Origin of the sequence: Martinezella lusitana, from assembly GCF_014207095.1 — a bacterium.
Classification (GTDB): Bacteria; Pseudomonadota; Alphaproteobacteria; order Rhizobiales; family Rhizobiaceae; genus Rhizobium; species Rhizobium lusitanum_B.
This window is the reverse complement of sequence record NZ_JACHBG010000001.1, coordinates 1-57671: the sequence shown is the minus strand read 5'-3', so window position 1 is coordinate 57671 and position 57671 is coordinate 1. Positions and strand designations below refer to the sequence as shown.

At 60.3% G+C, this 57671-nt stretch carries 49 protein-coding genes, 1 tRNA gene and 1 pseudogene (1 of these 51 running past the window's edge); 17 read left to right on the top strand and 34 right to left on the bottom strand.

Translation table 11 applies throughout. The features are described 5' to 3' along the window. From GGD46_RS00255 to GGD46_RS00245, 3 genes are all read left to right on the top strand, one after another. On the top strand, positions 1-323 hold the end of the coding sequence (locus GGD46_RS00255; RefSeq protein ID WP_184700659.1) for a type III polyketide synthase. Its footprint begins 730 nt before the window's first position; only the last 323 of its 1053 coding nucleotides appear in the window; its start codon lies off the left edge, out of view; its stop codon occupies positions 321-323. Continuing rightward, complete coding sequence (locus tag GGD46_RS00250; RefSeq protein WP_184702174.1) at positions 323-820, top strand: isoprenylcysteine carboxyl methyltransferase family protein; 498 nt, start codon at positions 323-325, stop codon at positions 818-820. The genes GGD46_RS00255 and GGD46_RS00250 overlap by 1 nt, the downstream gene beginning before the upstream one ends. 130 nt (positions 821-950) lie before the next feature. Continuing rightward, the gene (locus GGD46_RS00245) at positions 951-2198 is read left to right on the top strand and encodes an NAD(P)/FAD-dependent oxidoreductase (protein ID WP_184700657.1); all 1248 of its coding nucleotides are present in this window, start codon (positions 951-953) and stop codon (positions 2196-2198) included. Positions 2199-2201: 3 nt separating this feature from the next. Here GGD46_RS00245 and GGD46_RS00240 read toward each other — a convergent pair whose 3' ends face one another. The 11 genes from GGD46_RS00240 to GGD46_RS00190 form a co-directional block, all read right to left on the bottom strand. Further along, positions 2202-2735 (bottom strand): gluconokinase, encoded by a 534-nt coding sequence (locus GGD46_RS00240; protein WP_184700655.1) that lies wholly within the window; start codon positions 2733-2735, stop codon positions 2202-2204. 73 nt (positions 2736-2808) lie between these two features. Further along, positions 2809-3762, bottom strand: a complete 954-nt coding sequence (locus GGD46_RS00235; protein ID WP_184700653.1) for a peptide ABC transporter ATP-binding protein — start codon at positions 3760-3762, stop codon at positions 2809-2811. Next, positions 3759-4775, bottom strand: a complete 1017-nt coding sequence (locus GGD46_RS00230; RefSeq protein ID WP_184700651.1) for an ABC transporter ATP-binding protein — start codon at positions 4773-4775, stop codon at positions 3759-3761. The genes GGD46_RS00235 and GGD46_RS00230 overlap by 4 nt, the downstream gene beginning before the upstream one ends. After that, complete coding sequence (locus GGD46_RS00225; RefSeq protein WP_184700649.1) at positions 4775-5668, bottom strand: ABC transporter permease subunit; 894 nt, start codon at positions 5666-5668, stop codon at positions 4775-4777. The genes GGD46_RS00230 and GGD46_RS00225 overlap by 1 nt, the downstream gene beginning before the upstream one ends. Before the next feature lie 9 nt (positions 5669-5677). Further along, positions 5678-6682 carry an ABC transporter permease subunit gene (locus tag GGD46_RS00220; protein WP_184700647.1) on the bottom strand — a complete coding sequence of 335 codons (1005 nt, stop codon included), beginning with the start codon at positions 6680-6682 and terminating at the stop codon, positions 5678-5680. 89 nt (positions 6683-6771) lie between these two features. Beyond that, positions 6772-8367: an ABC transporter substrate-binding protein gene (locus GGD46_RS00215; RefSeq protein ID WP_184700645.1), complete on the bottom strand. Its 1596-nt coding sequence runs from the start codon at positions 8365-8367 to the stop codon at positions 6772-6774. 340 nt (positions 8368-8707) lie between these two features. Further along, complete coding sequence (rirA, locus tag GGD46_RS00210) at positions 8708-9196, bottom strand: iron-responsive transcriptional regulator RirA (RefSeq protein WP_184700643.1); 489 nt, start codon at positions 9194-9196, stop codon at positions 8708-8710. 120 nt (positions 9197-9316) lie between these two features. After that, entirely contained in the window at positions 9317-10420 is a 1104-nt protein-coding gene (locus tag GGD46_RS00205) for a M48 family metallopeptidase (RefSeq protein WP_184700641.1), read from the bottom strand. Beyond that, positions 10392-11459 carry a YjgN family protein gene (locus tag GGD46_RS00200; protein WP_184700639.1) on the bottom strand — a complete coding sequence of 356 codons (1068 nt, stop codon included), beginning with the start codon at positions 11457-11459 and terminating at the stop codon, positions 10392-10394. Before GGD46_RS00200 ends, GGD46_RS00205 begins: the two co-directional genes overlap by 29 nt. Positions 11460-11637: 178 nt before the next feature. Then, positions 11638-11985 carry a VOC family protein gene (locus GGD46_RS00195; RefSeq protein WP_184700637.1) on the bottom strand — a complete coding sequence of 116 codons (348 nt, stop codon included), beginning with the start codon at positions 11983-11985 and terminating at the stop codon, positions 11638-11640. A gap of 141 nt (positions 11986-12126) precedes the next feature. Then, on the bottom strand, positions 12127-13623 hold the full coding sequence (locus tag GGD46_RS00190; protein ID WP_184700635.1) for a CoA-acylating methylmalonate-semialdehyde dehydrogenase: 1497 nt from the start codon (positions 13621-13623) through the stop codon (positions 12127-12129). Between the two features lie 188 nt (positions 13624-13811). Between GGD46_RS00190 and GGD46_RS00185 the strand changes: the two genes are divergently transcribed. The 3 genes from GGD46_RS00185 to GGD46_RS00175 all read left to right on the top strand — a co-directional run bounded on the left by GGD46_RS00185 (position 13812) and on the right by GGD46_RS00175 (position 16033). Beyond that, positions 13812-14693 carry a LysR family transcriptional regulator gene (locus tag GGD46_RS00185; protein WP_184700633.1) on the top strand — a complete coding sequence of 294 codons (882 nt, stop codon included), beginning with the start codon at positions 13812-13814 and terminating at the stop codon, positions 14691-14693. A 359-nt stretch (positions 14694-15052) separates the two neighbouring features. Continuing rightward, positions 15053-15199 (top strand): hypothetical protein, encoded by a 147-nt coding sequence (locus GGD46_RS00180; RefSeq protein ID WP_184700631.1) that lies wholly within the window; start codon positions 15053-15055, stop codon positions 15197-15199. 348 nt (positions 15200-15547) lie between these two features. After that, complete coding sequence (locus tag GGD46_RS00175) at positions 15548-16033, top strand: GNAT family N-acetyltransferase (protein ID WP_184700629.1); 486 nt, start codon at positions 15548-15550, stop codon at positions 16031-16033. Positions 16034-16263: 230 nt separating this feature from the next. Here the strand turns inward: GGD46_RS00175 and GGD46_RS00170 are convergent. Together GGD46_RS00170 and GGD46_RS00165 are read right to left on the bottom strand one after the other, a co-directional pair. Further along, positions 16264-16340 (bottom strand) — tRNA-His (locus GGD46_RS00170). 224 nt (positions 16341-16564) lie between these two features. Beyond that, entirely contained in the window at positions 16565-17011 is a 447-nt protein-coding gene (locus GGD46_RS00165; protein WP_004109539.1) for a phasin, read from the bottom strand. Positions 17012-17233: 222 nt separating this feature from the next. Between GGD46_RS00165 and GGD46_RS00160 the strand changes: the two genes are divergently transcribed. Then, positions 17234-20884 carry an ATP-binding protein gene (locus GGD46_RS00160; RefSeq protein WP_184700627.1) on the top strand — a complete coding sequence of 1217 codons (3651 nt, stop codon included), beginning with the start codon at positions 17234-17236 and terminating at the stop codon, positions 20882-20884. Positions 20885-20939: 55 nt separating this feature from the next. On the opposite strand, the gene GGD46_RS00155 is transcribed toward GGD46_RS00160, so the two are convergent. Next, complete coding sequence (locus GGD46_RS00155; RefSeq protein WP_184702172.1) at positions 20940-21341, bottom strand: GFA family protein; 402 nt, start codon at positions 21339-21341, stop codon at positions 20940-20942. A gap of 226 nt (positions 21342-21567) precedes the next feature. Further along, complete coding sequence (locus tag GGD46_RS00150; RefSeq protein WP_184700625.1) at positions 21568-21915, bottom strand: antibiotic biosynthesis monooxygenase; 348 nt, start codon at positions 21913-21915, stop codon at positions 21568-21570. Positions 21916-22038: 123 nt separating this feature from the next. Here GGD46_RS00150 and GGD46_RS00145 point away from each other — a divergent pair, with 123 nt between their 5' ends. Then, complete coding sequence (locus GGD46_RS00145; RefSeq protein ID WP_184700623.1) at positions 22039-22926, top strand: LysR family transcriptional regulator; 888 nt, start codon at positions 22039-22041, stop codon at positions 22924-22926. A 17-nt stretch (positions 22927-22943) separates the two neighbouring features. Here GGD46_RS00145 and GGD46_RS34385 read toward each other — a convergent pair whose 3' ends face one another. From GGD46_RS34385 to GGD46_RS00125, 4 genes are all read right to left on the bottom strand, one after another. Then, positions 22944-23426 carry a YcxB family protein gene (locus GGD46_RS34385; RefSeq protein WP_184700621.1) on the bottom strand — a complete coding sequence of 161 codons (483 nt, stop codon included), beginning with the start codon at positions 23424-23426 and terminating at the stop codon, positions 22944-22946. A gap of 3 nt (positions 23427-23429) precedes the next feature. Continuing rightward, a complete protein-coding gene (locus tag GGD46_RS00135; protein ID WP_184700619.1) occupies positions 23430-23777 on the bottom strand; it encodes an antibiotic biosynthesis monooxygenase in 348 nt (115 codons plus the stop codon). Between the two features lie 222 nt (positions 23778-23999). Beyond that, positions 24000-25922, bottom strand: coding sequence for a DEAD/DEAH box helicase (locus GGD46_RS00130; RefSeq protein WP_184702170.1), 1923 nt, complete (start codon positions 25920-25922; stop codon positions 24000-24002). Between the two features lie 355 nt (positions 25923-26277). Then, positions 26278-28230 (bottom strand): acetoacetate--CoA ligase, encoded by a 1953-nt coding sequence (locus GGD46_RS00125; protein ID WP_184700618.1) that lies wholly within the window; start codon positions 28228-28230, stop codon positions 26278-26280. Positions 28231-28394: 164 nt separating this feature from the next. On the opposite strand from GGD46_RS00125, the gene GGD46_RS00120 reads away from it, so the two are divergent. Next, entirely contained in the window at positions 28395-30296 is a 1902-nt protein-coding gene (locus GGD46_RS00120) for an AsmA-like C-terminal region-containing protein (protein WP_184700616.1), read from the top strand. A 32-nt stretch (positions 30297-30328) separates the two neighbouring features. Here GGD46_RS00120 and GGD46_RS00115 read toward each other — a convergent pair whose 3' ends face one another. The 5 genes from GGD46_RS00115 to GGD46_RS00095 all read right to left on the bottom strand — a co-directional run bounded on the left by GGD46_RS00115 (position 30329) and on the right by GGD46_RS00095 (position 35590). Beyond that, positions 30329-31147: an ABC transporter permease subunit gene (locus GGD46_RS00115; protein WP_184700614.1), complete on the bottom strand. Its 819-nt coding sequence runs from the start codon at positions 31145-31147 to the stop codon at positions 30329-30331. Between the two features lie 3 nt (positions 31148-31150). Continuing rightward, complete coding sequence (locus tag GGD46_RS00110) at positions 31151-32062, bottom strand: ABC transporter permease subunit (protein ID WP_184700612.1); 912 nt, start codon at positions 32060-32062, stop codon at positions 31151-31153. 2 nt (positions 32063-32064) lie between these two features. Next, positions 32065-33207, bottom strand: coding sequence for an ABC transporter ATP-binding protein (locus tag GGD46_RS00105; protein ID WP_184702168.1), 1143 nt, complete (start codon positions 33205-33207; stop codon positions 32065-32067). Between the two features lie 231 nt (positions 33208-33438). Continuing rightward, complete coding sequence (locus tag GGD46_RS00100; RefSeq protein ID WP_184700610.1) at positions 33439-34536, bottom strand: polyamine ABC transporter substrate-binding protein; 1098 nt, start codon at positions 34534-34536, stop codon at positions 33439-33441. A 181-nt stretch (positions 34537-34717) separates the two neighbouring features. Further along, on the bottom strand, positions 34718-35590 hold the full coding sequence (locus GGD46_RS00095; RefSeq protein ID WP_184700608.1) for a LysR family transcriptional regulator: 873 nt from the start codon (positions 35588-35590) through the stop codon (positions 34718-34720). An 88-nt stretch (positions 35591-35678) separates the two neighbouring features. Here GGD46_RS00095 and GGD46_RS00090 point away from each other — a divergent pair, with 88 nt between their 5' ends. Next, on the top strand, positions 35679-35942 hold the full coding sequence (locus tag GGD46_RS00090; RefSeq protein ID WP_184700606.1) for a hypothetical protein: 264 nt from the start codon (positions 35679-35681) through the stop codon (positions 35940-35942). Here GGD46_RS00090 and GGD46_RS00085 read toward each other — a convergent pair. The 3 genes from GGD46_RS00085 to GGD46_RS00075 all read right to left on the bottom strand — a co-directional run bounded on the left by GGD46_RS00085 (position 35918) and on the right by GGD46_RS00075 (position 40257). Further along, positions 35918-38455, bottom strand: a complete 2538-nt coding sequence (locus GGD46_RS00085; RefSeq protein WP_184700604.1) for a methyl-accepting chemotaxis protein — start codon at positions 38453-38455, stop codon at positions 35918-35920. The genes GGD46_RS00090 and GGD46_RS00085 overlap by 25 nt on opposite strands. Before the next feature lie 322 nt (positions 38456-38777). Beyond that, complete coding sequence (locus GGD46_RS00080; protein WP_184700602.1) at positions 38778-38921, bottom strand: hypothetical protein; 144 nt, start codon at positions 38919-38921, stop codon at positions 38778-38780. A 154-nt stretch (positions 38922-39075) separates the two neighbouring features. Next, the gene (locus GGD46_RS00075) at positions 39076-40257 is read right to left on the bottom strand and encodes an NAD(P)/FAD-dependent oxidoreductase (RefSeq protein ID WP_184700600.1); all 1182 of its coding nucleotides are present in this window, start codon (positions 40255-40257) and stop codon (positions 39076-39078) included. Between the two features lie 137 nt (positions 40258-40394). Between GGD46_RS00075 and GGD46_RS00070 the strand changes: the two genes are divergently transcribed. The 6 genes from GGD46_RS00070 (at position 40395) to GGD46_RS00045 (ending at position 48912) form a co-directional block, all read left to right on the top strand. After that, positions 40395-41831 (top strand): glutamine synthetase family protein, encoded by a 1437-nt coding sequence (locus GGD46_RS00070; RefSeq protein WP_184700598.1) that lies wholly within the window; start codon positions 40395-40397, stop codon positions 41829-41831. Positions 41832-41843: 12 nt separating this feature from the next. After that, complete coding sequence (locus GGD46_RS00065; RefSeq protein ID WP_184700596.1) at positions 41844-43142, top strand: FAD-binding oxidoreductase; 1299 nt, start codon at positions 41844-41846, stop codon at positions 43140-43142. A 132-nt stretch (positions 43143-43274) separates the two neighbouring features. Then, positions 43275-44750, top strand: coding sequence for a glucose-6-phosphate dehydrogenase (gene zwf, locus GGD46_RS00060; RefSeq protein WP_184700594.1), 1476 nt, complete (start codon positions 43275-43277; stop codon positions 44748-44750). A 15-nt stretch (positions 44751-44765) separates the two neighbouring features. Then, positions 44766-45464, top strand: a complete 699-nt coding sequence (pgl, locus tag GGD46_RS00055; RefSeq protein WP_184700592.1) for a 6-phosphogluconolactonase — start codon at positions 44766-44768, stop codon at positions 45462-45464. A 168-nt stretch (positions 45465-45632) separates the two neighbouring features. Then, positions 45633-47450: a phosphogluconate dehydratase gene (gene edd / locus GGD46_RS00050; protein ID WP_184700590.1), complete on the top strand. Its 1818-nt coding sequence runs from the start codon at positions 45633-45635 to the stop codon at positions 47448-47450. Positions 47451-47541: 91 nt separating this feature from the next. Further along, positions 47542-48912, top strand: coding sequence for a metallophosphoesterase (locus GGD46_RS00045; RefSeq protein ID WP_184700588.1), 1371 nt, complete (start codon positions 47542-47544; stop codon positions 48910-48912). 190 nt (positions 48913-49102) lie between these two features. Here GGD46_RS00045 and GGD46_RS00040 read toward each other — a convergent pair whose 3' ends face one another. The 6 genes from GGD46_RS00040 to GGD46_RS00015 form a co-directional block, all read right to left on the bottom strand. Continuing rightward, on the bottom strand, positions 49103-49456 hold the full coding sequence (locus tag GGD46_RS00040) for a hypothetical protein (protein ID WP_246806173.1): 354 nt from the start codon (positions 49454-49456) through the stop codon (positions 49103-49105). A 191-nt stretch (positions 49457-49647) separates the two neighbouring features. After that, entirely contained in the window at positions 49648-50736 is a 1089-nt protein-coding gene (locus tag GGD46_RS00035; RefSeq protein ID WP_184700584.1) for an ABC transporter ATP-binding protein, read from the bottom strand. Positions 50737-50758: 22 nt separating this feature from the next. Continuing rightward, positions 50759-52411, bottom strand: coding sequence for an alpha-glucosidase (locus GGD46_RS00030; RefSeq protein WP_184700582.1), 1653 nt, complete (start codon positions 52409-52411; stop codon positions 50759-50761). 35 nt (positions 52412-52446) lie between these two features. Next, positions 52447-53601 carry a carbohydrate ABC transporter permease gene (locus GGD46_RS00025; protein ID WP_184700580.1) on the bottom strand — a complete coding sequence of 385 codons (1155 nt, stop codon included), beginning with the start codon at positions 53599-53601 and terminating at the stop codon, positions 52447-52449. A gap of 1 nt (position 53602) precedes the next feature. Continuing rightward, positions 53603-54619, bottom strand: a complete 1017-nt coding sequence (locus tag GGD46_RS00020; protein WP_184700578.1) for a carbohydrate ABC transporter permease — start codon at positions 54617-54619, stop codon at positions 53603-53605. A gap of 127 nt (positions 54620-54746) precedes the next feature. Continuing rightward, positions 54747-56108: an ABC transporter substrate-binding protein gene (locus GGD46_RS00015; protein WP_184700576.1), complete on the bottom strand. Its 1362-nt coding sequence runs from the start codon at positions 56106-56108 to the stop codon at positions 54747-54749. Between the two features lie 312 nt (positions 56109-56420). On the opposite strand from GGD46_RS00015, the gene GGD46_RS00010 reads away from it, so the two are divergent. Further along, positions 56421-57452: a substrate-binding domain-containing protein gene (locus GGD46_RS00010; RefSeq protein WP_184700574.1), complete on the top strand. Its 1032-nt coding sequence runs from the start codon at positions 56421-56423 to the stop codon at positions 57450-57452. A gap of 54 nt (positions 57453-57506) precedes the next feature. On the opposite strand, the pseudogene GGD46_RS00005 reads toward GGD46_RS00010, so the two are convergent. Beyond that, positions 57507-57671, bottom strand: a pseudogene (locus tag GGD46_RS00005) (bifunctional methylenetetrahydrofolate dehydrogenase/methenyltetrahydrofolate cyclohydrolase); the annotation flags it as partial.

Below are 57671 nucleotides of genomic sequence, written 5' to 3'. Positions count from 1 at the left end.
CTACCTTTGCGGAGGCGCATTTGAGAGGCGCGGTCGCCGGTATCCTCGAGCGAGCCGGACTCTTGATATCCGACATCGACCGCTTCATCTGTCATCCCGGTGGAGCGAAGGTGCTGGCGGCACTGGAGGCGGCCCTCAGCCTGAAGGAAGGGTCTCTCGATATCGAGCGGGAGGTTATCGGCGACTACGGCAACATGTCTTCGCCGACGGTGCTGTTCGTCCTCGAACGGGCGATCGCGGCAGGCCTGCCGCGACTTTCAGCGCTGCTAGCCCTTGGCCCCGGCTTCTCGGCAAGCTGCATCACGCTGAAGAGGGTTTCATGATGCTGTGGCCGTCGATCGCACTCTTGAGCTTCGTAACGCTGCAACGTTTGGCGGAGCTGGTCTATGCCAGACGCAACACCGTTGCCCTTCTGGCCCGCGGCGGCAGGGAATGCGCATCCGAACACTATCCCCTGATGGTGGCGATGCATGCGGCCTGGCTGCTCGGATTGTGGTTGCTGGCGATCGGCAGACCGGTCGCGCTTGGCTGGCTTCTTCTGTTCATGTTGCTGCAGGGCCTGCGTCTCTGGGTTCTGGCAACGCTGAAGGAACGTTGGACGACCCGGATCATCATCCTGCCGTATGCCCCTCTCGTGGAGGGAGGTCCCTATCGTTTCCTCAACCATCCCAATTATGCTGTTGTCGCCGGCGAGATCGCCGTGCTGCCGCTTTGCTTCGGCTTGCCGCTCTACGCAGTGCTCTTCTCGCTCTTGAACGGCATCATTCTTGCGATCCGCATTCGCGCCGAAAACGCCTGTCTGAAACAGACTGTGACCTGACTACATTTTTCGTTTGCACCATCGAAATTTGGCAGGCATTTTCGATGCTTAGAGCGCTGTTCACGCAATGGTAGCCAACCTTCGGCTGGGCCGCGCTACCATGCAACGAATATGCGAATAGCAGGACAAAATGACAAAGGACGCAATCGTTCTCGGCGCCGGCATCGTCGGCGTTTCGACGGCAATCCATCTGCAGCGGCGGGGGCGCCAGGTCGTCCTCGTCGACCGCAAAGAACCCGGTCGAGAGACGTCCTTCGGCAATGCCGGCCTCATCCAGCGCGAGGGCGTGGTGCCCTATGGTTTTCCGCAGCAACTCGGCCTGCTGCTGCGCTATGCCCTCAACAATCGTGTCGATGCGCATTATCATCTGCGCGCCCTGCCCTCACAGCTCGCCTTCCTGGCCCGCTACTGGTGGAATTCGAATACCAAGCGCCATCAGATGATCTCGCGCGCCTATGCGCCTTTGATCGAGCACTCCATCAGCGAACATCACGACCTTATCGAAGCCGCGCATGCCGAAGACCTCATTCGCAAGGACGGTTGGCTGGAGCTCTACCGCTCGAACGAGAAGCGCGATGCGGAATTTGCCGAGGCGGAACGCCTCAACCGCGAATTCGGTATCAGTTACGAGGCTCTGAGCAGCGCGGAGATCGCGACGGCAGAGCCGCATCTGAGGGGCAATTTTTCTGGCGCCCTGCGATGGCGCGACCCGTGGTCGGTGCTCGATCCGCACGGACTGATATCAGCCTATCGCCGTTACTTCGAGAGCATCGGCGGCCGCGTGACGACCGGCGATGCCGTTTCGCTCGGCATGTCGGGATCTGCCTGGAGAATGGTGACGGCTGAGGGATCCATCGAAGCGGAAGATGTCGTCGTCGCACTCGGTCCCTGGGCCGATCTGGTCACGAAACGCTTCGGTTATGCCTTCCCGCTCGGTGTGAAGCGCGGCTATCACATGCACTATGCCACCGAAGGCAATGCCGTCCTCAACAACTGGATGGCGGATGCCGAAAGCGGCTATCTGCTGGCACCGATGAGCCGCGGCATCCGGCTGACGACCGGCGCCGAATTCGCGCGGCGCGATGCGCCGAAAACGCCAGTACAGCTCGCCCGCGCCGAGGCGCTTGCGCGCGCCGCCTTCCCGCTTGGCGAAAGGCTCGATCCTGAGCCGTGGATGGGCGCCCGCCCCTGCACGCCGGACATGATGCCGATCATCGGAAAGGCGCCGCGGCACAACGGCCTGTGGTTCGCGTTCGGCCACGCCCATCATGGGCTGACGCTCGGCCCGGTAACCGGCCGTGTGCTTGCCGAACTCATAACCGGCGAGAAGCCGCTCATCGACATCTCAGCCTACAGCCCAAACCGGTTTGCGCCGTGAGCTTTAGTTCGAGAGAATAGCCTGGAGATTCCTGACGGAAGCATCGACGATCGCCGCGACCGTATCGTCGATGTCGACGGTTACGACGCCGGGTTCGCCGGTCGGCACTTCCAGCGTCTGCAGCTGGCTTTCGAGCAGCGATGCGGGCATGAAATGTCCCTTGCGCTCGCCCATGCGCTTCGTCAGCAGCTCCTTCGAGCCGTGGAGATAAATGAAATAGAGATGGCCGCCGGCGGACGCTCGCAACCGCTCGCGGTAGGTCCGCTTCAGCGCCGAGCAGGAAACGGCGATGCCTTCCCCCTTGGCCAGGCTTGCGGCGATTTCCTGGCCGATCTTTTCGAGCCAGGGCCAGCGATCCTCGTCGGTGAGCGGAATGCCCTTGCTCATCTTCTCAACATTGGCCGCCGGATGCAGCGCATCGCCTTCGATGAAGTGAATGCCGAGCCTGGCTGCGACACCCTCGCCGATCGAGGATTTGCCGCTGCCGCTCACGCCCATCACGATGATGGCGAGAGGAGTATCCTGATTATCCTGCATCGGGCCTGTCCGGAATGATTGAACTGAATCGGGCATGGTCGCTTTGCCAGCCATGCCCGATTCGCAACTTGGATCAATCCAGCGGAAAGAAACAGGAAAATTTGTGCGAGCCATCGCCCGCCAGTTCCGGCGCGACCTGCCGGCACTTGTCCTGAGCGCGCCAGCAACGCGGATTGAAGTGGCAGCCGGTCGGAGGGTTGAGCGGCGACGGCAGCTCGCCCTGCAGGCGGATGCGGTTCTTCTCGCGGTCCGGATCGGCGATCGGCGTCGCCGACAGAAGCGCTGCCGTATAGGGATGGCGCGGACGGCTGAACACCTCTTCGGCGGTACCGGTTTCGACCGGGCGGCCGAGATACATCACCATCACGTCGTCGGCGATATGGCGGACGACGGAAAGGCCGTGCGATATGAAGAGATAGGCGAGGCCCATCTCCTTCTGCAGGTCCATCAGAAGGTTCAGAACCTGCGCCTGGATCGACAGGTCGAGCGCGGAAACCGGCTCGTCGAGCACCAGCACCTTCGGCCGCAGCATCAGGGCGCGCGCAATGGCGATGCGCTGACGCTGGCCGCCGGAGAACATGTGCGGGTAGCGATCATAGTGCTCCGGGCGCAGGCCGACACGCGCCATCATCTCCTCGGCCTTGCGGCGGCGGGTGGCGGCATCATCATCGGTATTGATCTTCAGTGGCTCTTCCAGGATGGAACCGACCTTCTGACGCGGGTTGAGCGAGCCATAAGGGTTCTGAAACACGATCTGCACGGCGCTGCGCAGGCTGCGGTCGCCAAGCCGCGCCGGCTTGCCATCGATCAGCAATTCGCCCGCCGTCGGATTTTCGATCATGGTGACCAGGCGGGCAAGGGTCGACTTGCCGCAGCCGGATTCGCCGACGACGGCCAGCGTGCGGCCCGACTGCAGGCTGAAGCTGACGCCGTTCAGCGCCTTGACGGTCGCCTCCGGTTTGAAGCTGCCGCGCTTGATGGTGTAGAAACGGGCGAGATCGCGCCCTTCGAGAACAGCGCCGGTCATGCGGCACCTCCTGCAGATTGCGTGGCGGCAATGCCGGGATGACCGAGCGGCTTGCCATGTTCCAGCGGATAGTTGCAAAGGGTCAGGCCGAATTCAGCGCCCTGGCGCGTGACGCCCTTATCGCATTCCGGCGTGGCGAAGGAGCAACGGGGCGCAAAGAGACAGCCCGTCGGCCGATCATGCTGACCGGGAACGACACCCGCGATCGACGGCAGACGCTCGCCGACTTCGGCGCGCTCCGGCAGAGCCGAGAGAAGTGCCGCCGTATAGGGATGATGCGGATCACGGAACAGCTCCTTGACCGGCTGTTCCTCGACCTTCTGGCCGGCATACTGCACCTGAACGCGTTCCGCCGTTTCGGCGACCACACCCATGTCATGGGTGATGAGCACGAGCGCCATGCCCTGTTCCCGCTGCAGGCGCACGAGCAGATCGAGGATCTGCGCCTGGATGGTCACGTCGAGCGCGGTGGTCGGCTCGTCGGCGATCAGGAGCTTCGGATTGCAGGCGAGCGCCATGGCGATCATGACGCGCTGGCTCATACCGCCCGACATCTGGTGCGGGAAGTTTGACAGGCGATCCTCTGGTGCGGGGATGCCGACGAGATTCAGAAGCTCGATCGAGCGTTCGCGGCGCGCCTTGCGGTCGAGGCCCATATGGATACGCAGGGTCTCACCGAGCTGGAAGCCGACCGTGAAGCACGGATTGAGGCTCGACATCGGCTCCTGGAAGATCATCGCCATGTCCTTGCCGATGATCTTGCGGCGCTGACGGGCGGAGATACCGCGAAGGTCTTTGCCATCGAACATCATGCGGTCGGCGGTGATCTTTGCCGTCCAGGGCAGAAGTCCCATCATGGCAAGCATGGAGACCGACTTGCCGGAGCCGGATTCGCCGACGATTGACAGGATTTCTCCCTTGTCGCATGTCAGCGAGACGCCATCGACAGCCCGGAACAGGCCGGACGAAGTCTGGAATTCAACGGATAGATTTTCAATATCGAGGAGTGCCATTACGACCTCTTCAGCTTCGGGTCGAACGCATCGCGCAGGCCGTCGCCCATCAGATTGATGGCGAGAACCGTGATCAGGATGCAGAGACCGGGGAAAGTAACGAGCCAAGGGTTGCTCTGGAAGAATTCACGCGAGTCCGCGAGCATCGTGCCCCATTCCGGCGTCGGCGGCTGGGCGCCCTGGCCGAGGAAGCCGAGTGCCGCCGCATCGAGAATGGCGGCCGAGAAGGCAAGCGTGCCCTGCACGATCAGCGGCCCAAGGCAATTCGGCAGGATCGTCTTGAACATCAGCCGCAGCGACCCGGCGCCGGCGACGCGCGAAGCGATGACATATTCCTTGTCGCGTTCGGTCATGACCGAAGCGCGTGTCAGGCGGACGAAATGCGGCTGGTTGACGATGGAGATCGCAATCATGGCGTTCGTCAGGCCAGGCCCGAGGATTGCCACCAGCACCAGGGCGAGCAGCAGCGACGGGACGGCAAGGATGATGTCCATGATGCGCATGATGATCGTGTCGGTACGGCCACGCACGTAGCCGGCGACGAGGCCGATCAGGATACCGGCGAGCGCCGAAAGCGAGGCGACCACGAGACCGATGAACAGCGAGAACCGCGTGCCATAGATGAGGCGCGACAGCAGATCGCGGCCGTTGGCGTCGGTGCCGAGCAGGAAGCTGCTGTTGCTGCCCTGTACCCATGCCGGCGGCAAGCGCTGCATGTCGCTGCCGTAGGCGACATCGGGATTATGCGGCGCCACGACGCCGGCGAAGATCGCCAGGAACAGAACGAAGAGGAAGATCACAAGGCCGATGACGGCGCCCTTGTTGCGAGAGAAGTAATACCAGAACTCCGCGAGAGCGGAAGGACGGTCGGTTTTGACGCTTACCGTGCTCATGGACCGCTCCTAGTGACGAATGCGTGGATTGACGAAGCCGTAGAGCAAGTCGACAGCGAGATTGACGAGCATGACGATACCGGCGATCAGAAGCAGGCCACCCTGCACCACCGGATAGTCGCGCTTGAAGACTGCATCGATCATCCATTTGCCGATGCCCGGCCAGGAGAAGATGCTCTCCGTCAGAATGGCACCGCCGAGCAGCACGCCGACCTGGAGGCCGATCGTGGTGACGACCGGGATCATGGCGTTGCGCAGCGCATGCACGGATACGACGCGCAGAGGCGAAAGACCCTTTGAGCGCGCCGTGCGCACATAATCTTCACCGAGCACTTCGAGCATGGCGGAGCGCGTCTGGCGCGCGATGACGGCGAGCGGGATGGTGCCAAGCACGATCGTCGGCAGGATCAGCGAATTGAAGGCGGACCAGAAGGCACCCTTCTGACCGGACAGAAGGCTGTCGATCAGCATGAAGCCGGTGATCGGCTTGAAGAAATAGATGAGGCCGATGCGGCCAGAAACCGGCGTCCAGTGCAGATAGCCGTTGAAAACGATAATCAGCAGCAGGCCCCACCAGAAGATCGGCATTGAATAGCCGACCAGGGCGACGCCCATGACGCTCTGGTCGAACCAGGTCCCTCGCTTGACGGCGGCGAACACGCCGGCCGGGATACCAAGACAGATCGCCAGGATCATCGCACAGATCGACAATTCGAGCGTGGCCGGGAAGAAGGTCAGGAAGTCCGTCAGCACGTCACGCTTGGTGGTGATCGAGGTGCCGAGGTCGCCTTGCAAGGCGTTCCAGACATATTTGCCGTACTGAACGACCATCGGCTGGTCGTAGCCGAGATCATGCGAGATCTGCGCGTGGCGTTCCGGCGACATGACGCGCTCGCCCGACAGCAGCATCACTGGATCGCCAGGAAGCAGGCGAATGAAAGAAAAGGCAACGATCGACACGCCAAGGAATGTCGGGATCAACACCGCAAGGCGGCTGAGAAGAAATCGCAACATGACAGTTGTCCAAATTTTTCCGGCGGTCAGACAGAGTGTCTGACCGCCGGGTCGCCCGGTCCTAGCCGGGCATTCTCACAGATTTTTTGTTATTCGGCGATATCGACGCCGTCGAAGCGGTGAACGCCGAGCGGATCCTGGAAGTAGCCGGTGACGTTCTTCGTCATTGGCATGAAGACTTCGGAGTGATCGATCGTCATCCATGGTGCTTCGCGCTTAAAGATGACCTGGGCCTGTTCATAGAGCTTGGTGCGCTCCTTGACGTCAGCCGTCTGCTTGGCCTTCTTCACCAGATCGTCGAATTCCTTGTTGCACCACTGTGCACGGTTGTTGCCACCGACGGCATCGCAGCCGAGCAGTGTGTCAAGGAAGTTGTCCGGATCGCCGTTGTCGCCGGTCCAGCCGAGGATGGCCGCACCGTCGCGGTCCTTAGCGGAGGAGAGCTTCAGGTACTGAGCCCAGTCATAGGTGACGATCTCGACCTTGACGCCGATCTTGGCCAGATCTGCCTGCATCAGCTCGGCAGCGCGACGCGCATTCAGCATGTAAGGACGCGAAACCGGCATAGCCCAGATCTTCATGCTGAGACCCTTGACGCCAGCCTTTTCAAGCAGCTTCTTGGCTTCGTCCGGGTTGTAGGCGTCGTCCTTCACTTCCTTGTTGTAGGACCACATGGTCGGCGGGATCGGGTTGGTGGCAACCTTGGCAGAGCCCTGGAACACGGCGTCGACGATGGCCTGCTTGCTGACGGCCATGTTGAGCGCCTTGCGCACTTCGACCTTGTCGAACGGAGCAACCAGCGTGTTATAGGCGAGGTAGGAAACGTTCAGACCAGCCTGCTCGAGAACATTGAGGTTCTTGTCGGCCTTGAGGTCCTTAATATCGGCCGCGTTCGGGTACGGCATGATGTTGCATTCGCCAGACTTCAGCTTCTGCGCGCGAACGGATGCGTCCGGCGTGATTGCAAAGACGAGATCGTCGATCTTTTCCTTGCCCTTGAAGTAGGTTTCGTTTGCCTTGTAGCGGATGACGGCATCAGGCTGGTAGGCAACGAAGGTGAACGGGCCGGTGCCCAGCGGCTGCTGGTTCATCTGCTCCATCTTCTTGTCGGCCTGCAGCTTGTCTGCATATTCCTTCGACAGGATCGAGCCGAAGTCCATGGCCAGGTCGGCGAGGAAAGGCGCTTCCGGGCGGTTCAGCACGAACTTCACGGTGAGGTCATCGACCTTCTCGATCGACTTGATCAGCTTGGGGAAGCCCATGCCGTCGGCGTATTCATAAGAACCGCCAGCGACGTACTTGGCCCAGGGGCTGTCTGCGCTGATCTGGCGCCCGATGGCGAAGATGACATCATCGGCGTTGAGGTCGCGCGTCGGCGTAAAGAAATCGGTGGTCTGGAACTTCACGCCCTTGCGGAGCTTGAACGTATATTCCTTGCCATCGGGGGAAACGGTCCAGCTTTCGGCAAGGCCCGGCTCGATCTCGGTGCCACCGTGCTTGAATTCGACGAGACGGCTGTAAACGGTACGCGAAGAGGCGTCGAATGTATTGCCTCCCGTGTACATTCCCGGATCGAAGCCTTCCGGCGAGCTTTCCGAGCAATAGACAAGTGTTTTCGACCAGGCGGACGTTGCCATGACCGAAGCCAAGGCTGTCACTGCCAGCAGGGCAGAAATCTTTTTCATGATATCGTTTCCCAGATTTGTTATTCTTTTGAAGCCGTGGATACCCCAGAGGTTCCCATTCGGATCGCGCCGATGGAACTTTATTTTATGTTTGAAAGCAACAAGCCCCGCCTAAATTTTTTCCAATTTTCCGAGTTTGGAAATTTTCGGCCGAAAAAACCTCTGAATTGGTAATTTTCTGCCAGATTTTTGCGTGATTTTATCAGATTCAGGACGATTTCATGCTTTCTCGTGGCGAGATGCCGATCATCCAAGGCCGCCATACGGGCCTCAAAAAACAAAAATCCGCGGCTGCCGGTGGCAACCACGGATGGAAAGCGCTCTGCAACTCGAAGCAGAATCAGGCAGCGGGAGCGGCGACCGAAGGCTTCTTCGCAATTGCCCGGTGATCCTGATCGGTCAGGCCGAGCAGGAAATTGATCTGCGGGCGGGCCTTGACGAGATCGTCGATGGAATATTGCGTCAGCACGTCGAAGAAGGCGTTCAGTGCCTTGCGCAGTGCCGAGTTGAGACCGCAGCTGTCGACCAGCGGACATTCCACGACGCCATCCTCGAAACATTCCGCCATGGCGAAGCTGTCTTCGGTAACGCGGACGACGTCGAACAGGCTGATGTCGGTCGCGGGCTTGCCGAGGCGAACGCCGCCATTGCGGCCACGAACGGTTTCGACAAGGCCCGCCTTGGTCAGCGGCTGCAGGATTTTGAACAGGAACAGCTCGGATACGCTGTACGCTCTAGCAATTTCCGGGATACGGCTCAGGTGTCCGTCATTGGCGGCGCAATACATCAACATGCGCACGGCGTAATTGGTCTGTTTCGTCAAACGCATGCCAATCTCCTGGAATCAAGGCCGCTTAGGGGGTTGGACCGTATATAGTGGCTTTCTTAGTTTTGAACAATTCCAAAATATGAAATTAATATTCAGCTTATCTCGTCGGCCCAAAAGTTCCTATCCGCTCGGCTGCCTTCCCTTGGCCTCCAGCTCCCGGACATAGTCGAGGATCGCCTGCTTGCGCTCTGGCGTGCCCGGATGGGTCGAGAGCATGCTGGTCTTGTCGTGATCGTTGAGCTTCATCTCGAGCAGATCGAAGAAGCGTGACAGCGCCATTGGATCTTTACCGGCCGCCCGCATCAACTCCACCGAACGACGATCGGCCTGGGCCTCGGCTTGCCGGGAGTAGGACAGCGCAAGAAGGCCGCCGCCCTGCGTGAGGATATCCTGCACGCCGGAGCCGACGTCGCCAGCGATCAGAAGCACGAGACCGGCAACACCCGCAGCAGTGTAGAGTTGGCGGAGACTGTGCTTGTATTCGACATGACCGATCTCGTGGCCGAGCACGGCATTGATCATCTCCTTGTCGCTTCCGGCAAGCTCTACAAGCTGATCGGTGAGAACGAGATTGCCATCCGGCAGCGCGAAAGCGTTGGCGCCAATGAGGCCGCCATCGCGGAAATTCAGGTGATAGCGGTTCGCGCCGCCCTGTGCGTTTGAAGCTATCCTGGCGAAATCGTCGCGGATTTCCGTTTGCTCCGCCGCAGACAGCTTGCTGGAACTGAAAGTGACTTGGTCCAATGTCTTCATTGTTCCCGCCGACATCATTTCCGGCACTACCGGCGGCGTCACCAGCACGGCCACTTCCACCAACGCCGGCAAGGCGTAGCGATAGATGACGGAGGCAAGAACCAGCACCGCCAGGATGAAACCGATCAGCCTCGGGCGCACGATCTCAAGGTTATGAATGACGCCGCTGCGCCCCTCTCCACGGCTCCGCAGATAGGTGTCGATTGCGTCGTTATCTCGGGTTTCGAAAACAGATTCATTTCCGAAAGCGATACGGCGCGGAACGGAGCCGACGCGCTGACTGATCTCGATATCGGAGCGAACGCCCCAGACGAGTCGCCTGTTCTCCTCCCCGTCCTCATTCGACACCACAATCAGCGAGCCGCCGACATCCAGCAGCCGGGCGGGAACCTCCCGGCTCGAATGCGGCGGATGCCAAACACCCGTCGCGATCGTTTCCGGCTCAGAAGCCAAAGTCGAATCCATCGACATCGAGATATTCCGCGCTGATCGCGCTGCCGGTCGAGCGGATTTGATCGAAGACGACGCCGATCTCGCCGTCGACATGGACCGCGGTATGCTCGGTGAGAAAACGCTGCATGCGTACGGCCGCCCAGGGGCGCATCAATCCGAGGGTTACCAAGGTAACAACGACGTTGGAAATCGCGATCCACGCATAGCGCCGGCGACCGAGATCACTTCTGAGCTGATGGCGGCGGTCAATCGTTGCGGCCGACCAGATGATGTTGCGTACCGCGGCGCGGTAGTAGAGGCCAGCCAATATGTAAATCGGGAAAACAAGCACAATCATCCAATGCCACAGGCTGATGCTGCCCATTCCCCAGCCCATCGAATTTCCGCCGAAACCGATCATGGCGGCGCTGAAAAACCCCAAGACCACGACAGCCGCAAGTATGATCGCAATTGCGGTAATGAGTGCCTCGTAAAGCGCGCCCAACCGCGGCTCTGTCGCGAAAGGCCGATCACCATATCGAAGATTGTCGAAGACATATTTATAAAACCAGCGACTGGCGATCGGGGACAGAAGCCCGACCGAAACCACCGTCACCAGGGCACCGAGGAAGATGGCTTTAAACGCGCCACCATAGGTGCCTACGAAATCGAAGCGTACATTGCGGTAGCTCGTAACCCGCGCGTTGAACCTGAGGCCGCGCATGAGGAACCATGGGAATATCACCAGCATGATGGGCCAGACCACCAGCAACGCCAGCGGTGCGGCATGCGACAAGATATTTATGACAATGAGAAAGCCGAACACGATCAGCCGACCGATGAGGATCTGCTTGCCCTTGGCGTGATATTCGAAACTGTGGTCCAGAAGAACCGTATTCCCATAGAAGTATCGATTGCGCCGCACCTTCGCCCAGGCCGAGTAAATGCCCAGGGTGATGATGGTCAGCAGGATATTGACGATCCAGATACCAAAATACTCGGAAGCATTGCCGGTGAAGGAAGCCCGCTGGAAAAAGCGGCGTCCACCCGCCGGATCGTGTTGCTCGACAGCTGCCATATTTGTAATCCCCTACCCCACAAGAGGACGAGCTTGCCCGAGCGCGCCAAAAGGCATCGATCGCCGGGGATGTGCTGCGCTACACATCGCTCGCCTTACCGTTGCACTTGAGAGCAGGAAAACCGGCACCGATCAATGGAAAAATGATGGCGCGCCATTCTAGACGGCTGGTGGACACTCAGGGTGTAGCAACCCATACCGCCATTTCGCAGCCGCCCGGCTCGCGGAAATGAAAGCGCCGGCCGCCGGGAAAATCGAAAGCGGGACGGGTTATGACGCCGCCTGCAAATTCGACCGCCCGCTGTGCTGCCTCGAGGTCGGAGGTCCGCACCACGGGCAGAGGGGCTCCCGCGGCCTCGCCAGCATCTCCGTCAATACCCGCAGCGATACCGGCTGCTTCGATCACATGGTAAGTCGGCCCATAGCTGATAAAGCTCCAGTCGAAGGCCTCCTCAAAGAAGCGGCGGGTCTTCAGGCCGTCTTTCGACGGAAATTCGAGATAGTCGATCTGATAGGTCGCGGACATCTTGGTCCTCCCGTTGTTCTCTTTTTGTTCTAGTCGAAAACGACGGCCTAGACAAGATGACTCTATCGAAAACAAACGCAATAAAAAACCGCCGCCCGAAATATCCCGGACGGCGGTCGATATTGGCGATGGCGCTAGGGCTTACTTCATCGTAGGCATGACGAATTCGGCACCATCCTTGATGCCGGACGGCCAGCGGGCGGTGATCGTCTTGGTGCGCGTCCAGAACTTGATCGAGTCCGTGCCGTGCTGGTTGAGATCACCGAAGCTCGAAGCCTTCCAGCCGCCGAAGGAGTGGTAGGCAAGCGGAACCGGGATCGGAACGTTGACGCCGATCATGCCGATATTGATGCGCGAGGCGAAATCGCGGGCCGCATCGCCGTCACGGGTGTAGATGGCGACGCCGTTACCGTATTCGTGCTTCATCGGCAGTTCGAGCGCTTCTTCGTAGTTCTTGGCACGGACGACGGACAGAACTGGCCCGAAGATCTCGGTCTTGTAGATGTCCATGTCAGGCTTGACGTGGTCGAACAGCGTGCCGCCGACAAAGTAGCCGTCTTCATAGCCCTGCAGCTTGAAGCCGCGGCCGTCAACGACGAGTTTGGCGCCTTCTTCGACGCCACGGTCGATCAGGCCGGTAACGCGGTTGTAGGCGTCCTTAGTGACGAGCGGGCCGAGATCGGCCTTGTCGTCGGTATAGGGGCCGATGCGCAGCGATTCGATCTTCGGAACCAGCTTTTCAACGAGACGGTTGGCCGTGTCTTCGCCGACCGGAACTGCGACCGATACCGCCATGCAACGCTCGCCGGCCGAGCCGTAACCGGCGCCCATCAGAGCGTTGACGGCCTGGTCCATGTCGGCGTCGGGCATGATGATCATGTGGTTCTTGGCGCCGCCGAAGCACTGGGCGCGCTTGCCGTTCATAGCGGCCGTACCATAGACGTAGCGGGCGATCGGCGTCGAGCCGACGAAGGAAACCGCAGCGATATCCGGATCAGTCAGAATGGCGTCGACGGCAGTCTTGTCACCGTTGACGACGTTCAGGATGCCTGCCGGGAGACCGGCTTCGATCATGAGTTCGGCCAGGCGGATCGGCAGGGACGGATCACGCTCGGACGGCTTCAGGATGAAGGCGTTGCCGCAGGCGATCGCAGGCGCAAACATCCACATCGGGATCATGCCCGGGAAGTTGAACGGCGTGATGCCGGCGCCGACGCCGACCGGCTGGCGGATGGAGTACATGTCGATCGAAGGGCCTGCGCCTTCGGTGAACTCACCCTTCTGCAGGTGCGGAATGCCGCAGACGAATTCGCAAACTTCCAGGCCGCGGATGATATCGCCCTTGGAATCTTCAACCGTCTTGCCATGCTCCGAGGAGAGCAGGGTCGCCAGCTCATCCATATTCTGGTTCAGCAGTTCGACGAACTTGAAGAAAACGCGGGCGCGGCGCTGCGGATTGGTGGCCCCCCATTTCGGCTGCGCGGCCTTGGCGTTTGCGACAGCTGCGCGCAGCTCATCGACGCTGGCGAGTGCTACCGTTGCCTGCACTTCGCCGGTTGCTGGATTGTAGACGTTGCTGGTGCGTCCGCTCGTGCCGGCGACGCGCTTGCCGCCGATGAAATGACCAATCTCACGCATGGATGTGCCTCCTCGTTTTCTTCGATGGCTACAGGATGGCACTTCAATTTGCACAAATCAATGAGCTGTTATAAGCAACCGTTGTGCAAAAATTGAAGTCCTAGCGCATGTCGCGCAAAAATGTGTAGCGGTTTTTGCAACAAGGACATGCGCAAGATCAAAGGCTGAAAGCGCAAACGGGTGGGCAAATGGATTGGGATGACGTCCGCATGTTTCTCGCCGTGGCGCGTACAGGGCAGATCCTTGCCGCCTCCAAGCGGCTCGGCGTCAACCACGCCACCCTCTCCCGCAGGGTGACGACGCTGGAGGAACGCCTGAAGACGCGGCTGCTGGTGCGGCGCACCAACGGCTGCGACCTGACCGCGGAGGGCGAGATTTTCCTGCACGCGGCCGAGCGCATGGAAACCGAGATGCTGCGCGCGCAGGCAAGCATCGGCCATCTCGACAGCGTCATTACCGGCACCGTACGCATCGGGGCGCCCGACGGGTTCGGCGTTTCCTTCCTCGCGCCGAGGCTCGGGCGATTGATCGCCCGCTATCCGGAACTGCGCATCCAGCTCGTGCCCGTTCCCCGCTCCTTTTCGCTATCGCAACGCGAGGCCGATATCGCGATCACGCTGGAGCGTCCCGAGCAGGGGCGGCTGGTCTCTTCCAAGCTGACCGATTACACGCTCGGGCTCTATGCCTCGAGGGCCTATCTGGAGCAGGCCGGTCTGCCCGACAGCGTCGAGGCGCTGAAGCTGCATCCCCGCATCGGCTATGTCGAAGATCTGATCTTCACCGCCTCGCTGAATTTTTCCGGCGAGATCATGCGCAGCTGGGACGCAGCCTTCGAGATATCGACCGCGATCGGCCAGACCGAAGCGGTGCGTTCCGGTGCCGGCATCGGCATCCTGCATGATTACATCGCCCGGCAGTTTCCGGAGCTGACGCGCATCCTCCCAGACGTCTCCATCAAGCGCGCCTATTGGACCACCTATCACGAGAGCGCCCGTGACCTAGTGCGCGTCCGCACCGTTGCCGACTTCCTGCAGGAGCTTGTGAGCGAAGAGCGGCAGATATTTTTGTAGGGATTTCTGCCCATCCTTCCTGTCTCGGCGGCTCGTCGTTCTCATCCGGGTTGGGAACCGGAATTTCGTCCGGCAGGCCATCCGGGTCCGGCTCTTCAATCGGCGGCCTCGGCACCCAGCCAGGCTCCGGGACCGGAGGCGACTCGGGGATCGGCTCGTTCGGTACAGACATCGGCCCGCTCCTTGCGTCTCGTTGTTGATAAGAACAGAACGATGCGCGGACGGCACGGTTCCATGCCAATTCCGGCATGGTGGCTAGACGGATCATCATGTGCGCTTCGCTCCGTCATGCATCCTGATGCTGGACAATGAGCGGGCGAGGCCTAGTATTTTCAAATCAGGATCAGGGAGCCAAAGCGATGAGCGACAAGAAGCAGCAGAAGCTCGAAGAAAAAGAGCACAAAGAACAAGACGACTATCTGGAGGAAGCGCTGGAAGAGACTTTTCCGGCGAGCGACCCGATCTCGCCTGGCCATGTGTCGAAGAAGCCGGAAGACAAGAAGTAACCCTCATCGTCCCGGATAGTAGCGGCTGCAGGGCGGGAACGTTCTGCTGCACGCCTGAATCACGGCGAAATCAAAGCTCGTCATGCTTGTCAAAACAGACCACATAGCATAATGGTTGCAAACCAAACAAACGAGGGAGGTGCACGGATGCTCAAAACGTATCACTCAATCGCACGCTCCGGCATCAGGCTAGGCCGCAAGCGCTAGGCCTGCCGGACCACCCATATCGGAACCACATCGCAATCCCTCATTTTCAACGCGGGGCCAAAGCCCGCGTGATGGGTTCTGCATGTCTTCCGATCCGACTTCTCTCGAATATAGGGGCGCCGTTCGAGCGCCATTGGAAAAATGCATCCAAAACAAAACCGGCAGCCTCACGCTGCAGATCGTGCTGCCATTATCCTTGAGCGGGTTAGCCGCGAAGACTACCAGTCGGTGCTCTCATTGCGTCCGCATGATCACCAGACATCCTATGTGGCCAGCAATGCGGAATCGTTGGAGGAAGCAGAGCAGAATCCTGCCTGCATTCCGCTTATTATCCGAGCGGCAGGTGAGCCGGTGGGATTTGCCATGTACGCACTTGATGACGACGACGGCAATTACTGGATCTATCGCCTCATGATCGACGGCCGCTTTCAGGGACGCGGATATGGGAAGGCTGCGCTAATCCAGATCGTCGAGCTGATATCGGAGATCCCGCAATGCCCGTGTGTCGTGCTCGGCGTGCATCCCGAGAACGAAAAGGCTCGGCGGCTTTATGAGCATGTCGGGTTTCGCCTGACCGACGATGTTATCAATGGCGAGCTCGTCATGAGATACGACTTCCAGAAGTAAACTGAGATGGCCGGGGCGCAACGGCGCGGCACCGGCCATTTTCACCCGCATTCCGTCAGGTGGCCCTGGGTTCGCCTCGATACATGTTCTGGGCGGTATAGGTATCAATAAGGAAAGTTTGCAGATCTGCCGAGCGTGAAGGCCGTTCACCGCCATAGACCGGACGCAACGTTGCACACGGCTTCTTTGCCTGAAGCAAAACCAACAATCGAATTTCAGTGGGAATTGAATGGTACGGTTGGGGGGTCTCGAACCTCCGACCTCAGGTGCCACAAACCTGCGCTCTAACCAACTGAGCTACAACCGCACATGCTCGCGTCGCCGCGAACGGGGGTGACATACGAGGACTTTGAAATTATTTCAAGTCCTATCTCCCCGCAATATAAAAAAGCTTTGCAGATATCCAAATGAAGATGCGTCGCCGGATACCGATCAAGGCGCATATATCCGCCACCTCCAACGAAAAGTCCCGCCTCAGGGTCGTTGACCTGGGGCGGGACGTTCATGCCTTGGGAGGCTTATGGAAAGCAATTAGGCCTTGAAGGAGGACATTGCCTTTTCAGCGGCGTCTTTGGCCGGCTTTGCCAGCTTTTCAGCAACCTTCTTGGTGGTTTCCTGAATGGACTTGGCCTGCTCTACGGTGACTTCGGCCTGCTTGCGGATGAAAGCGGTCTGAAGTTCGAAGAGTTCGGCGACCGACTTGACGCGAAGCAGGGCTTCCATGTGCGCCAGCGAGCTTTCGGCATTGGTGCGCAGAACGTCAATTGCCTTGAGGCCGATTTCGACCGAGCCAGCCTGTGCGGTCTGGACAGTTGCTTCAACTGTCTTGCCGGCTTCCTCGGTGGCGGTCTTCAGCTTGGCGAAGGCTTCCTTCGACTGGGCAGCACCCTTTTCGGCGAAATCGCGGAAGGATTCGGAGAACTTGGACGGATCGAATGCAGCCGTTGAAAAAACGTCGTCTTTCTTTACAGTAGCCATGATTACGCTCCTATGCGGGTCCTCTTGGAGGCACCCTTCGTGAACCTGTGTGAGGCTTATATAATATAAAGATTTGTGCAGCGCAACATATTTTTGCACCGCACAACGCGTTAACCTTTCCGGCCGAAAGATCGGGCCTTTGCTGGACCCGAATGCGGGTGGCGGTTATTAATAAACCGTTAAAACACGAGGGGCGGTCACGCCCGCAAAACAGGTTGGAATATGCCCGCAATTCAATATCCGTTCATTGACATTGCCGTGCATCCGCGCGTTCGGGAACGCTTTGCCCGTGGTGAGGCCATGGTCATGTTTTCGGCCGGGATGGACCGCGTGCTTTGGGCGAACGGCGCTGGCGCCAACCTGTTCGGCTACGACATCATTTATGATTTTCTCGACCAAGGGCCGAAGTCCGGCGATGTTTCCTTCCGCCAGATCGAGGCGACGGCACGCGGCCTCAGCACCGTCGGCGAGCAGCGCACATTTCTCATCCGCATGGCCTCCGGCTTCCGGCGTTCGGTGGTGAACGCAGCGGTCGAGCGTATCCGCATCCAGCAGGGCGAAGAGGCGATCCTGTTCTCATCGCCGGTTTCGTCCAAACCGATGGCTCTATCGGAATGCGCCAGGCGCATGATCGACGGTTTCGACGACCCCGATACCCATATGGCCGTCATTGGCCGCGATGGCGAAATCGTCGCCGCATCCGAGCGTTTCCGCATGCTCGACATCACGCCGCAGACGGCGCGCATGCTGACGACCATGGCCGGCGCCCAGTCGGACCGGCTGATCAAGCGGCCAATCCCCACCGGCCGCGGCTATCTACCTGCCGCCATCGGCAAGCTGTCGGAAATCCCGGCGCTGCATCTGCTTTTCGTCGTCGAGACGGTCCTCGGCCATCTCGACCCGACGGAAGGCCCTGCCAGCCAGGTAGCACCTGCCGCGACCGAACCGGTGGCTGAAGAAACCCGTGCAGAACTCGAGGCAGCGACAGCTGACGAAGCGCCGAAGCCCGAGATTGCAGCGCCCTTTGGCGACGTCATCGATGCCGTCGCCCATATCGAGGAGCTGGATGAGACACCGGAATATCGCGTAGACGAAGAGCAGGACGTGGCGCCGGTGACCGGCGACGTCGGCGAGTCCTTGTCCATGCCGGCTATGATGGACGGTCATGGCAAGGATGCGGTCGAGACGAGCGCGCCCGCTCCGGAACCGCACACAGAAGCCCCAACCCTGGACGAAACGCACGCCGCCGATGCCGGCGCGGAAACCGTTCCCGAGCCAGCCCCGCCCGAAGCCTCATCGGCCGATGACGGCACTGCCGATGGATTCGTCTTCAAGCGCAATGGCCGGGCCACGCGCTTCGTGTGGAAGATCGATGCCGCAGGCCGTTTCAGCGAGGTTTCCCGCGAGTTCGCCGATGCTGTGGGACCGCATGCCGCAAAAATCGCAGGCCATGCCTTCACCGAGGTCGCCGCCCGTTTCAACCTCGACCCGGATGGCAAGATCGCTGAACTGCTGGCACGCCGCGACACGTGGTCGGGACGGACCATCTACTGGCCGGTGGAGGGCACGGGCCTGACGGTACCGGTCGATCTGGCTGCCCTGCCGACCTATACCCGCAGCCGCGAATTCGACGGCTTCAGAGGCTTCGGCGTCGTTCGCCTGGCGGATGCCATCGAAGATCCTATGAAGCACGGCATGGCGCTGGATGGCGAGGAAAACCCGGCCGTCGAGCCCGAGGTTGCGCATCAGGACACCGACGCCGCGACAACCGCACGCGAGCAACCGGCTCCCGAACAGGAAGACGCTGCCGCTGCCAGTGCAAATACCGAGCAGACAATTACGGATAGCGATCCTGTCGTGAATGCAGAGCCGCCCGCCTTGCGAATTGTCGAGACGCCGAACCGCCGTCAGACAGACAAGATCATCCGGCTGCACGAACACCGGACGCAGGCGCAGGCAAGCCTTTCGCTCAGCGAACAGGCAGCTTTCCGCGAGATTGCCAGACAGCTCGAACCCTTCGGCAAGCGCGCCGAGACCCCTGCCGAACAGCCGCCGATCGAACCGGGCGAGAAGAACAGCGATATCGTCCCGCAGGCGAATGCGGCCGATGAGCTTCTCTCCGATGGTAGCGAAACGGCAATCGCAAGCGATGAGGCTGCCACCCAGCAGGATAAGGTGGACTCGGCAGTCGAGACTTCCTCCTCAGAGCCTATTGCCGAACCTTCCGAGGGGCATGAAACGGCCGGCGAAGACGTCGTAAGTGCCGGAACTCACCCCGCAGCGGCGGATGCCTCCGCCGAGCCGGAAGAGGATTTCGATCCTATCGACGTGCTGAACACCACCATTCCGCCGCGCGTGAAGATGCGCTCGGGGCTATCGCCCGATATCGTCGACCAGTTGCCGCTTGCTGTCCTCGTCCACGCCGGCGACCGGCTGATCCACTGCAATCCGGAATTTCTGCGGCTGACAGGCTATGAGAACCTGACGGATCTCGAGCAAGTCGGCGGGCTGGATGCGCTACTGCAACGCAACGATCTGGAAGGCAAGACCGAGCAACCGGGCACGATGATGGTGGTGCGCGCCGATGATGCGCTCGTGCCGGTTACCGCGCGGCTGCAATCGATCCGCTGGGAAGACGGCACCGCCCTAATGTTGGCGCTGATGCCCGTAGAGAAGAACGAGCGGCCTGCTCCGCCACCGCAGCCTGTTTCCGAGGAAGCCAAGCCTGAACGCATCCTCGAAAAAGTCGCCAAGCTGCAGGTGGAGATCGAGGAACTGCGCTCGACGCTTGAGACGGCGACGGACGGGGTGATCATCGTCGGCCAGGACGGCGAGATCCGCTCGATGAACCGCTCGGCAAGCGCGCTGTTCAACTATGATGACCAGGAAATTCGCGGCAAACCCTTCGTCATGTTGTTTGCGCATGAGAGCCAGAAGGCAGTACTCGATTATCTCGGTGGCCTCGCCGGCCATGGCGTTGCCAGTGTGCTCAACGACGGCCGCGAAGTGATCGGTCGCGAGGCGTCCGGCGGTTTCGTGCCGCTGTTCATGACCATGGGCCGGCTCAACTCTTCGAATGGCTATTGCGCCGTCATCCGCGACATCACACAGTGGAAGCGCACCGAAGAAGAGCTGCGCAACGCCAAGCGCGCGGCGGAAACCGCCAATGCCCACAAGACGGATTTTCTTGCGCGCGTCAGCCATGAGATTCGCACGCCGCTCAACGCCATCATCGGGTTCTCCGACATGATGGCCGGCGAGCGCTTCGGGCCGATCGGCCATTCGCGCTATGTCGAATATGCAACCGATATCGGCCGCTCCGGCAGGCATGTGCTCGACATCGTCAATGACCTGCTCGATATCTCCAAGATCGAAGCTGGCGAGATGGATCTCGATTTTGCATCCGTCGGCCTCAACGAGGCAATTACGGAAGCGGTATCGCTGGTGCAGCCGCAGGCCAACAGCCAGCGCGTCATCATTCGCACCGCGCTGTCGCAGGCCGTGCCGAATGTCGTTGCCGACCTGCGCTCGATCAAGCAGATCGCGCTCAACATTCTGTCGAACGCCATCCGCTTTACGCCGTCGGGTGGCCAGATCGTTGTTTCTACATCTTACGAAAACAATGGCAGCGTCGTGCTGCGTATCCGGGATACCGGCGTCGGCATGACGCGCTCGGAACTTGAGCAAGCGATGAAACCTTTCCGCCAAGTTTCGACGAATTCCCACAAGCGCGGTGACGGCACCGGCCTCGGTCTGCCGCTGACAAAGGCGATGGTCGACGCAAACCGCGCGACCTTCTCGATCAACTCCTCGCCAAACGAGGGGACGCTGGTGGAAGTCACCTTCCCTTCGCCGCGGGTGCTGGCGAACTAAGGGAGGCCTATCGCGGCAGCCTCTGCTGCCGTGCATTCACTCGACGCCTCTATTGTCAAAACCAGAGATCGCGCACGCATTTTCCAGCGGAAGGAAGATCTTCGAATGTGTCCAGTCCGTCGAAGTGATCGATGGGCAGGTCGGCGACGAGATCCGGCGACGCAAGCCGCAGATTGACCGCCATGCGCCGGCGGCCATCCTTTTGCAGCCGCATACTGCGCCAGCTCAGGACGCAGGCGCAGGTCGGGCAGAACAAGATCTCGAGAGAGGGATCCTTCTCTTCGGCGCGCGTGTAGGACGCGGTTGGCCCGCTCTGCGAAATCCGCTCCCCTTCATAGTCATAGGCCCACAGAGTGCCGTAACGCCGGCAGAGCGTGCAATTGCATGCCGTGATCGAGCCGGGATCGCCAGTCAGGGTCCAACTCGCCTTGCCGCAATGACATGAGCCGATCAGCATAAATCCGACGTCCAATCCCCTACCTATTCGAAGATGGTATTCTGCTATATCGGCGAAGTGTCTGCAAATGGCGCCCCTTCCCAGGCAATGTCCTGCGACGAGCGCGTCCGCCGGATCTGCAGCGAACCGCCTGTCCAAGTGCCATTCAGTCCGACGGAGAGCAGGATCCCCATCGGACGTCTGTCGGCCGGCATATTCCTCTCAGAGGCTATGCCGGCCATCCTGTTTAGGCGCGCTTGGGCAGCACCAGGTCGCCGACCGTGTACGTGTGAAACTCGCTCTTCGAGACGGTGTCCAGCTTCCGGAATTTTTCGACGAAATGCGGATCGGAGAAGAACTCGCCGACATTGCCGGCATCCTGGATCGCCTCGATGTTGACGACAGTCTGACCATCCGAGCTTTTTGCAAGGCTGCTCCAGAGGAAGCCTTCCTTTCGCTCGGCGACATAGTGCACGACATCCTGAATGATGGCGAAGGCCTCCTCCTGCTTTCCGGGGTGAACGTGGATGACGTTGACGATAAAGGTCGTGGGAGCGGGAGAGCCCGCAAAGCTGGCGATGTGTTTCGTTTCCATGATTGTCTCCATCTGAAGCTCGGGCTGTTCAGCCGCGGCGGCATCTGGATATCCGGCGCGAGATAGCGGATAAAGGAGCCTGTATTCTCAACATATCGGACAAAAATTCCGGAATAAGGCATCATGGACAAGCTCGGAACGCTCGGCATTTTCATCCAGGTCGCCGAAGTCGGAAGTTTCATTGCCGCCGGCCATCGCCTCGGCATTTCAGGCTCTGCGGTCGGCAAGGCCATTGGCAGGCTCGAAGATGAGCTCGGCGTGCGATTGTTCAATCGCTCGACCCGCAGCATGGCGCTGACGGAAGAAGGCAGCTTCTTTCTGGAGGCTTGCTGGCGCATTCAATCGGAATATGAGGAAGCGCAGTCCAGACTATCCAGCTCGCAGACGGTGCCACGCGGGCAGTTGCGCGTGAGCCTTCCTTTGGCCGGCATGCTGCTGATGCCGACATTGTCGGCCTTCATGACCGCATATCCGGAAATCAATCTCGATCTCGACTTTACCGATCGGTTGGTCGACGTCATCGAGGAAGGGTTCGATGCCGTCATTCGAACCGGAGAGGTCAGGGACACGCGGCTGATGAGCCGCAAGCTCGGCACCTTCAAGCATAGGATCGTCGCCTCGCCGGACTATCTGCAGGCCTATGGTCACCCGAAGATGCCGGAGGATCTACTACGGCATCGCTGCCTTCACCATCGCTTTGCAAATTCAGGAAAGCTCGAACCTTGGCCTTTGATCCGCGGCGAAGGTGAGATGAAGCTCGACCTGCCGGTGACGACGGTTGCCAGCACACTGGAGCCGCTGATCTATCTCGCGGAACGCTCATTCGGGATTGCCTGCCTGCCTCCATTTGCCGTGGCATCCGAGATCGCGGAAGGAAAACTGATTTCGCTGTTGGGTGATCATCTGGCCGACACGGGAACCTTTCGCGTGCTCTGGCCCACCAATCGGTATCTATCCCCGAAGGTTCGCGCCTTTGTGGATTATATGGCCGCGAACCTCTTTGCCGAATGAAACGATACCGATAGCCGTTAGGATGCGCGGGCTACTTTCGACCTTAGAAAATCCCGGTCTGCCGGCGAGAGGGTTTGCAACGGCAGCGTGAAGAACTGGTTCGGCCCGATGAATATCATCCAATAGGCCGGACGCTCCCAAATTTCCGTGACCGTCGACCAGGGGATCGTCGCCGACCCGAGATCGGACACGACATCCAGTCCTTCGTCACGAAATGTCAACTCGGCGCGAGGTGTTCGCATCCTGTGGAACTTTCCCACGGTATTGCGATGATGAGCGACCCACATCACTGCAATCATGGCCGGCGGAAGAAGGATGATAACGAGCATGATGGCCGCTACCCATCCGCGATCGCCATTCCACAGTAGCAGGGCGATCATTACCACCTCTGCCACCCAAAGACGTTTCTTCCCGAAAATGCCGCGCCTCCAGACAAAAGTCCGGACGGCATCGCGCACGATGTCTTCGGTGTAGGTAACTTTGATGGCGCTGTTCTGCACCTTTTACTCGCCGCTTGCCGGGCGATCATGGCCGGCGACAATCCCGGTTGAAACCACGGTCTCGAAATACTCGACCTTCAAGTCGAAGGAGCGCAGAAGCTTCTGCGTGCTCGGCTTCACCACCGCATCGTCGAAATCACCCTTACCGAAATGGCCGGCGGCAGCCATGTCGGCCCAAAAGCTCATGACCACAAGCTCGTTGTTTTCACCGCGCACCTTGCGGGCCAATGTCGCACCGAGATGGCCGGGAAGCTCAGCCATTTCCACGAAGGTGGTCGTCTCTAGGTGCCGGGCATAGGCTGCCAGCACTTCATCGGAGCCGGCAACGGCCCGCCAGGAACGAACGATCATGTGAAGTCCCTATTCCGGCGCGCATGTTGAATCTCGTTGGCGTGCGCCCGATTCCGATCCTGATTTATGCATCACTTTTGCGGCCCTGCAATCGCAAATGCTTGCGCATCGTAGGTTCCAAATCCCGGAGTCGACAGGTGTGCGTCCTGCGCCTGGCGCAAGGAATGATTTCTCAACCGATCGGATCATCAGCCGCGCCCGCTTGCGAGCGCGGCGCCGAGCTCATTCGCCTCGCGACTTCGCAGCCTTGCGGGCCGACCGCGAGTTCGGCTTGCCGCCCTTGGGAGGGCCGTCATTCTTGGCGAAGTTCGGCTTGCCGGATTTCTTTGCCCAGGGCTTCTTGTCGGAACGTTCGGAGACGTTGCCTTCCCCGGCATATGCCCGCTCCGGCTTACGGTCCGACTTCCACTTCGGCTTGCCGCCTTCTGGGCCACGGGCGCCCTTGTCGGCGAAGGGCTTCTTCTTCTCGAAGGCCCCTTCCCGCCGCGCCTGCGAAAAATCCGGCATGCCGGCTAGCGGCTTGACGCGGATGCCGCGCTCCAGCGTCTTGTCCGGGCCGATGGCCGAAAGGAAGCGCTCGATGCCGTCCGGGGAAAGCTCGACGAAGGTTTCTTCCGGCTGCATCTTGATGGCGCCGATGTCGCGCTTGGTCAGGTTGCAGTTGCGGCAGAGCATGGGGATCAGCCAGCGCGGTTCGGCATTCTGCTTGCGTCCTACGGAGAGCGACACCCAGACGCCGTCGGTGAAATCGTTCCGCCCGCCAGATGGACCATCATCGCGGGGGGTGACCGGGAAATCATCCCGGCGGGGCTTTCTGCGCTCGCCTTCGGCTGGGACATCCTGCAGTTCTTCCGGTGCGGAATGGCCGGCGCGGTACTGCCGCAGGAAAGCGGCCGCGACCTGCTCGGCGCCATGGCGCTCCAGCAGTTGTTGGACGATGGACTTTTCGTCTTCGGCAAGCGCGGCGGTAAAGACCGGATCGGCGAGAAGACGCTCGTCGTCACGCTCGCTCACCTCGTCAGCCGAAGGCGGCTTTGCCCAGGTGGCGCGGATGCGGGCTGCTTCCAGCAGGCGCTCGGTGCGGCGGCGCGCGCTGAGCGGCACGATGAGGGCACTGACACCCTTGTTGCCGGCGCGACCCGTGCGGCCGCTGCGATGCAGCAGCGTGTCCGGATTGGTCGGCAAGTCCGCATGGACGACCAGCTCCAGGCCCGGCAGATCGATGCCGCGGGCGGCGACATCGGTTGCGATGCAGACGCGGGCACGGCCATCGCGCATGGCCTGAAGAGCGTGGGTGCGCTCGTTCTGGCTGAGTTCGCCCGACAGAGCTACTACAGAAAAGCCGCGATTGTTGAACCGTGCCGTCAGATGATTGACGGCAGCGCGTGTCGAGCAGAAGACGATGGCGTTGCGCGCCTCGTAATAGCGCAGCACGTTGATGATGGCGTTTTCCCGGTCGCTTGGGACGACGGTCAGAGCCCGATATTCGATATCGACATGCTGCTTGGCTTCGGAAGCGGTGGCGATGCGAACGGCATCGCGCTGATAGTTTTCAGCGAGCTTGGCGATGGAACGCGGCACGGTCGCGGAGAACATCAAGGTGCGGCGCTCGGAGGGCGAGGCTTCCAGAATGAATTCCAGATCTTCGCGGAAGCCAAGATCGAGCATCTCGTCGGCTTCATCGAGCACGACGGCGCGCAATTGCGAGATATCGAGCGAGTTGCGACGGATGTGATCGCAGAGACGGCCAGGCGTACCGACGACGATGTGGGCGCCACGTTCGAGCGTGCGCCGCTCGGTGCGCATGTCCATGCCGCCGACGCAGGACGCGATCGTCGCGCCGGTCAGACCGTAGAGCCACTCCAGCTCGCGCTGCACCTGCAGCGCCAGTTCGCGGGTCGGCGCAATCGCCAGTGCCAGCGGCGCACCGGCGGGGCCGAAGCGGTCTGCGCCATCAAGCAGACCGGGCGCCAGCGCCAGGCCGAAGGCGACCGTCTTGCCGGAGCCGGTCTGCGCCGAGACCAGGGCATCCTTGCCGGCGAGGCCGGGATCGAGCATGGCTTTCTGCACCGGCGTCAGCGTTTCATAACCGCGCTTCGCCAAAGCCTGGGCAATCGCAGGAACGATGCCTTCGAATTCAGTCATCATCTGTCTTTCGGAATTCTTCGCCTGCCAGAAGGCGGCGATCATCGTGGCCCGCACGTCGCAGGCCTCTTCTTCAAGCCTGCACATACTTGGTCGGCGGCCCAATGTACAGAGCGGCCGCGTATTTGCGTGCAATCTAACGAAAAAAAGGCAGCGAACGCGCTGCCTTTGAGAATGGTGCTGTCAAAAGAAAGCTCGAGTCGGTGAACTTCATGTTTCGGGAGCCGGGATAAGCTCCAATCCGCTGCTGACGTATGCGAACGGTCTCAAGTTGTCCTTTACGTTTGACCAAGCTTTCTTAACGCGAGGTTACCGAAGGATGGTCATCGTTTGCCCCTCAGTTTTTAGGTCTGCCTTAACTTTTGAGCTCTTCCAGCCCTGCAAAGAGATCCAGCGCCTCCGGATTGGCGAGCGCTTCCTTGTTCTTGACGGGGCGACCATGCACGACATCGCGTACGGCAAGCTCGACGATCTTGCCGGATTTCGTGCGCGGGATGTCGGCAACGGCGATGATCTTGGCCGGGACGTGCCGCGGCGAAGCGCCGGTACGAATGCGGGTCTTCATCGTCTTGACCAGATCCTCCGTCAGCGCTGCGCCGGAAGCGAGCCGGACGAACAGCACGACGCGGACATCGTCATCCCAATCCTGGCCGATGCACAGCGCCTCCAGAACTTCGGGGATCTGCTCGACCTGATTGTATATCTCGGCCGTGCCGATGCGCACGCCACCGGGATTGAGCGTCGCGTCCGAGCGGCCGTGAATGACGAGGCCGCCATGAACGGTCCATTCGGCGAAGTCGCCGTGGCGCCAGATATTGTCAAAGCGCTCGAAATAGGCGGCGCGATATTTGGCGCGTTCGGGATCGTTCCAGAACATGATCGGCATGGAGGGGAAGGCCTTGGTGCAGACAAGCTCACCCTTCTCGCCGCGCACCGGCTTGCCCTCATCGTTCCAGACATCGACGGCGAGGCCAAGGCCCGGTCCCTGGATTTCGCCACGCCAGACCGGCTGCAGCGGGTTGCCCAGCACGAAGCACGAGACGATGTCGGTGCCGCCTGAGATCGAAGCGAGCTGGATATCGTCCTTGATGCCTTCATAGACAAAGGTGAAGCCCTCGGGCGACAGCGGCGAGCCGGTGGAGGTCATCAGCCGCAGGCTCGTAAGATCATGCGAGGTCTTCGGCGTCAGGCCGCTCTTGTGCACGGCATCGATATATTTAGCCGAAGTGCCGAACAGCGCGAACTTCTCTTCCTGCGCATAGTCGAACAGGATATTGCCGCTGGGGGCGAAGGGCGATCCGTCGTAGAGGCAGAGCGTCGCGCCGGCAGCAAGGCCGGTCACCAGCCAGTTCCACATCATCCAGCCGCAGGTGGTGAAGTAGAAGACCTTCTCGTCGGGCACCACGCCGCAATGCAGGCGATGTTCCTTGATCAGCTGCAGCAGCGCGCCACCCGTCGAATGTACGATGCATTTGGGAACGCCGGTCGTGCCGGAGGAAAACAGGATGAACAGCGGATGGGAGAACGGCACGGCGACGAATTCAACAGCTTTCGCCCCGAAGGGCGCGATGAAGTCGTCCAGTGTCTTTGCGCCGGGCGTTGCCACCACCACGGCATCGGCGCTGCCGGCATAAGGCACGACCAGGGTCTGCACCTTCAGCCGCTCCGATATCGCGCTCACCTTCGCCGTCACATCCTGCAGCTTGCCGCTATACCAATAGCCGCTGCAGGCGATGAACAGCTTCGGCTCGATCTGCCCGAAGCGATCCATAACGCCCTGCTCGCCGAAATCCGGAGAACAGGAGGACCAGATCGCACCGATCGAGACGGCCGCCAGCATGCAGGCAATGGTTTCAGGCAAGTTCGGCATCATCGCCGCGACACGATCGCCCTTGCCGACGCCGAGCGCGCGATAGGCCTGTTGCAGCCGCGATACCATCGCGGTCAACCGATCCCAGGACCAGCGATCGCGAACCTTATCCTCGCCCCAGAAAACCAGCGCGTCGCCCTCACCGCTTCGCGAGAGCAGGTTCTCGGCGAAATTCAGCTGCGCGTCGGGAAAGAAGCGGGCCTCCAGCATGAGGTCGTCATTGATCAACGCCCGCTCGCCGCGTTCTCCCTTGATGCCGCAAAAATCCCAGACCGCCGTCCAGAAGTCTCCCCGTTCGGCAATCGACCAGGCGTGAAGACCATAGAAGTCTTCCAGAGATAGGCCAAAGCGGCGGTTGCATTCCTGCATGAAGGCAAACATGGGGCTTTGGCGTCGGGATATTTCCGAAGGCGTCCAAAGCGGCTGCTGATCCTGCATATTTCTCTCCCCCGTTTTTACTCTATATAGCAATGCTGCAGCGCATTATAAAGTCATGCTATCGCAGGCCATTCCGGTGCGTGATGTTTGCATCGGCGAGACATTTCCTATATCCGGCAAGCATAGGCAGATCATCCCAATCAGGTTGAGAGTTTCCACGGGATATGAGAACGTCGCGAAACAATAAGTGGTGGTTGACGATGCGATCGGTCTCGCGATGGTTGCCTGCGTTTGTCCGAACCACCGGCATCGTTCTTCTGACCCTCCTCATCGTCTTTGCCGTCTTCAGGGCTACCGCACCCTTCCTGATCTCCAGCGGACTTGTCCGTTCCGGCATCGAGAAGGCGCTTTCGGACTGGACGGGATACAGGGCGCAGATCGAGGGCGACCCGACACTGGAATTCTGGCCGACGCCGCGCATAACGCTCAACCAGGTCACCATTCGCGAACCGGCAAAGAGCGGCAAGGTGCTCGGCCATGTCGACAGTCTTTCCGCGGATTTCTCGCTGCTGCCTGCAATCCGCGGACATGCGCATTTTCACGAGTTCCATTTCCTCCGCCCCGTCATCTACATCCGCCGCGACGAAAACGGTCTGATCGACTGGACCAATGAAGGCCGCCTGTCGAAAGCGATCGAACAGGCGGAGACCTCCTCGGATCAGACCGTGCCGATGCGAAAGGATCAGGATGCCGCCATCGGCACGCTGACCATCGAGGACGGCAGCGTCGAGATGACGGATGATCGCAGCGGCAATGTTTACAAGATGAACGGCGTCAATGCCGACATTTCCTGGCCGCGGCTCTCGCAGCGAATGACCGCCGTCGTCCTCGCGCGCTTCAACGACCAGGACATCAAGCTCAACTTCGATTCCGAGCAACCACTGCTGTTCTTTGCCGGCAAGAGCGTCAATGCCAAGACAAGTTTCTCTTCACCGGTGATCAGCTGGGCCTATAACGGGATCATCAGCCTATCGGACTTTTCGACGCTCTCGGGCAATCTGGACCTCAATGTACCGAATGTGCCCTCCTTCCTGGCATGGAGCGGCCAGCGCCTGCCTGCGGCCGACGCTCTCAAGAACGTCTCGCTCAATGCCGATGTGGTGGCTGTCGACAAGAGCCTGCGTTTCAACAATCTCAACTTCAAGGTCAATGACTCGGCCGCCTCCGGCGTCATGGACATGAGCTACACGACGACCGGAAAGCCCAAGATCTCGGGCACGCTCGCCTTCGACCAGATGAACCTCAATCCGTTCCTGGCCGCCTTCTCGATGCGCCTTGCCGCAGAGACCGCCATCAATGCGCTTCTGAATGGCAATCCGCTGCAGCGTCTCGACCTCGATATGCGGCTCTCTTCCAACAAGGCCGCGCTCGGTCCGTTCCAGTTCGACAATATCGGCGCAAGCCTGCTGGTGGCCGGCGGCAAGGCGAAGTTCGATATCGGCGACAGCGGCTTCGAGGGTGGATCGCTGACGGCGCATCTGGAGGTCGCTCCCGGCGATTTCGACGGCGGCGGCAAGCTGCAGATATCGATCCGCAACGCGGATTTCGGTGGGCTCTTCACCCGGCTCAAGCTGCCGGGACCGCTGCCGCTGACCACGACCGGGTCTCTCGATCTGGCGCTCAGCACGACCAAGCCGATCTGGGTCGCCACGTTGAGCGACGTTGCCGGTCAGATGCACTTTACCTCGTCGGCCGGATCCTTCCGCGAACTCGACCTTTCGTCGTTCAGGTCCCTGGCGGCCGATAAGGCCTTCTTCCGGATGGGCGACGTTGCCGATGCGTCCTTCGACTTCGACAGTGTCAAAGTCGATGCAACCTTTGCCAAGGGCTCTGCCGAAGTTCAGAACGCGACGATTGCCGGCCGCAACGAGACCATCACCTTGAACGGGGTTGTTCCGTTCCGCACCAATGGCCTGGCTCTGTCGGGTGCCCTCGAGGCTACGTTGCCCACTGATGCGGACGAGTTGCCGATGCTGCCTTTCTTCCTCGGTGGCAGCTGGCCGAATCCGGTGGTTTCGCCGGTGACGACATTGCTGCAAAAGCCGCAACAGCCCTCGCAGCAGTAGTTTTCCGCTGCGCCCGTGAGCGAGACTGCCGATCATCGTCCTGCGGCTGCCGCCTGCTCGTCCCTCTGACGCTGCACTTCGCGACGCTTGGTCACGATCGAGGCGCAGATGACGCCACTCGCGACGACGCCGATCAGAATGGTGCAGACGGCATTGATCTCAGGCGTCACGCCAAGCTTGACCTGGCTGTAGATCAGCATCGGCAGCGTCTTGGCGCCGGCGCCGGATGAGAAGGTGGCGATGACCAGATCATCGAGCGAAAGCGTGAGCGCCAGAACCCAGCCCGAAAACACGGCTGGCGCGATGATCGGCAGCGTCACCTCGAAGAAGGTGCGCACGGGCGGCGCGCCGAGGTCCATTGCGGCCTCCTCGATCGAGCGATCGAAGGTCAGCAGACGCGATTGCACGACGACGGCGACGAAGCACATGGTCAGTGTCGTATGCGCCATCACGATCGTCCAGAAACCGCGATCGACCCCCGACGTGACGAAGAGCAGCAGCAGCGACAGGCCGGTGATCACGTCAGGCATGACGAGCGGTGCATAAATCATGCCGGAAAACAGGATGCGGCCGCGGAAGCGCGTGTAGCGCACCAGCGTCAGCGCCGCGAGCGTGCCGAGCACGGTCGCGATCGTCGCCGACAAGAGCGCGATGCGCACGGTCAGCCAGGCGGCGCTCAGCATCGTGTCGTTGCTGAAGAGGTGCACGTACCATTGCGTCGAGAAGCCGCCCCAGACGGTGACCAGGCGAGAGGCGTTGAAGGAGTAAATGACCAGCAGCAGGATCGGCAGATAGAGGAAGGCCAGACCGAGCGTGACGGAAACAATGTTGAAACGAGACCAGCGGATCATCGATTATCTCCCCTTCTCGTCGGCCTTGGCCTGGAAATGCTGGAAGAAGACGATCGGCACCACCAGCACCAGCAGCAGGATGGTCGCCACCGCCGAGGCCAGTGGCCAGTCGGTGTTGCTGTAGAATTCGGTCCAGAGCACCTTGCCGATCATCAGGGTTTCCGAGCCGCCGAGCAGGTCGGGAATGACGAACTCGCCGACAGCCGGGATGAAGACCAGCATGCAACCGGCGATAACGCCGGGAAGCGAAAGCGGAAAGGTGACGCGCCAGAAGGCGCCGATCGGCGTGCAGCCGAGATCCTGCGCCGCCTCGATGAGCGTGCCGTCCATCTTTTCCAGCGCGGAATAAAGCGGCAGCACCATGAAGGGCAGATAGGAATAGACCATGCCGATGTAGACGGCGGTATTGGTGTTGAGGATGACGAGCGGCTCATGGATGATGCCGAGCGCCGTCAACAGCTGGTTCAGGAGGCCGGTTGTGCTGAGGATCGACATCCAGGAATAGACGCGGATGAGGAAGCTCGTCCAGAAGGGCAGGATGACCAGCATCAGCAGCGTCGGCCGGATCGTCCGCGGTGCCTGCGCCATGCCGTAGGCGATGGGATAGGCGATGATCAGCGTCAATAGGGTCGAAATGCCGGCGATCTGCAGGCTTTGCAGGTAGGCGTTCATATAGAGCGGGTCGCCCGTCAACCACACATAGTTGTCGAACGACATGGTCTGCAGCTTATCCCACCAGTCGCTGAAACTGTCGGCCCAGGCGAATGACGGATCGTAAGGAGGCACGGACAGCGCCTTCGTCGACAGCGAGATGCGGAAGACGATGAGGAAGGGTGCCAGAAAGAAGATCAGCAACCAGGCATAGGGAACGATGATGACCAGGCGCTGATAGATGGAAGAGCCGAGCGCTTTCATGGTCAGTCCTTCAGCAGCACGCCGGCATTTTCGTCGAAGGATACCCAGACATTCTGATCGTAGGCAAAGGGTTCCTCCACGGCGCGAACGGCATTCAGCGACGAGGCCTTGAGCACTTGCCCGCTCTTCAGCTTCACATGGAAGACGGTCATGTCGCCGAGATAGGCGATATCCCAGATTTCACCTTCGGCAGCATTGACGGAGGCGTTGGCGGGTGGGCGCGGCGTTACCCGCAGCTTCTCCGGCCGGATTGCGATGCTGGCGCGGCTTCCCTCGCTCGGGACATCGCTGGTCGCTGCGCGCAGGGTAAAGGCTGAATCGACAGCGATTTCGACGATGCCGGTGTGCGCGGAGGTCACATTGCCGTCGAGTATGTTCACATCACCGATGAAGTCGGCGACGAAGCGGCAATTGGGCGCTTCGTAAATTTCGGCAGGCGTCGCCACCTGCACCACCTTGCCATGGCTCATGACCGCGATACGGTCCGCCATGGTCATCGCCTCTTCCTGATCGTGAGTAACGACGACGAAGGTGAGGCCGAGGCTCTGCTGCAGATCCATCAGCTCGAATTGCGTCTCTTCGCGCAGCTTCTTGTCGAGCGCGCCGAGCGGTTCGTCGAGCAGCAGCACCTTCGGCTGTTTGGCAAGCGAGCGGGCAAGCGCCACGCGCTGGCGCTGACCGCCGGAAAGCTGGTTGGGCTTGCGCCTGGCAAATTGCTCGAGCTTGACGAGCTTCAGCATCTGCGCGACGCGATCGTCGATTTCCGCCTTCGGCATGCCATCCTGCCTGAGGCCGAAGGCGATATTCTTTTCCACCGACATATGCGGAAACAACGCATAGGACTGGAACATCATGTTGACGGGGCGGCGATAGGGCGGCGTGCCGGCAAGGTTCTGGCCGTCGAGCACGATTTCACCCGTCGTTGGCTGCTCGAAGCCTGCCAGCATGCGCAGCAGCGTTGACTTGCCGCAGCCCGATGCACCAAGGAGTGCGAAGAATTCACGATTGTAGATATCCAGGGAGAGGTCGTCGACGGCGGTGAAATCGCCGAACTTCTTCGTCACGTTCTTGAAGGAAATGTACGGCTTGGCCGAAGGATCGGTCCAAGGAGCAAAGGAACGCCGGATATTACCGAGTGACTTCATCATCTATCCCCAAATGGACGCCCTGAACGGGCTTTCCGAGAGCATTTCCGCCTTCCATCGAGGCACGGAAACCCCCATTCTTCTTGTTTGTTTGTGCATTTCGGACGGAAAGCCGCTGCACTCTTTTCCCGAATATGTTTCAGCGCGCCTCCCCCCTTCTCGGAGCGCTCGCGATTCTGAAACTATTCTCTTAAGGAAAGGCCCGGACGTTGCCGTCCGGGCCGCTTCGAATTATTGGCCTGTGGTGACCTTTGTCCACAAGCGCGTTGCCACGCGCTGCGTTTTGGAGTCCCAAGGCGTGAGGGTGAACAGTTTCTCGCGGACCGCATCGGTCGGGTAGACAGCGGGATCCTCCAGCACATCCTTGCTCACGAATTGCTGCGATGCCTTGTTGCCATTGGCATAGGCAGTGAAGTTGCTGGCCTTGGCGATGACTTCCGGCTTCATGATATAGTTGAGAAAGGCATGCGCTTCAGCGACGTGCGGCGCATCGGCCGGGATCGCCATGACGTCGAACCACATCTGCGCGCCCTTCTTGGGGATCGAATAGCTGATCTTCACGCCGTTCTTTGCTTCCGCGGCGCGGTTGCGTGCCTGCAGCACATCGCCGGAATAGCCGAAAGCTACGCAGATATCGCCGTTGGCAAGCGCATTGATGTATTCCGAGGAATGGAACTTACGGACGAAGGGGCGGACCGCCGTCAAGAGATCTTCGGCCTTCTTGAAATCCTCCTGCTTGGTCGAGTTCGGATCAAGACCCAGATAGCGCAAAGCGGCCGGAATGACGTCGGTCGGCGAGTCCAGCATATAGATGCCGCAATCCTTGAACTTGGCAGCGAGCTTCGGATCGAAAACGATGTCGATGTCGGGCGCTTCGTCGGAGCCGAGGATCTGCTTCACCTTGTCGACATTGTAGCCGACGCCGCTGGTGCCCCACATATAGTCGATCGCGTACTGGTTGCCGGGATCGTAGGTGGCGATGCGCTGCTGCACCGTGTCCCACATGTTGGTGATGTTCGGCAGCTTGGACTTGTCGAGCTTCTGGAAGACCCCCGCCTTGATCTGGCGCTGGAGGAAATAGGCCGTCGGGACGACGATGTCATAACCGGTCTTGCCGGCGAGAAGCTTGGTTTCCACCGTCTCGTTCTGATCGAAGGTATCGTAGACGACCTTGATACCGGTTTCCTTGGTGAAATCGGACAGGATCGAGTCATCGATATAATCCGACCAGTTGTAGATATTGACGACCTTGTCTTCTGCCTGAGCGACGGTTGCCAGCGAAACGACCGTGAAAGCCGTTGCTGCAAGCCTAGCGAACATGGACTTCATAATCTCTCCTGATACGTTCAAGGGTATCGTGGCGACACCCAACCCTCTGTTTTTCCCGTTAGACTAGAAAGGAAATCGGAAGGCGACAAGGGGAAAAGCATGACCCCTTCCTCTTTCGCGGATTTGCCGGTCAGCGTCGTAAGAGTGGCGAATGGTTGGGGAGAGCTTGCCCAACCGAGCCTCAAGCGTAGGTCGGACGCTTGCCGGCAAACAACTCCGAATGGCTTTTCAGCAGTCGGGCCATGCGATCGACGACGGTGCGGATTTCGCGGCGATGACGATCCGCATTGTTCATGACGATCCACTGCCGGTGACGCAACGAAGCGATCTCCTCGCCTGCCCGTTCCAGCCTCGGCTCCTGATCCCCGACGAAGCAGGGCAGAACGGCAATACCCGATCCGGCCAGGACGAGGTCGTACATCGAACGCGGCCGGCTCACTGTGAAGGCGATCCCTTCCCGCTTGTTCTGATAGGGCCAGCGCAGATAGGCCGAGATCGCCTCTTCCTCCGCGACGGCGATCCAGCGCTGAGGCCCGGCAAAGCGCATGTTGCGCGCCTGATAGGCGGCATAGGCCACATCACCGGTCTTGATGGCGGCAAGATTGCTCTCCTCGGGTTCAAAGGCGCGGATGCCGATATCGCTTTCGCGGTGGGCCAAGCTCGCGCGGCGTTCGCCCAGATGCAGATCGATGCGAAACCCGTCGCGTTCCGAGCAGATGGAAGGCATATTCTGGCTGAGCAACCATCCAACCCAGGTGCCGGCTGCGATACGGACGATCGCGCCGCCCTGCGCATCGCGTTGCCAGCTATCCACCTTGCGGGCGGCCGCCTCCATTTCCAGCAACTGATCGAACAGCGCCTGACCGTCACCAGTCAGTGTATAGCCGGCCTGACTGCGTTCGAAGAGCGGCCGGCCGATCTGCTGCTCTAGCTCCAGCATCCGCCGACCGATGGTCGCGGGGCTGAGACCGCTTGAAGCGACGGCCCCCGTCAACCCGCCGCCGCGGGCGACATCGAGGAAAAGTTGATAGGAATCCCAACCGGTGTTTTTCATGAGTGAAAAACATAGGGCGAAAACGGCTATTTATAAAGCAAATTCGTGTGTGTAGTTGAAGGGATGCCTCACAACATGGAGATGTCTCATGATGGACAGCATCGCTTTGGCCAAGGCCATCGAATTGCAAACCCAAGCCCGCGAAGAGCGGTGGCGCAGGAACGAAGACTTGTTCTATCACGACTACAGCATGGATCCTCCAGCCCTCGTCGTCTGGGCCGGACGGCTGATCACAGGCCTGGGCGCATTCGTTGCAGCAATGAAAAAGGCGGACCGGCGAGATGTCCGCCGGTCCGCCTGTGACGATTGCGAGGATACTGGCTGCGATCAGGCAGCTTCCTGCCGTGCATAGCCGCTACCGTAGCCGGCCTCGATCCTGAACTGCTGGATGAGATGCAACAGTGTGTCGGCTTCGCTGGCCAGTTCTCGGCTGGCCGCCGTGGTCTCCTCGACCATGCCGGCGTTCTGCTGGGTCATCTGATCCATGTGGTTGACCGACGCGTTGACTTCCTGCAGCGCACTCGCCTGGTCGTGGCTTGCGCGGGCAATGCCTTCGACGTGCTGGCTGATGGTGACGATCTGGCTGCTGATCTGCGCCAGCACGGCACCCGCTTCCTGCACGAACTGCGAGCCGGAGTTGACTTCCTGGGTCGACTTGTTGATCAGCCCCTTGATCTCCTTCGCCGCGGCTGCGGAGCGTTGCGCGAGTTCACGCACCTCCATGGCGACAACGGCGAAGCCCTTGCCGGCCTCGCCTGCGCGGGCTGCTTCGATACCGGCATTGAGCGCCAGCAGGTTCGTCTGGAAGGCGATCTCATCGATAACACCGATGATCTGCTCGATCTTGTGGGAAGCGTCTTCGATGCGCGTCATCGCATCGATGGCGTTGCCGACCACGACGGAACTATCATCGGCACTGCGCTTGGCTTCGCGCACGATGGTGTCAGCATCCTTGGCGCGCTCGGCGGAGGAGCGAACCGTGACGGTGATCTCATCGACTGCGGCTGCAGTCTGTTCGAGCGACGCCGCCTGCTGCTCGGTGCGCTTCGACAGATCCTCGGCGGAAGCGGCCATTTGGTTGCCGTTGCTCTGGATCCTCTCGACATTGCTGCGCACCTGGCTGAGCGTTTCCTGCAGACGAGCAAGCGAGCTGTTGAAATCCTGACGCAGCTGCTCGAGGCGGCCGATAAAGGGCGTCTCGATGGTGGCGGAGATATCGCCCTGGGCCAGGCGTTCGAGACCGGCGGCAAGCTCGCTGACCGCGAAGTCGATCTGCCGGTCAAGCTCGCGCTTTTCCGTGTCGTTGCGCTGACGCTCGTGTTCGGCAGCGGCGCGCTCTTCGTCGCTCTGCTCCTCGATGCGGATCTTGGAGATGGCATTTTCCTTGAAGATGCCAAGCGCACGGGCCATGTCGCCGATTTCGTCATGACGTTGCTCGCCGGAGATCGAGGTCTCCAGCATACCATCGGCGATCCGGCGCATGGCGGCGGTGATCTGGCCGATCGGGCGCTGCAAGGTCAGAACTAAAGCAATGCCGCCGGCGACCGAGAGAATGATACCGAGAGCGGTTGCCAGGATCGAGATGTAGTTCGCCTGATCGCGTTCGGTGCCGGCGCTCTGCTTCTGCGTCTCGGCAAATGCGGTGAGCTGACCCCAGACCTGATCGAGCTGCTGGCGGGCGCCCGCATATTCGCCGACCCGCTGCGTGATGATGTCGACGAGCTTCACCGCTGCGCCGTCCATCGACTGGATCGCCGGACGAATGGCTGCATCGATATCGCCGGCAAAATCCATGCTCTGGGCGCTCTGGTTGAGGGTATCGATATCCCCGTTGAGCTTGGAGATTTCCTGCCGCAAGCGAATAAGATTGTCCTTGTTCGTATTGGCGTTGAATTCGGCGAGGACGAGTTGCAGCGAATAGATCGAATCCTGCAGGCGGCGGGTGTCCTGGAGGATCGAGTTCGTTTGCGCCACGCGGGCATCAAGCGATACGAAGGTCGTGGTCGCCTGACGCATCATCTGCGTCGCCGTCAACTGCGTATAGGTCGAGGTCTGACGGAAGCGCGACAGGAGGCGTCCGACATTGGCAACGCTGTCGTCGGTCGGCGCATCGGCGCTTTCGGTGGCAGCCGTCAGATCCTTGATCGTGCTAATCAGCGACTGAACGACGCTCTTCTGGTTTTGCGGCAGGGCGAGATCGATGGCGCGCTGCGCCTTGTTCAGATCCGTCAGCCGGTCCTTGAGGAGCTTCATCTTGTCGGCGGGCGTCGCGGCCTTGTTGAAATCTTCCGCCACGGAGACAAGCAGGTCGCCGCCCTTCAGCAGGCGGTCGGCAGAGCGCAGCGTCGAGGTCGCGTCGGCTTGATCCTGCCGTACTTGATCCTCAAGCTGCTGGCTGTTGAAATTGACGTTGAAGCGAGCGCTGATCAGCGCCTTCTGTGCGTCGTCGATCGTCTTGCGAAGCGCGAGTTCCTGCTCGTGCAGCGTCCACAATCTGCCGACGAGGTTGGCCATGTCGGCGGTCTTGGTGATCGCCTGATTCAGGTTGTCGCGACCATCCGCTTCCTGGCCGAGTTGGCCGAGCGTCGTATTGAGCACGCCCTGCTGGGACTTGATGTCTCCATAAAGCTTATCGCGCTGTTGCGTATTGGTGATGCGCAGGAAGTCGTCCATCGAACCATAGAGGTTCTTGAAGCCGGTTAGCGATTGCAGGACGCTGTTGGAGATTTCCATCCGCCCCTGCAGAAGCCCGGACGCGTAAAGTCCGGTGAGGCCGACGGCGGAAATGCTGATGACGAATGGAAGGACGAATATGAGAACCTTCGTCTTGATCTTGAAACGCGATAGTATCTTATCAATGAACATTGTGGTCCTAACCTCTCACACACCGCTCCCCATCGGCGCCACCTCGGCGCTGACCGGATGTATAACCATCGTTCTTGAAATATTCGCAGGCGGGGTTCCCGAGTAAAAAACGGGAAGCAATCATTGCTTCGGCTCTAACGTGCAGTAGAGCGCCCCATGAAATCGTCGCGAATTGTGGGTGCGATTAATTAATTTTCAGATAAGGGGGCCGGCGCAGGTTGTATCGTCGGTAAAAACACCGCGAATGGTTGGTGCCACCCGTGTTCCGAGCCGAGGAAAGCCGCCGCCGAGCGACGGCTGCATGGTGTCTTCTGCGGCGCTGTCAGAGGCCGCGTATGGCCAGCAGAGCGATGCAGGCAGCGGTAACGCCGGTCGCCAACATTAAAAGTCTTGCTGCCACGAGTTTGGCATTGTCACGGGTCTGAGCGATTGCAATGGCGCGAGCACGACGCTTTGTTCTGTTCATGAGTATATTCCCATTTTCGCACTGACACGATAACCGCCAAAAGGTACTTTCGGCAACTGCCAATGTATTCACGAAAGATGTAAGAAAGGAAAACGCGAGTACCAGAGGTGTGTTCCATTTTGTCACAGTTGCGATAACGCCTTGAAATGGAAACTCAAACTGCCTCGCCCGCAACGTGGCCGGACGCCCAGGCCCATTGAAAGTTGTAGCCGCCAAGCCAACCCGTGACGTCGACGCATTCGCCGATGAAAAAGAGGCCCGGAACGGTTTTCGCCTGCATCGTGCGGGAATCGAGAGAGGCGGTGTCGATGCCGCCTAGGGTTACTTCTGCGGTCCGGTAACCCTCCGAACCGGACGGCTTGACGGACCAGGACTGAATGGCCGACGCAAGTTGCTGCAGGCGCTTGTCGGATTGATCGGCCATATTGCCGGCCACGCCTTCGCTCTCGACGAAGTGCTGCGCCAGGCGTTTCGGCAAAATCTCGGCAAGGGCTGTTTGCGCCGACTGGCGGCCATTGGCCTGTTTAGCCCTTTTGAGAAGTCCGAAGACATCGATATCGGGTTCGATGACGACGGTGATATCCTCACCCTCGCGCCAATAGGAGGAAATCTGCAGGATCGCGGGGCCGCTGAGGCCGCGATGCGTAAAGAGCAGCGCTTCGCGGAACGCCGTCTTGCCGTGCCGAAGCTCGGCGGGGGCTGCAATGCCCGACAGCGGCGACATCAGCTGGAGCAACTGAGGATCGAGCGTCAGCGGCACAAGGCCCGGCCGGGTTTCGACGACAGGCAATCCGAATTGTTCGGCGATGCGATAGGCAAAGCCTGTTGCGCCCATCTTGGGGATCGACTTGCCGCCAGTCGCGATGACGAGTGACGTCGCTTCGAAAACGCCTTCGGAGGTGCTGACACGATAGCCGGCGGCGCTCTGCTCGATATCGCCGACCTCCGTTCGCAATCGCAGCTGCACACCTGCTGCCCGCATCTCGTCGGTCAGCATGCGGATGATGTCTTTTGCACTGTTGTCGCAAAAGAGCTGACCGAGCGTTTTCTCGTGCCAGGCAATACCGTGGCGCGCGACCAGGGCGATGAAGTCCTGCGGCGTGAAGCGGGCAAGCGCCGATTTGGCAAAGTGTGGATTTGCCGACAGGAAGTTCTTCGGGCCGGCGTGGATGTTGGTGAAATTGCAGCGGCCGCCGCCCGAAATGCGGATCTTCTCGCCCGGCGCACCGGCGTGATCCAGCACGACGACAGAGCGCCCGCGCTGGCCGGCACGGATGGCACACATCATCCCCGCAGCGCCCGCACCGAGGACGATCACATCATATCTGCCAGCCACGTTTAAGCCCTTCAATCTTCGCCGCACTCCCTTGTCATTCTTCCATCATACGGCGAAAGTCCGAGCGGTTTTCCCCCTCGCCAATTGGCAAACTGCGGTTATGATGCAATCACCGATCAACCCAAATACGGTGTTTTATGCCCGCGAGAAAGACCCCGCTGAAAGCTTCAGTGCCTGCCTCGAAAATCCCTACGGTGCCTCCCAGCCTGCGATCGGCACGCGGCGTGGCAAACTGGAAGGAAGCAGCCCAATGGCTGCGGGCGCGCGGGATCGAAGACATAGAATGCATCACGCCTGACCTTGCCGGCGTACCGCGCGGCAAGATGATGCCGACCTCGAAATTCACCTCGAATACATCGCTGGCGCTGCCTTCGGCGATCTATCGCCATACGATCTCAGGCGAATATCCGGAGGAGACCGAGAGCTTCCGCTACGAACCGCGCGACAGCGACCTCAAGCTCGTGCCGGATCTTTCGACGCTTTCCGTCGTGCCTTGGGAAACCGATCCCACGGCGCAGGTGATCTGCGATATCGTCAACTCCGAAGGACATGCGGTGTCCTACACGCCGCGCAACCTCTTGAAGAAGATCATGGGGCTCTATCGCGATCGCGGCTGGAAGCCGGTGGTCGCCCCCGAGATCGAATTCTATCTGGTCGCCAAGAATGACGACCCGGACTATCCGCTGCACCCGCCGAAAGGCCGTTCCGGCCGCTCGATCCTCGGCGGGCAAGGATATTCGATCGCCGGCATCAACGAGTTCGACGAGTTGATCGACGATATCTACCATTTCTCAGAGAAGCAGGGGCTTGAGATCGACACGCTGATCCATGAAGAGGGTCCGGCGCAGCTTGAAATCAACCTGCGCCATGGCGATCCGATCGAGCTGGCCGACCAGGTGTTCATGTTCAAGCGCACCATTCGCGAGGCCGCGCTGAAGCACGGCATCTATGCAACCTTCATGGCCAAGCCGATGCAGAGCCAGGCGGGCTCGGCGATGCACATCCATCAATCGGTGGTGAACATCGAAACGGGCAAAAACGTCTTCACCAATCCGGACGGCAGCCCTTCGCAGGAGTTCTTCTATTTCATTGGCGGCATGCAGCGTTATGTCCCGAATGCGCTCGCCATGCTGGCGCCTTACGTAAACTCCTATCGCCGGCTGGCGCCGAACATGTCCTGCCCGGTCAACAACGCCTGGGGCTACGACAACCGCACGACGGCCTTCCGCGTACCCGTGTCCGATCCGCAGGCGCGGCGCGTCGAGAACCGGCTGCCCAGCTCCGACGCCAATCCCTATCTGGCGCTGGCAGCCTCGCTTGCCTCCGGACTGCTCGGCATCATGAAACAAGTCCAACCAACCGCGCCGACGGAAGATTCCGCCAATGAGGGCTCGATCGACCTGCCGCGCGGCCTGCTGGAAGCGATCGCCCTTCTCGAAGACGAGCCGGCTTTCGAAGAGGTTCTCGGCAAAGACTTCATCGACATCTATGCCGGTGTCAAACGCGGCGAATTCGAAACCTTCATGCAGGTGATCAGCCCGTGGGAGCGGGAATTCCTTCTGCTCAACGTGTGAAGGAGGTCGCCGATGACATTGCAGGAAACATGGCAGAGCCCGATCGCACCGGGCCTTTCATTCTACCAGGCGACCGTCGGCCCGCGCCCGAGCTATCCGAAGCTCGACGGCTCGCGCAAGGCTGACGTTGCAATCGTCGGCGGCGGCTATACCGGCCTTCAGGCCGCCTATAGTCTTGCCAAGGGCGGTGCCGAGGTCGTGCTGATCGACGCCAACCGCTTCGGCGACGGCGCCTCCGGCCGCAATGGAGGACAGCTCGGCACCGGCCAGCGTTGGTGGCCGGAGGAGATGGAAGAGAAGATCGGCTACGATCGGTCGAAGGCTCTTTTCGATCTGGCCGAGGATGCTAAGCACTTCCTGCTCGACTTCGCCTCGGATCACGGCATCGACATCGACTTCCTGCCCGGCCAGATGAATGTCACGCACAAGCGCAGCTACAAGCGCGACTACATGGAAAATGCCGAGATCGCCGCCACCCGCTACGGTTATCCGCATATGAAGTTCATGGACGAAGCCGAGACCCATGAGCGGCTTGGTTCGAGCTTCTACCTCTACGGCGTCAGGGATATGGGCACCGGCCACATCCATCCGCTAAAGCTGCTGATCGGCCTTGCTCGCGTCGCCGCCGAAGCGGGAACATCCCTTTTCGAAATGACCAAGGCAAAGGGCTTCCGGCAATCGGGCGGCAAGACGATCATCGAAACGGATGGCGGCGAGATCACCGCCGACCGGGTGTTGATCGCCTGCAATGGCTATATCGGCAATCTTGAGCCGGTGACGGCAAGCCATGTCATGCCAATCCGTTCCTTCATCGGCGCCACCGAGCCGCTCGACCGCTTTCCGCAGGTTCTTCCCGGCAACGAAGCCGTGGCCGATTCGCGGTTCGTGGTGCGTTATTTCCGTAAATCGAAGGATGGCCGCCTGCTGTTCGGCGGGCGCGAGGCCTATACGTCTGACAATCCGCGCGACATAACGCAGCATATTCGCCGGCAGATCGCCGAGATCTATCCGGCTCTTGAGGATATCAAGATCGACTATGCCTGGGGCGGCTCGGTCGGCATCACCATGCCACGTCAACCCTTCGTGCGCGAGGTCATGCCGGGTGTCACCTCCATCGGCGGCTATTCCGGCCATGGGGTCATGCTGTCAAATTATTGCGGTAAACTCTATGCGAAAACGGTTCTCGGGAACGCGGACGAACTTCATCTCTTCAAGGAGCTGAACATCCCTGCGTTCCCCGGCGGAGCGCGCATGCGGGCACCTCTGCTGTTCCTGGCGCTCTCGTGGTTTGCACTGCGCGACAGGTTTTAGAAACCGGAAGATGAATTCTTCCGTCGGCGACCCGCGCCAAAAAGCCGAGTCTGAATTTTGCAATGCACACTGGCCTTTTTAAATCGATTAGATTAAAAGGGGCCTTAACCAAGACCGATTGAGAGATACCTCATGAGCAGCCAGATCATTCCCGTTGAACCATTTGATTATGTCGTTTTCGGCGGCAGCGGCGACCTTGCCGAACGCAAGCTCCTGCCCGCTCTTTACCATCGTCAGGTCGAAGGTCAGTTTTCCGAGCCGACGCGCATCATCGGTGCTTCGCGCAGCGCTCTTTCCAATGAAGAATACCGCAAGTTCGCCGACGCCGCCCTCAAGGAACACCTGAAGAAGGGCGAGTATGACGAGGCCGAGGTCAAGAAGTTCCTCGACCGCCTGTTCTACGTCCCGGTCGATGCACGCAGCGATGCCGGCTGGGATCAGCTCAAGAAGCTTCTGGACGAAGGCAAGGAGCGCGTACGCGCCTTCTACCTCGCCGTCGCGCCTGGCATCTTCGGCGACATCTCGCAAAAGATCCACGAACACAAGCTGATCACCAAGCAGACCCGCATCGTCGTCGAAAAGCCGATCGGCCGCGACCTCGCATCGGCTCTGCAGCTCAACGACACCATCGGCAAGGTCTTCAAGGAAGAGCAGATCTTCCGTATCGACCATTATCTCGGCAAGGAAACCGTGCAGAACTTGATGGCGCTGCGCTTTGCCAACGCCCTCTATGAGCCGCTGTGGAATGCCAACCACATCGACCACGTGCAGATCACGGTGGCTGAATCGGTCGGCCTCGAAGGCCGCGCCGGCTACTACGACACTGCGGGCGCCCTGCGCGACATGGTGCAGAACCATATCCTGCAGCTGCTCTGCTTGACCGCGATGGAAATCCCTTCATCCATGGATTCGGAAGCCGTTCGCGACGAGAAGCTCAAGGTTCTGCGCGCGCTGAAGCCGATCGACGCTTCCAACGTCGAGCAGGCGACCGTTCGCGGCCAGTACCGCGCCGGTGCTTCCGCGGGCGGCCCGGTCAAGGGCTACCTTGATGAACTTGAGGGCGGCGTCTCCAACACCGAGACCTTCGTCGCCATCAAGGCCGAGATCGGCAACTGGCGTTGGGCCGGCGTTCCCTTCTACATCCGCACCGGCAAGCGTCTTGCCGGCCGCGTGTCGGAGATCGTCATCACCTTCAAGCCGATCCCGCACAATATCTTCGATCAGGCCGCCGGCCGCATCGTCGCCAACCAGCTGATCATTCGCCTGCAGCCGGATGAAGGCGTCAAGCAGTCGCTGATGATCAAGGACCCTGGTCCGGGCGGCATGCGCCTGCGCAACGTCTCGCTCGACATGAGCTTCGCGTCTGCCTTCAACGTCCGCAATCCGGATGCTTACGAGCGCCTGCTGATGGACGTCGTTCGCTCCAACCAGACGCTGTTCATGCGTCGCGACGAAGTGGAAGCGGCATGGGAATGGGTCGACCCGATCCTCAAAGGTTGGGAAGCAACCGGACAGCAGGTGCAAGGTTACACCGCCGGCACGTGGGGTCCGAGCCAGGCTATCGCGCTCATCGAGCGTGATGGCCGCACCTGGCATGACGATATCTAATCCGGGACGATAACGATGACAGCGAATATGCATGCTTTCGCCAATGGTGCCGAACTCGCCGGCAAGCTCGCGGACAAGGTGGCCGAGACCCTCTCGGCTGCTGTCGCCGCGCGCGGTTCCGCAAGCATCGCGGTCTCCGGCGGTTCGACGCCGAAGGCCTTCTTCCAGGCGCTGTCATCGCGCTCGCTCGACTGGGGCAAGGTGACGATCACCCTCGTCGACGAACGGTTCGTACCGGCGGACAATCCGCGCTCGAACCATCTGCTCGTTCAGGAAAACCTGCTGAAGGACAAGGCGGCCGCCGCCACGTTCCTCCCACTTTATCAGGCTGCGGCTTCCGTCGAGGAAGCCGCCGTCATCGCCACGGAAAAGACCAGGGCGGTCGGCCATCCATTCGATGTCGCCATCCTCGGCATGGGCAACGACGGCCACACGGCATCGTTCTTTCCGGGCGGCAGCAATCTCCAGACCGCACTCGATCCGAACACCCCGCGCGGCATCATCACGATGGAAGCGGAAGGTGCGGGCGAGCCGCGTCTGACGTTCACCTTCTCCAGCCTTCAGGATGCCAGATTGCTGGTGCTCCATATCGAGGGAGAAGGCAAGAAGGACGTTTTGGCCAAGGCCGAAGCGTCGGGCGAAGAAACCGAGATGCCGATCCGCGCCATGCTGCGTCGGGCCGCCTCTCCGGTCGAGATTTATTGGGCTCCCTGACGCAGCCGGCAGGCCGCGTCATCGAACCCTGAATGACACAGCAACATGTGCTGCGCCATGTGCCCTTGCGGGCGCAGCGGCAAAGCATTGACTTTTGGACCTCGCGCCGCGCCCGTTACCAAACCAGATCTTCGGGCTTTGCGCAGAACAGACGGAGGCAGATCGACCATGGCCGCTGACGCCCGCATTTCCAAGATTACCGCACGGATCGTCGAGCGCTCGAAGCCGACGCGCGAACGCTATCTGGACCGCCTGCGCAATGCCGCAACCAGGGGAGCACAACGCTCCGTGCTCGGCTGCGCCAACCTCGCACATGGCTTCGCCATCTGTTCCCCCTCCGAGAAGGACGCACTGGCAGGAGACCAGGTGCCCAATCTCGGGATCATCACATCCTATAACGACATGCTCTCGGCGCATCAGCCTTTCGAGACCTACCCGGCCATCATCCGCCAGGCGGCGGCCGAGGCCGGCGGCATCGCGCAGGTAGCCGGCGGCGTGCCGGCCATGTGTGACGGCGTCACGCAGGGCCAGCCCGGCATGGAGCTCTCGCTCTTCTCGCGCGACCTGATCGCCATGTCCGCCGGTATCGGCCTGTCGCACAACATGTTCGATGCGGCCGTCTTCCTCGGCGTCTGCGACAAGATCGTTCCCGGCCTCGTCATCGCCGCCCTCTCCTTCGGCCATCTGCCCGCCGTCTTCATTCCGGCCGGACCGATGACCTCGGGCTTGCCGAACGACGAGAAGTCGCGCGTGCGCCAGCTCTATGCCGAGGGCAAGGTCGGGCGTGCCGAACTGCTCGAGGCGGAATCCAAATCCTATCACGGCCCCGGCACCTGCACCTTCTACGGCACGGCCAATTCCAATCAGATGCTGATGGAAATCATGGGCTTCCACATGCCAGGCGCCTCCTTCGTCAATCCCGGCACACCGCTGCGCGAGGCTCTGACGCGCGAGGCGACCAAGCGCGCGCTCGCCATCACCGCGATGGGTAATGAATTCACGCCAGCCGGCGAGATGATCGACGAGCGTTCGATCGTCAACGGCGTCGTCGGCCTCCATGCCACCGGCGGCTCGACGAATCACACGATGCATATCGTCGCCATGGCGCGCGCGGCCGGCATCGTGCTCACCTGGCAGGATATTTCCGAGCTGTCCGATATCATTCCGTTGCTGGCCCGCGTCTATCCGAACGGGCTTGCCGACGTGAACCATTTCCATGCTGCCGGCGGCATGGGCTTCCTGATCAAAGAGCTCCTGAAGAAGGGGCTGCTGCACGAGGATGTGCGCACCGTTTACGGCCACGGCCTCGGCAACTACTCCATCGACGTCAAGCTCGGCGCCGACGGCAATGTTGCCCGCGAACCGGCACCGGACAAGAGCCACGACCCGAAGGTGCTGGCAAGCATCGACTCGCCATTCCAGAGCAATGGCGGCCTGAAGATGCTGCGCGGCAATATCGGCAAGGCGGTCATCAAGATTTCCGCCGTCAAGCCGGAACGCCATATCGTCGAGGCGCCGGCCGTGATCTTCCACGACCAGCTGGAAATGCAGCAAGCCTTCAAGGATGGCAAGCTGAACCGCGATTTCGTTGCTGTCGTCCGCTTCCAGGGGCCGAAGGCCAACGGCATGCCGGAACTGCACAAGCTGACGCCTGCGCTCGGCGTGCTGCAGGATCGTGGCTTCCGCGTGGCGCTCTTGACCGACGGCCGCATGTCGGGCGCGTCGGGCAAGGTTCCTGCCGCGATCCACGTGACGCCGGAAGCCGTCGATGGCGGCCCGATCGCTCGTATTCGCGAGGGTGACATCATCCGCATCGACGCGATCGCCGGCACTCTGGAAGTGCTTGTCGACGCTGCCGAGATGGTCGAGCGAGAACCTGTCGTCGCCGATCTCTCGGGGAACGAGTTCGGCATGGGCCGCGAGCTTTTCGCTCCCTTCCGCCGTGCCGCAGGCCCGGCAGACCAGGGTGCTAGCGTATTGATTTAAGGGCAACTTACAGCTGCCTGCGTCATAGGACTGACAAGTGAATTGACTAATCCCTTGGGTATTGCACGCCAATTCCCAAGGGTAGAAATTCATGTTGAAGTCATTGCTCGGACGCCGCCAGGCGCTGAAACTCCTCGCCGGCACGGCCGTCCTGCCTGTGCTCATTTCGGCCATGCCTGCCGAAGCTGCACAAAAGCCTCTGCGTGTCGTCATCCTGTCGGACCTGCATTCCGCTTACGAGCGCATGGGCCAGTTGCTGGCGACCATCGAAAAGCAGGTCGCAAGCAATGAGGGGCCGCATCTTGTCGTGCTGAACGGCGATCTCTTCGAGTCCGGCAATGTCGTGGCAACACGTTCGGCTGGCGAGATCGACTGGGCGTTCCTTGCAGCCCTTGCGAAGGTGGCGCCGACCGTCGTCAACATCGGCAATCATGAGCCCGATCTCGACAACGACCTCGTTAATTTCGTAAGCCGCGCCCGCGGGCTCGGCGTTACCGTTCTCAGCAATATCATCGACAAGCGCACTGACGCGCCCTACACGCAGTCTTCGACCCAGCTGACGCTCGATGGCCGGTCGGTCACCATCGCCGGATTTGCGACCGACGCAATCAAGACCTATCCCAAAGCCACGCGCGACATGCTCGACATTCCGCAGCCGGTGGAATGGGCCAAGAAGAACCTTCCCGGGATTCTCAAGAGCGGTGGCATCAACATCGTGCTTAGCCACGCCGGTGTCGTGGCGGATCGCGACATCCTGCCGATCCTTCCCGACGGTACGCTCATCATCGGCGGCCACGACCACCTGAACCTCACCCACGAACAGGGTGCCACGCGCTATGTTCACACGGGTTCCTGGTCGACGGCGATCACGGTCGCGACCATTACCGCGCCCAGCGCGGCAGCGGCTCTCCAACGCGTCGCAATCGACGCGGCCGGCGCTCCCTCCGCCGCACTCAAGGATCTCATCCCGGCCGTGCTGGCCCGTCATCTCACCGATGAGGATCGCGCAACCGTCGGCAAGAGCGACAAGACCATGACAGTGGACGAGGTTGGCCGGTTCGTTGCGGACGTGTTGGCGAAAAGGACAAAGGCGGATATCGGCTTCGTCGGCCACACCTCTTTCGGTGCGGGTCTGCCTCAGGGCGAAGTTAACCGCTACAGCTTCAATGCCTCGGTGCGCTTCGACGGCAAGCTGATGCGGACCGAAGTCGACGCCGCCGTGCTCGCGGCCATCCTTGCCCGCTGCAATCAGGACGGCGACATACCGCTTGCAACGCGCACAGGCGATTATCTCCACGCCGCACCGCTCAATCAGCCCAAGAAGGAGCGTTACACGCTGGTCTGCAACGACTGGTCGGCCATCAACCAGAAGAGCTATTTCGGGCGCGAAGATCTGATGTTCTCGGAGGTGGCCGATGCGAAGCTGAAGCAGGCGGTTCTCGACGCGTTAGCCGCCGGGTGACACTGTAGCAACCAGCCCTCTGGCCGGAGGGTGGGTTCCTTTGCGAACCGGGATAAGCATGATCCGCAGGAAACGGTCACCGTTGTTGCGGATCATACTCTAAACTTGACGGTTGCCGCGTGCATGATTGCCAACAGCCCTCGGCATTTCAGCCGAAGGCAGCGGCGTGATTTTCGCAATGTCCGTGGCGTCAGCCGCGAATATCCAGCACGCGGTTCTTATGGGCCGGATGGGTGCTGTAGACGAAGATCTTGTTCATCTCCTTGTCCGTCAGCAGACGCAGGAAGCGGACTTCCACCGTGTTGTTGGGGAAGACCTTCATCAGCACGCAGCCCACCTTGGTGATGCGGGCGTCTGGGATATCCAGATAGAATTGCTTGGGCAAATTATACTGGGTGAGGATCGCAAGGATCGCGCTGCTCTGCGAAATGCGGATAATATCGCAGCGGCGGGAGGCGAGGTTCATCACACCTTTTTCGGTGTATTCGAGCCGTGCCGCGTTCATCGTATCTTCCATACGGAACCGCACTTCGCGGTCATACATGAAAGATTCTTCCTTGTTGAGGAAATGCTGACCTGAATTAGCTCTGCCGAACGCGGCCATCTTGGTAGACCCCTGGGGTATATTATGAAGGCAAGACTAGCAGCGGGTCTTTAACAGAAGGTTTGGACGCGCCGGCCCAAGGTGAATTTTGTTGTTCATCTTGGCTTGAGCCGGCGACGTTCTGTGAGCGACTACTTCCGATAAGAATGGCCGCTGGCATCAAAGAGATGCAGCTTCTGGCGGTCGGCGGCAAAACGCATCTTCTGGCCGCGATGGATATCGGCGATGCCGGGGATCTTGACGATGATCGGTTCGCCATCGACCAGGCCTTCTATATAGAGCTGCGTGACTTCGCCGAGTGCTTCGACGATCGAGACCTCGCCTTCGAAGAGATAGTCGTCGCCGGTCGCAAGGCGCAGATCTTCCGGACGCACGCCGAAGCTTGCCCGCTTGCCCTTTTCGGAAGCAGGGGTCGGCGTATCAAGCGTCACCGACTTGCCGCCCGTCAGCGTCACAGTCGTCGTCGCGCCGGTTTCGGTCACCGTTGCGGGAATGATGTTCATGGCCGGCGAACCGATGAATTTTGCCACGAAGAGGTTTGCTGGACGCTCATAGAGTTCGAGCGGCGCACCCACCTGCTCGACGCGACCTGCCGACAGAACCACGATGCGGTCGGCAAGCGTCATGGCTTCTACCTGGTCGTGGGTCACGTAGATCATCGTCGTTTCGGGCATCGAATCGCTGAGCTTGGCGATTTCGATGCGGGTTGCGACGCGCAGCGCGGCATCGAGGTTCGACAGCGGCTCGTCGAACAGGAAGACTTTCGGGTTGCGGCAGATGGCGCGACCGATGGCGACGCGCTGGCGCTGACCGCCCGACAGAGCCTTGGGCAGGCGCTCCAGATATTGGGTGAGCTGCAGGCTGGCCGCCGCTGCGCGCACGCGACGGTCGATTTCCTGCTTGCTTTCGCCGGCGATGCGCATGCCGAAGGCCATGTTGTCATAGACAGTCATATGCGGATAGAGCGCATAGGACTGAAACACCATGGCGATACCGCGCCTGGAGGGCGGGACCTCGTTTACCTTCTGACCGGCAATCATCATATCACCGGCGGTGATGCTCTCCAGCCCGGCAATCATCCGAAGCAAGGTGGATTTGCCGCAACCCGAGGGGCCGACGAAGACGATGAACTCGCCCTCGTTGATCTCCAGATCGATGCCGTGCAGCACATGCACATTGCCGTAGGATTTTCTGATGTCCTTCAGAACAAGTCCCGTCATCTAAGCTCCTCCTCCCAAAGGCTCAGCCAAGACGCGCGAAATAAGCGCCCCAGGCCGGAATGTCGATTTTGTTGCCGTAGTTGTTGCTGGTAAAACCGTGCCCCGTCAATGCCTGCCAATTGCCTTCGGGTAAGGTTGCCATGGATTCCACAGGGCTCATGTTGAGAACACAGAGAATGGTCTCGCCCGCATGAGTGCGGGTGTAAAGCAGCACATCGCCCTGCGGTTGCGAGAAGGCGATATTGCCCTTGGCGAAGGCCGGGTGCTGCTTGCGGAAGGTGAGGAAGCGGCGATACTGCTCAAGCACCGAATTCTCATCGCCCTGCTGGACACTGACGGCGCGCAGAATGTGCTCCACCGGCACCGGCAGCCAGGGCTTTACCGTGGAGAAGCCGCCCTGCGCGACTTGGCTGTCCCAGACCATCGGCGTGCGGCAGCCATCGCGCCCCTTGAACTCTGGCCAGAACTGGATGCCGTAAGGGTCCTGTAGATCCTGATAGGCAAGATCGGCCTCGGTGAGCGCCAGTTCCTCGCCCTGATAGATGCAGACGGAGCCGCGCAAGGTCAGCAAGAGCGCAGCATAGAGCTTGGCGAAAGCATCGCGGTCGGCGACCAGATTGCCCCAGCGGCTGACATGGCGCACCACGTCGTGGTTAGAGAAGGCCCAGCAGGCCCAGCCTTCCGGGGCGGCGCCGTCGAAATCATTCATCACCTCTTCGACACGCTCCGGCGACAGAGCATCCGGCGCGAGGAATTCGAAGGCGTAGCACATATGCATCTTGTCGCCGCCGGAGGTGTATTCGCCGACGATCTCGAGGCCGCGCTGGCTGTCGCCGACTTCGCCGACGGCGGCAATGGCCGGATATTCGTCGAGCACGGCGCGGAAGCGCTTGAGGAACTCCAGGTTCTCAGGGCGGTTCTTGTCGTAGAGGTGTTCCTGGAAGTTATAGGGGTTGACCGCCGGCGCGGTGGAAGCGTTGCGGCGGGAGGGCTCAAGCGCCGGATTGTCGCGCAGTTCCTTGTCGTGGAAATAGAAATTGATGGTATCGAGGCGGAAACCGTCAACGCCGCGGTCGAGCCAGAAGCGCACGACATCGAGCAGGCGGTTCTGCACTTCCGGATTGTGCAGGTTCAGATCCGGCTGCGAGGTCAGGAAGTTGTGCATGTAATATTGCATGCGCGTCGGATCCCAGGCCCAGGCCGAGCCGCCGAAGATCGACAGCCAGTTGTTGGGCGGAGAGCCATCCGGCTTGGCATCGGCCCAGACATACCAGTCAGCCTTGGGATTGTTCTTGCTCGACCGGCTTTCGACAAACCAGGGGTGCCGGTCGGAGCTGTGCGACAGCACGAGGTCGATCATCACCTTAATGCCGAGGCGATGGGCTTCCGTCATCATCGCGTCGAAATCGGCTAGCGAGCCGAAGATCGGATCGACATCCTCATAGTTCGAGACATCGTAGCCGAAATCGCGCATCGGCGAGGTGAAAAAAGGCGAAATCCAGATCGCATCGACGCCGAGCGCTGCGACATGCGGCAGACGGACCGCGATGCCCTTGAGGTCGCCGATGCCGTCGCCGTTGGAATCCTGATAGGAGCGCGGATAGATCTGGTAGATCACCGCGCCGCGCCACCAGTCCTTGTCAACTTCTAAGGTCGATTGAGGAGCAATGCTCATGCTGAATGGGTCCTGTGTCAGTAGATGTTTTTGGATCAGCCCCCCTTCACCGACCCAGCGAGCAGACCGCGTACCAGATAGCGCTGCAGACCGAAGAAGACGAGGAGTGGAATAAGGATTGTAACAAAGGCCGATGCCGTCAGGATTTCCCAGTTGCCGCCGCGTGAGCCGAGCAGCGCATTCAGGGCCGCCGTCAGGACCAGATGATCCTTGTCGGTGCCGAGGAACACCATCGCGATCAGGAGGTCGTTCCATACCCAGAGGAACTGGAAGATCGCAAAGGAGGCAAGCGCCGGGAAGGACAGCGGCAGGATGATCTTAACGAAGATGTCGAAATCGCTGGCGCCGTCGACGCGGGCGGATTCGATGATCTCCTTGGGCAGGCCGGCAATGTAGTTGCGCAAGAGATAGATGGCGAGCGGCAGACCGAAAGCGGTGTGCGCCAGCCAGATGCCGGGATAGGTCTTCGAAGGCACGCCGAAGATCTGGCCGATCTCGTTGTAGATGCGCAGAAGCGGGATCAGCGACATCTGCAGCGGCACGACGATCAGGCCGACGACGAGCGCGATCAGGATCGTGCGGCCGGGAAATTCCATCCATGCCAGCGCGTAGGCTGCAAAGGCGGCGATCAGGATCGGTATGACCGTTGCCGGGATCGTCACCGTCAACGAATTGATGAAGGACTGGCCGATGCCTTCGCCGCGCAGCACGGTGCGATAGTTGTCAAAGGTGAACTGCGGCGGCGTGGCGACGGTGAGGTAGACGCGCTTGGAACGCGCATCCGATTCGAATGCGCCGTTCTTCTGGTAGCGATAGCTGCCATCGGAATTGATCGTAAGGGTTTCGCCTTTCTCCAGTTCGGCGGGTGCCCCGGCCTTGTAGGCAGCCGGCTCCTGCACACGCAGGCCGAAGGACTGGATCTGGCCGCCGCCTTCGACGGCGAGCGTTCCCGAAATCACGAAGTTTGCGCCGTCCGGCTTGGCCTTATCCGGACCATCGAGACGTGCGGCCGTCGTCCGCGAGGAACCGGCAAAGGCCGTCCACCAGCCGGAGACGACGATCTGATCCTTGTCACGCAGGGCGGTGACGAAGATGCCGAGCGTCGGCAGGAGCCAGAGGAGAACGATGAGCAGCACCGCCGCATGAACGAAGATGCGGGCAGGACCGATGCGACCGAGATTTCCAAGCATGTCAGCGCCCCTTCATTTCTGCGTTTGCACGACGAATGTTCCAGATCATGATCGGCGTCACCGCCGCCATGATGACGAGCGCGATGACGGCGCTACGGCCGCTGTCGCCGCCACCACGGAACATCCAGTTGAACATCAGGTTGGCGAGCACCATCGTGTTCCATTGGCCATTGGTCATGGTGAGCACGATGTCGAAGACCTTGAGGACGAGGATGGTGATCGTGGTCCAGACGGTGGCGATCGTGCCCCAGACCTGCGGCACCATGATCTTCCAGAAAATCTGCCAGCCATTGGCGCCATCGATGACGGCGGCTTCGATGGTTTCTTCCGGGATGCCACGCAGCGCTGCCGAGAGAATGACCATGGCAAAGCCGGTCTGTATCCAGATCAGCATGACCATCAGGAAGAAATTGTTCCAGAAGGGAATGGTGATCCAGACCTCCGGCGTGCCGCCGAAAAGCTGAACGACGGCATTCAAGAGGCCGATCTGGGTGTCGGTACCGCCGCGATATTCATAGATGAACTTCCAGATGACCGAGGCGCCGACGAAGGAAATCGCCATCGGCATGAAGATGACGGCCTTGGCGATGTTGCCCCACCAGATGCGGTCGGTCATGACGGCAATGACGAGGCCGAAGAAGGTACAGGCCGCCGGTACGACGGCGAGCCAGAGGATGTTGTTGAAGATCGACTGGCGGAACTCGGTATCGTTCAGCGCCCAGACATAATTGGCGCCACCGACGAACTTGTTACCATCAGGCCCGTAAAAGGACAGAATGAACGTCGCCACCACCGGGTAGACGAGATAGACGATGAGCAAAAACAGCGCCGGCCCCAGGAACAGCCAGGGGCGGATGAGGCCTCGGCGGCGGAGATTGACGGCGGCCTGATGGACATCGGCTCCCTCCTTTGCGGGAAAGATCAGGTCCAAGAATTTGTTGGAGAACCAGAAGTATGCGGCGCAGGCGGCGACACCGAATATCATGGCGCCAATCGCCGATAGGATCTGCGAAAACATTCATTCCCTCCCCGAATTTACCTGCTTGAGGCCGTCACTCCGGCATCGGCCGCGCTCAGAAGACGCGCCGTTTGAATGCTTAGCGCCGCCGCCGGCACGTTGCCGGCGGCGGTTGGGCAGTGATGTCTTACTTGATGGCGTCCCAGGATTTCTGGATGCCGTCGGCAACATCCTGTGCGGACTTGCCGCCGACGAAGTCCACCATGCCGGTCCAGAACGAGCCTGCGCCGATCTTGCCCGGCATCAGGTCGGAACCGTCGAAGCGGAAGGTAGTGGCGGAGGTGAGAATTTCGCCTTCCTTGCGCAGCGTGTCGTTGGCGTAGGCAGCCGTGTTAACGGACTTGTACGGCGTCAGGAAGCCGGACTGCGCCATCCAGACTTCCTGGGCGATCGGCGTATGCAGGAACTGGATGAAGGCGCGCGCGGCCTTCGAGTCCTTGGTGACGGCGGCCAGCGTGCCTGCGCCTTCGACCGGCTTGCCGAGTTCCGGATGCGAGGCAAACGGCGGGAAGTAGAAGAAGTCCGCATCCTGGCCGAGCTTCGTGCCCTCCGGGAAGAAGGACGGGATGAAGGAAGCCTGCTTGTGCAGGTAGCACTTCGGCGGAACCGTGAAGAGGCCCTTCGGGCTGTCGCGGAAGTCCGTCGAGGCAACGGCCGCAACACCGCCGGCGACGTATTTCGGGTTCTTCGCAAACTTGCCGAATTCCTCGATGGCGGCGACGACCTTCGGGTCGTTGAACTTCAGGGTGTTGTCGACCCAGTGATCATAATCCTGCGGCGCGTTCAGGCGCAGCATCAGATCCTCGACCCAGTCCGTTGCCGGCCAGCCGGTGGCGCCGCCCGAACCGAGGCCGATGCACCAGGGCGTACCGCCGTCCTTAACGATCTGGTCGGAGAGCTTGACCAGGTCTTCCATGGTCGTCGGGACTTTGTAGCCGGCTTCCTCGAAGTTTTCCGGAACGTACCAGACCAGCGACTTCAGGTCGGCCTTATAGGGGAAGGCATAGAAAGCATCCTTGCCGTCCTTGCCCTTGTAGGTGCCATAGCCGACCCAGCTGTCGCCAGCACCGTAGTTCGTCTTGACCCAGCCAGCGAGATCATCCCCGAGCGGAGTGAGGTAGCCCTTGCTGGCGAGGTTTGCGAGCAGGCCCGGCTGCGGCAGGATAGCGACGTTCGGCGGCGAACCGGCCTGCGTGTCGATGACGATCTGCTGCTCATAGTTTTCTGAAGACGAGTACTTGGCGTTCACGCCGGTCGCTTCGGTGAAATAGTTGAGGACGCTGGTGAAGAGCGCTTCGTCCTCGCCACGCCAGGGACCGAAGATGGTCAGCGTCTCGCCCTTGAGGTCGGCGTGCGCAGCCTTGAATTCGTCGTAGCTCTTCCAGTTGAATTTGGAATCCTGGCCGGGCTGGAACTTCAGATCGGCCGCCATCGCCGTCCCTGCCATGAGAGCGGCAGCGGCAACGGTCATCAAAAACAATTTCTTCATGTGGTTGTCCTCCCAAATAACGAAATCTATGAGCCCAAACACGTTTCCGTGCGATACGCTCCATTCCTCAAAGCGCTTTGGCTACCTTCTGTCATCCATTGAGGACGCGACAAAGTCAAGTGATTTTCAGGATTCCGCTAATATGCAAAGCAAATCTCGCACTGCAGCACAAAATAAGCGGCAATATCTTCGCTAATTATCTTGTCTCATCCGCTCCGCCTGCTACATATTGAAAGCGCTTTGGAAGCTATAGACGCGTCGGGAGGTTGCGTTTGTATCTTAGCGACTGAAGAGTTGGAGGAGCCTAAATCCGTGAATCTGAAACAGCTATCGCAACTGCTGGGGCTGTCGCAGACGACAGTCAGCCGGGCCTTGAACGGATACCCCGAGGTCAATCGCGAAACGCGCGAACGTGTCCTCAAAGCGGTTCGGGAAACCGGCTATCGGCCCAACAAGGCGGCGCAAAGGCTTGCCACCGGCAAGGCCGGATCGATCGGGCTAGTCATGCCGACCTCTTCCGGCAATTCTTCGGACGCGCATTTCAGCGAGTTCCTGACCGGCCTTGGCGAGGAAGCTCTGAAACACGACTTTCATTTCGTGCTGACACCGGCCGACCCGAACGACGAAGTCGGCGCCCTGAGGCGGCTGGCCGCAAGCGGCAATGTCGATGCTCTCTTCGTCAACTACATGCGCGGCCACGACCCGCGCCTGGAGATGCTGAAGACGCTTTCCATGCCCTTCCTCGTGCATGGGCGCTCCATCGGCTCGGAGCCGGATTATCCCTTCCTCGACATAGACAACGAAGCCGCCTTCTATGAAGCGACGAAATTGCTGCTGCAGCTCGGGCACAAGCGCTTCGCGCTGCTCAACGGCCCTATCTACCTCGATTTTGCCATTCGCCGAAAAAACGGCGTCGAAGCCGCTCTTGCCGAACGGGGTCTCACGCTGGACGAGGATTGCGTCAGCCACACTCCGATGACCGACGAGCAAGGCCTGCTGGTAACGGAGCGTATTCTGCAGATGGAAAGGAAGAAGCGCCCGACGGCGGTGCTTTGCTCCAGTACGGTGCTGGCGCTCGGCGCCGTGCGCGCCATCAACCAGGCAAAGCTCAAGCTTGGCGAAGACATCTCGATGATTGCCCACGACGACGTGCTGACCTTGCTCAAGCCGGAGAATTTCACTGTGCCGCTGACGACGACGCGCTCATCCTTGCGCTCGGCAGGCGTACGCATCGCCGAGCGATTGATCGGCGAAATCAAGCAGACGGAAACTTTTCCAGCTCAAGAGTTGTGGAAAGCGGAGTTGATCGTGCGCGCCTCGACCGGCGTCGCGCCGGCCGATTGATCTCACATCGGGTGGCCTTGGACGAAAGACCGCTCCGAATTTTTCTCGACATGCTTAGAATCGCGGCGGCACTTTGCCTGCCGCACGATGGGCGGCGATGACGGTATTGGCCATCAGCATGGCGATCGTCATCGGCCCGACGCCGCCTGGAACCGGCGTGATCGCTCGTGCGACTTCGGACGCCTCCGCATAGGCGACATCGCCCACCAGACGGCTCTT

Coding starts and splice junctions, on each gene's coding strand:
- GGD46_RS00250 (WP_184702174.1), top strand. CDS start 323: ATGCTGTGGCCGTCGATCGCACTCTTGAGCTTCGTAACGCTGCAACGT.
- GGD46_RS00245 (WP_184700657.1), top strand. CDS start 951: ATGACAAAGGACGCAATCGTTCTCGGCGCCGGCATCGTCGGCGTTTCG.
- GGD46_RS00240 (WP_184700655.1), bottom strand. CDS start 2,735: ATGCAGGATAATCAGGATACTCCTCTCGCCATCATCGTGATGGGCGTG.
- GGD46_RS00235 (WP_184700653.1), bottom strand. CDS start 3,762: ATGACCGGCGCTGTTCTCGAAGGGCGCGATCTCGCCCGTTTCTACACC.
- GGD46_RS00230 (WP_184700651.1), bottom strand. CDS start 4,775: ATGGCACTCCTCGATATTGAAAATCTATCCGTTGAATTCCAGACTTCG.
- GGD46_RS00225 (WP_184700649.1), bottom strand. CDS start 5,668: ATGAGCACGGTAAGCGTCAAAACCGACCGTCCTTCCGCTCTCGCGGAG.
- GGD46_RS00220 (WP_184700647.1), bottom strand. CDS start 6,682: ATGTTGCGATTTCTTCTCAGCCGCCTTGCGGTGTTGATCCCGACATTC.
- GGD46_RS00215 (WP_184700645.1), bottom strand. CDS start 8,367: ATGAAAAAGATTTCTGCCCTGCTGGCAGTGACAGCCTTGGCTTCGGTC.
- rirA (WP_184700643.1), bottom strand. CDS start 9,196: ATGCGTTTGACGAAACAGACCAATTACGCCGTGCGCATGTTGATGTAT.
- GGD46_RS00205 (WP_184700641.1), bottom strand. CDS start 10,420: ATGTCGATGGATTCGACTTTGGCTTCTGAGCCGGAAACGATCGCGACG.
- GGD46_RS00200 (WP_184700639.1), bottom strand. CDS start 11,459: ATGGCAGCTGTCGAGCAACACGATCCGGCGGGTGGACGCCGCTTTTTC.
- GGD46_RS00195 (WP_184700637.1), bottom strand. CDS start 11,985: ATGTCCGCGACCTATCAGATCGACTATCTCGAATTTCCGTCGAAAGAC.
- GGD46_RS00190 (WP_184700635.1), bottom strand. CDS start 13,623: ATGCGTGAGATTGGTCATTTCATCGGCGGCAAGCGCGTCGCCGGCACG.
- GGD46_RS00185 (WP_184700633.1), top strand. CDS start 13,812: ATGGATTGGGATGACGTCCGCATGTTTCTCGCCGTGGCGCGTACAGGG.
- GGD46_RS00180 (WP_184700631.1), top strand. CDS start 15,053: ATGAGCGACAAGAAGCAGCAGAAGCTCGAAGAAAAAGAGCACAAAGAA.
- GGD46_RS00175 (WP_184700629.1), top strand. CDS start 15,548: ATGCATCCAAAACAAAACCGGCAGCCTCACGCTGCAGATCGTGCTGCC.
- GGD46_RS00165 (WP_004109539.1), bottom strand. CDS start 17,011: ATGGCTACTGTAAAGAAAGACGACGTTTTTTCAACGGCTGCATTCGAT.
- GGD46_RS00160 (WP_184700627.1), top strand. CDS start 17,234: ATGCCCGCAATTCAATATCCGTTCATTGACATTGCCGTGCATCCGCGC.
- GGD46_RS00155 (WP_184702172.1), bottom strand. CDS start 21,341: ATGCTGATCGGCTCATGTCATTGCGGCAAGGCGAGTTGGACCCTGACT.
- GGD46_RS00150 (WP_184700625.1), bottom strand. CDS start 21,915: ATGGAAACGAAACACATCGCCAGCTTTGCGGGCTCTCCCGCTCCCACG.
- GGD46_RS00145 (WP_184700623.1), top strand. CDS start 22,039: ATGGACAAGCTCGGAACGCTCGGCATTTTCATCCAGGTCGCCGAAGTC.
- GGD46_RS00135 (WP_184700619.1), bottom strand. CDS start 23,777: ATGATCGTTCGTTCCTGGCGGGCCGTTGCCGGCTCCGATGAAGTGCTG.
- GGD46_RS00130 (WP_184702170.1), bottom strand. CDS start 25,922: ATGACTGAATTCGAAGGCATCGTTCCTGCGATTGCCCAGGCTTTGGCG.
- GGD46_RS00125 (WP_184700618.1), bottom strand. CDS start 28,230: ATGCAGGATCAGCAGCCGCTTTGGACGCCTTCGGAAATATCCCGACGC.
- GGD46_RS00120 (WP_184700616.1), top strand. CDS start 28,395: ATGAGAACGTCGCGAAACAATAAGTGGTGGTTGACGATGCGATCGGTC.
- GGD46_RS00115 (WP_184700614.1), bottom strand. CDS start 31,147: ATGATCCGCTGGTCTCGTTTCAACATTGTTTCCGTCACGCTCGGTCTG.
- GGD46_RS00110 (WP_184700612.1), bottom strand. CDS start 32,062: ATGAAAGCGCTCGGCTCTTCCATCTATCAGCGCCTGGTCATCATCGTT.
- GGD46_RS00105 (WP_184702168.1), bottom strand. CDS start 33,207: ATGAAGTCACTCGGTAATATCCGGCGTTCCTTTGCTCCTTGGACCGAT.
- GGD46_RS00100 (WP_184700610.1), bottom strand. CDS start 34,536: ATGAAGTCCATGTTCGCTAGGCTTGCAGCAACGGCTTTCACGGTCGTT.
- GGD46_RS00095 (WP_184700608.1), bottom strand. CDS start 35,590: ATGAAAAACACCGGTTGGGATTCCTATCAACTTTTCCTCGATGTCGCC.
- GGD46_RS00090 (WP_184700606.1), top strand. CDS start 35,679: ATGATGGACAGCATCGCTTTGGCCAAGGCCATCGAATTGCAAACCCAA.
- GGD46_RS00085 (WP_184700604.1), bottom strand. CDS start 38,455: ATGTTCATTGATAAGATACTATCGCGTTTCAAGATCAAGACGAAGGTT.
- GGD46_RS00080 (WP_184700602.1), bottom strand. CDS start 38,921: ATGAACAGAACAAAGCGTCGTGCTCGCGCCATTGCAATCGCTCAGACC.
- GGD46_RS00070 (WP_184700598.1), top strand. CDS start 40,395: ATGCCCGCGAGAAAGACCCCGCTGAAAGCTTCAGTGCCTGCCTCGAAA.
- GGD46_RS00065 (WP_184700596.1), top strand. CDS start 41,844: ATGACATTGCAGGAAACATGGCAGAGCCCGATCGCACCGGGCCTTTCA.
- zwf (WP_184700594.1), top strand. CDS start 43,275: ATGAGCAGCCAGATCATTCCCGTTGAACCATTTGATTATGTCGTTTTC.
- pgl (WP_184700592.1), top strand. CDS start 44,766: ATGACAGCGAATATGCATGCTTTCGCCAATGGTGCCGAACTCGCCGGC.
- edd (WP_184700590.1), top strand. CDS start 45,633: ATGGCCGCTGACGCCCGCATTTCCAAGATTACCGCACGGATCGTCGAG.
- GGD46_RS00045 (WP_184700588.1), top strand. CDS start 47,542: ATGTTGAAGTCATTGCTCGGACGCCGCCAGGCGCTGAAACTCCTCGCC.
- GGD46_RS00040 (WP_246806173.1), bottom strand. CDS start 49,456: ATGTATGACCGCGAAGTGCGGTTCCGTATGGAAGATACGATGAACGCG.
- GGD46_RS00035 (WP_184700584.1), bottom strand. CDS start 50,736: ATGACGGGACTTGTTCTGAAGGACATCAGAAAATCCTACGGCAATGTG.
- GGD46_RS00030 (WP_184700582.1), bottom strand. CDS start 52,411: ATGAGCATTGCTCCTCAATCGACCTTAGAAGTTGACAAGGACTGGTGG.
- GGD46_RS00025 (WP_184700580.1), bottom strand. CDS start 53,601: ATGCTTGGAAATCTCGGTCGCATCGGTCCTGCCCGCATCTTCGTTCAT.
- GGD46_RS00020 (WP_184700578.1), bottom strand. CDS start 54,619: ATGTTTTCGCAGATCCTATCGGCGATTGGCGCCATGATATTCGGTGTC.
- GGD46_RS00015 (WP_184700576.1), bottom strand. CDS start 56,108: ATGAAGAAATTGTTTTTGATGACCGTTGCCGCTGCCGCTCTCATGGCA.